This window comes from Peptoniphilus rhinitidis 1-13, from assembly GCF_000246925.1.
Classification (GTDB): Bacteria; Bacillota; Clostridia; order Tissierellales; family Peptoniphilaceae; genus Peptoniphilus_A; species Peptoniphilus_A lacydonensis.
The window spans coordinates 1-57,671 of record NZ_BAEW01000007.1 but is presented as its reverse complement, the minus strand read 5'-3'; the positions used below and the strand labels follow the sequence as shown (position 1 = coordinate 57,671).

The window sequence follows — 57,671 nt, the reverse complement described above, 5'->3', positions numbered from 1 at the left end:
CAAGTTTCATAGTCGTTGGAAATACTCTTAGAAGTGCTTCTGATACTGACTTCCCTGATTGGTAACTAGTTCCCAAATCAAAATGGAAAACTAAATTTTTTAAATAACTTCCATATTGTACAATAAAAGGTCTATTAAGACCCAAGCTTTCTCTTATGGCATCTACAGCTTCCTTTGTAGCGTCAGGCCCTGCAACTGCAAGAGCTGCATCTCCTGGTGATAAATATAGAAGAAGAAATACTATAAAGCTCACACCTAAAAGTGTGGGTATTAATATTAAAAGTCTTTTTAAAATATATTTTGTCATATCTAATCCTTTCATTTGTCAGAAAAGATAAAATTCACCAAAGAGGACCTTGGTGAATTAAAAAAAAATTATTTTTCTAGAAGAAATACATCTTTAAGTTCTTGCGGATATTTTGGAAGAAGATCAAGACCTTCTACTTTGTTATTACTTGCCACAATTGTTTCTCCATAACAAATATATAGCCATGGATATTCTTCGTTTATAAGCTCTTGGGCTCTCTTATAAATTTCTTCCCTCTTAGAATCATCAACCGTTAAAAGGCCTTCTTTTATTAAATTATCAAGTTCTTCATTTCCAAAGTACATATAATTTGGACCTTGCCCCTTATTTGCAGAAGAAAAAGGTTGCAACAATTCATAATGTGCATCAACAACTGAAGGATTCCAACTCATAATAAACATATTATGTTCTTTTCTTTTTAGAGAATCTATAAAAGCACCCCATTCTAGTCTTTCTACATCAAGACCAATGCCGTATTCTTTTAGCTGATCTTGCATCATTGTAGCGACATTTACTCTTTGAGTATTATCAGAAGTATATATAGAAAGATTTGTGCCTTCTGTAACTCCTGCAGCTGCAAAAAGTTCCTTAGCCTTTTCTTTATTTACTCCATTTGGTTTTATTGAATCTGCGATAGAATATTTAAAATTTGGATTGACAGGACTTGTTGCAAGTTTTCCACTTTCCATATACACAGTTTCAAAAATTGTATTCATGTCAATGGCATTTACCATTGCCTCTCTAGCTTCTTTTTTATCGAAAGGAGCTTTTTCCATGTTAAATCCTATAAAGTGAATTGAATTGTCAAGTTTTCTATAAAGTTTCAAATCATCGTGATCTTTAATATTTGGAACTTCTGCTGGATCAATCCTATAAGCAAGATCAACTCCACCACTTTCAAGTTCTATAATTCTTTGAGATGCTTCTGGGATAACTTTCATTTCAATTCCAGAAATTTTTGGTGCATCGCCCCAATAATTTTCATTTACTGAGAATGTTGCATGGTCATTTTGTACCCATTCGTCAAGTACAAATGGTCCCGTTCCCATTGGCTTTGTTGCAAGATCTGCTCCACCTTCCACATACTTCTTAGATAAAATAGAAACAGCAGGATGTGAAAGTGAATTTAAAAATGCAGCATCTGGTTCTGTAAGTTTAAATGAAAATGTTAAATCATCTTTCTTTTCATAAGAATTTGGATCAATCTTTCCATAGAAAGATTCAAACTTTTCGCTTGATGCAGCCCTTTTAAGTGTGAATATTACATCATCAACAGTAAGCGGATCTCCATTAGAAAACTTAACTTTCTCTCTTAACTTAACTTTAAAAGTTTGTGGATCGGGATTTTCAATTGATTCTGCAAGAGAATTTACAAGTTCACCCTTTGAATTTCTTTTAACTAAAGTATCGTAAACTTGAATAATAATATTTTCTGCATAGTCGTCATTTATCGAATTTGTTTCTAATGTAGTTGCATCTTCTGCAACTGCTACTTTTAGTACAGGTGCTTCTCCCTCTTTTTCTTCTTTATTAGAGCAACCTGTCATAAAAAGTGCAATCATTAAAGCCATAACTACTATTATTCTTTTCTTCATTAATCATCGTCCCTTCTTATTCTTCTTATATCTGCTCCAAGATTTCTAAACTTTTCTTCTATATTCTCATATCCCCTGTCAATATGATGAATTTCAGAAATTTCAGTCTGTCCCTCAGAAACAAGCCCTGCAAGAATAAGTGCAGCCCCTGCTCTTAAATCTGTGGCAGAAACCTTAGATCCATATAGTTTACTCTTACCCAATAGAATAGCTTCTCTATCTATTACTTTTATTTTTGCTCCCATTTTCTTTAGCTCTTCTGCATGCATAAACCTGTTCTCAAAAACTGTTTCAATTATGGAAGATTGACCATCAGCTTGTGTTAGAAGTGCCATAAATTGAGCCTGAAGATCTGTTGGAAATCCTGGATGTGGAAGAGTCTTTATTTCAATTGGTTTAATATCTTTTGTACCAATAACTCTAACACAATCTCCATTTTCAACTATCTTTGCACCACTTTCCTCTAATTTTGCAATCACAGGTTTTAAATGAGAAGTTATTACATTTTCAATAGTAATATCTCCGCCAGTTATAGCAGACGCAACCATAAAAGTTCCCGCTTCGATTCTATCTGGTATAACTTGATGTGTGCATCCTTTAAGTTTTTCCACACCCTTTATTTTTATAGTAGACGTACCTGCCCCCATTACCTTTGCTCCCATTTTATTTAAAAAGTTTGCAAGATCTACTATCTCTGGTTCCATGGCACAATTTTCCATAACAGTTTCTCCCTTTGCAAGTACAGCTGCTGTCATAATATTTTCAGTTGCACCTACAGATGGAAAATCTAAATAAATTCTATTTCCAATAAGATTATCACACTCTGCTTTTATCTCACCATGAGTCATCTCAATATCTGCCCCTAAAGCTCTAAATCCCTTTAAGTGAAGATCAATTGGCCTTGTGCCAATATTACAACCTCCAGGAAGAGAATTGTGTGCCTTATTTAATTTTGCGAGAAGAGGTCCCATCACAAGAAAAGAAGCTCTCATTTTACTCATAAGTTCATAATCTGTTTCATAAGAATTAAGACCACTTGGATCTATTACAAGCTTATTCCCATCTTTATCTATTTCAAGTCCAAGTTCTCTCAAAACCTCTGTCATTATTTCCACATCTTTTAATTCTGGAACATCTTCTAAAACAATTTCTTCTGTTCCAAGAATTGTTGCCGCCAAAATTGGAAGTGCTGCATTTTTCGCACCTGAAATTCTAACATTTCCCCTTAGTGGACCATTTGGTTTTACTAAAATTTTATCCAAAAGGATTCCTCCCATTTATTATATTTAATTATTTATATCAATTTAATTATATCATAGACTTTTAGAATATATAAGAATTTAAAATTATAGCATCTTAATAAATTTAAAAAATCATTATAGCTTTCTTAAAACTTTATAACTATAAAAATGGTGTAAAAATTTCTTCTTACACCATAACATTTTTTAATAATTATATAAAACTAAATTAATATTTTTAATTTAAGCTATAAAAAATTATTTTCCCAATTTATTTTCTCTTCCATAATAAAATAAATATTGATTTGCAAATCCAGCATTTTTTCCAAAAACTTCTCTGCCACGCATTGCAATTTTTGACTTTGGTGTGACTTCTTTTAAGTAAAGTTTTTCCATTACTCTTTTTATCCACACATCTACGGGAAATGACTCTTTCCTATCAAAGGCAAAAAGTAAAATACAATCTGCCACTTTTGGCCCAACACCTGGCAAAATTTGAAGTGCAGCTCTTGCATCTTCTAATTCCATTTTTTCTATTTCAGAAATATTTACTTCTCCACTATCTATTAATTTCGCAGTTTCAACAATTCTCTTATCTCTAAATCCAACTCTTGCAAATTCTCTAAGATCTTCTGCTTTAGCTTCTTTCAATCTATCTGCACTTGGAAAGGAAAAATACTTTCTATTTTCATCCTCTGAAATAAAATCTCCATACATCTGTGAAATTTTTTCAATAGACTTTTTTATTCTTGGAATTTGATTGTTTGCAGAAATGATAAAGGAAATAATAGTTTCGAATTTTTCTTGATTTAAAATTCTAATTCCCTTGCCATATTCTGTGGCATTTTTCATTATTTCATCTCTTGATAATTCATCTATTATCTCTTTATAATTTCGATCTAGGTCAAAATAATTATAAAAAATTTGATAAAAAGATGCTTTATCTACTCCTCTTAAAACAATTTCTCCGTTTATTTTTTTTACATTTGCAACTTTCCCATTAGTTACAAAAGTAAAACTTCTATCACTTTCTTCAAACCACCTAAAAGCCTGTCCACAAGTAAAAATATCCTTTGGGTCGAATTCATATAAATCACTTATTATGCAAAAATCTTTAGCAAAACTTATCTTCATTTAAACTCCCACAAATAAAAAGCCTATTAATAAACAATAGGTCAGCCAATTTCTTTCATAAAATAAGAAAGAGTGAGTAACGAATCATTCAATCTAATATTTTCAACTACAACTCCCTCTGGTCCCTTTAAATCATAAGGTGCAAAATTCCAAATACCTTTGACGCCAGCATTAATAGCTCTTCTTGCAACATCTTCACAAAATTCTTTTGGCACAGTAATAATTGCAACATCAACGTCTTTTTTCTTTATGTATTCTTCCAAACTTTTCATATTTCTAACTTTAATTCCACTTATATCGTCAATATCATCTTTGATGTCAAAAAGTGAAATCACATTAAAACCGGATTCTCTAAATCCATTATATCTAGCAATAGCCTGCCCAAGTCTTCCTGCTCCAATTACTATACTATTATAGCTCTTGTCAATTCCAAGAATTTTGTCAATTTGTTCTTTTAAAGCTCTCGTATTATACCCATAGCCTTGCTGACCAAATCCGCCAAAATTATTTAAATCTTGTCTAATTTGCGAAGCACTAAAGCCAGTCATTCCACTTAATTCTTTTGAAGAAACTCTTTCAATACCAGTGTCAATTAATTCCTTTAAATATCTGTGATAAACTGGCATTCTTCTTATGACAGTTTCAGAAATTCTCCTTGTATCTTTCAGCAAATTAACACCTCCAATTGTTTATATTATAACAATCTTTTCTGTTTTTGTAAATTAAGTAACTCTTATATTGCAATAAGCTTTTTAACCAAAATAACATTTTAAAATAAAAACTCAATCTCAATTAAAATTCCCTGTACTGAAAATCTTGTATCAATAAATTATTGTATTTTGGTCTTAAAAATTTTCATAATTTCTAGTCTTAATTTAGTAAGTTCTCTCCTTATTTGATTTATTTTTCAATATAAACTATTATATAATGTATATTTTTATACTAAATTTATAAATTATTTTATATCGAGGTGTTTTTTTTGAAAGTAAATAAGTATGAAGAAATGAAAAAGAAAATTCCAAATATCAAAAAAATTATGCGGATTAGACAAAGTAGAAAGCAAGGCGACATGGGTTATATTGATTTCTTTATGCTTGGATTTGGTTCTATGGTAGGAGTTGGATGGGCAGTTTCGTCTAATCACTGGATTGCACAAGCTGGTGGGCCAATACCTGCCTTCCTCGGTTTTTTAATTGCAACGCTACTTTTAATTCCAATTGGTCTTTGTCACGGAGAACTTCTTGCAACCCTTCCTCAAGGTGGAGGTGTAATGATCTACACTAATAAGGCCTTTGGCAAAAATTTATCTTTTATTTCATCTTGGTTTTTGACTCTTTCTTATATAACTATCCTTCCTTGGGAGGCAATTTATATAAATACTATTTTAACTGATTTAATTCCATGGCTTTCAAATTCCAGAATACTTTATTATGTTGCAGGTTATCCAATCTATCTTTCTTCACTTGTCCTTGGAGTTATCCTCGCACTTTTATTATTTTTTATAAATTTTAAAGGCTCTAATTTTGCATCAAAGCTTCAATCACTTTTGTCAATTATAATAATTATAATAGGTATAATTGTCATTATCTTTTCTTTTAAAGCAGGAGATAAAAGCAATTTATATCCAATTTACAAAAATGTTGGAGAAGGAAGTCACTCTTCACTCTTTGGTGGAATAATAGCAATTGTTGTAATCGTACCATTTTTTATGTCTGGGTTTGACACAATCGCTCAGTCAGTTGAAGAAACTTCTCCAGAAAAGAAATTTAGAAATGTTGCAATTTCCATGGTTCTTTCAATTATTGCTGCTGGAGTTTTTTATGCACTTGTCATAATTTCAACAGGCAGTGTTTCTAATTGGCAAGATTATTCTCTTTCAAGTCCCCCTGCAATGGGATCACTTTTAAAAAATGCTTATAGTGGATCTTTTGGATACGCTCTAGACAAATTAATTGTAATAGGAACAGTTGCCGGACTCTTTTCAACTTGGAATGGTATGTTTATGGCATCAGCAAGACTTATTCAGTCAATGGCAAAAAATAATTTAATCCCAAAAGTTTTTGCAAAAGAACATTCTGAATATGGCACACCTATAACTGCACTCGTATTTTGCTTTTTCTTTGCAGCCATTGGCCCCTTTGTTGGAATGAACTTAATAGATCCACTTACAAGCCTTGGATCTGTTTCCTTTGTAATAGGATGGTTTTTAACTTGTCTATCACTTGCGGTTATAATAAATAAAGAAAAAGATTATTACACATCTTTTAAAGCTCCGGGAGGAAAGTTTACAATCTATCCCGCTATATTTATCTCTGGTGCAATCGTACTTTCAACTTTTATTCCAAAAACTCCTTCTTTTATGGGCTACACAGCTCTTATAATATTTTTTGTATGGCTAATACTAGGTATTGTATTTTTAAAAATTCACAACAAAAGAGAACATTAGATAATCAAAAAAGTAGGTCACCATCAAAATGATAGGCCTACTTTTTTCAATTAATACTTTAAATAAAATTCTCCGCAATCATACATCTTATAGATCCTCCGCCAAATCTTGAAATATTTTTCACATCAATGGGGAGAATCTCGTCATACTTTTCTATTATTCTTATCTTGTCAGGAGAAAGTGAATTGTATCCTTCCTTGGAAATTACAAAAAGATTCTTCCCTTCCCCCTTTAGCTCAATTGAATTCGCCGAAAAATTTATAAATTCATTGTATGTTAGAGAAATAATCTCCTTCCCACTTTCTCTTAAAGTTTTTAAAACTTCACCCTTATTTTCTACAATAAGTTCATCTGCAATTAATGTAAACTTCTCTGATACACTCATCATTACATTTGTATGATAAATATAAGATCCTTGGTCCTTTGACTTAAAATAAATTGGTTTTAATTTAAACTCGTCTGCAAATTTTAAAAATTCATCTTTGTCGCACCTTTTTGAAAGACTGGCGTAAGCAGTACTATTCCACCTGTCTATTACAACAACTCCTGTGCCCTCCAAAACTTTTCCCTTATCATTTTTAAAATTTATAACTTGAACATCTTTAAAATCAATAACTTTCTTTAACTGAGGAAGTAGTTTTTCATACTCCTTATTTCTATTTTCTGTGTACATCTGTGCAACAAAAATCTTTCCAGGAAAAGTAACAAAAACATTATTTGGAAAAATCGAATCTGGTGTCCTGTCATCAAAGTCTTCAATTACATCAACATGAATTTTATTTTTTCGGAGAAGATAAACTGCACTATCAAACTCCTCTAAAGCTCTTTTTTGTATTTCATCATCACTTAATTTATTTGAATCTTCTTGATAAATGTTGTCACTCGCCGTTTCTTCATTAAATTTAAAAGCATAGGGCCTTGTCATTATTATTTTATTAGTTATCATTTTGCTTTGCTCCTCATCTTATAATATCGAAAAGAAAAAACTCCCGCAATGCGAGAGCAAATTTCTAATAAAATTATTATCTATAATTAATAAATTAGTAGAAATTTATTACATTTTCAAGTAAAAGTAAATTTGTAATACTTCCAATTCCACCAGGAACAGGTGAGTAAGCTCTTATCCTTCCATTTACAGATTTTTCATCTAAATCTCCACGATATTTCCCTTCACTATTTTTTGAAACACCAATGTCTATTACAACTGCATCTTTATTAAAATAACTTTCATCTAAGGACTCTGCTCTTCCCATTGCTGTGAAAATAATTTCTGCGCCCTTAGTATATTTTTTTAAATCCTTTGTCCCAACATGACAAATGGTAACTGTCGCAAGCTCATTTAATAAAATCATAGAAAGAGGTTTCCCAACTACATTTGAATGATTAATTATAACTATATCTTTTTCTTTTACATCGTATCCATAAAATTTTAGAAGTTCGTCTGCTGCCTTTGCCGATTGAGGAATAAAACCACTGACATCTCCATTATATACCTTTGCCATATTAACTGGATTCATGCAATCAATATCCTTTTTTGGATCAATTGCAAGAGAAATTTTATCCTCATCTATACTTTTTGGAAGAGGTCTAAAAATAATTATACCTCCAACTTTTTCATCATCATTTAACTCTCTTATTTTCTCTAAAATTTTATCTTCTTCTACATCTTTATCAAAAATATTTAAATTTACACTCACTCCAAGTTTTTTGGCAGACTTTTTAATTCCATTCTCATAAGAAACACTGCCCGGATCTTTTCCCACTCTAATGGTAGATATTATTGGATTTAAATTTCCTTTTTTTATTTTTTCGCTTAACTTTTTGCTTTTGCTCTCAACATAATCCTTAGCATATAAAACCCTAGTCATTTAACTCTCCTTATTTGGAATATAAACTTCCACCGCTTCTTTTAATATTTTTATATTTACTGGAAGATCAGGTCCCTTATCTCCATCTATATCTATACAAATTTTTTCATTTTTATTTGAACTTATATCTACTTCGCTTACTGAAAAATACTTTATATCCTTAATTTCTTCCACATCGCCCTCAATGGATTTTTTTAAAACAGACATCCTATACCTTAAATCACTATTAGTTAAAATTACCAAGTTTGCCTTTCCAGTATTCATACTATTATTTATACTTGTAAATTCAAATTTGCCAACCTTAGATATAAGAGCAACGATTAAATGATCAACTTCCCCAAAGTAATTTCCATCATCAGATTTTACAATAAGATCATATTCCTCTGAAGTAGCTAATTTCCTCGCAGATTTTTTTACATAAGCTAGTCCTCCAAGTCTTGACTTCTCATCTGATGAAACTTCGTGTATCGCTTCAGGTACTGCCCCAATGGATGCAAATAAACTAAAAACCTTATCGTTAGCTTTTCCAATATCTATTTTTTTAGTTTTCTTAAAATCAAAGCACCTTATGGCATCATCTATTCTTCTTGGAATGCCCAATCTCTTTGCCAAAATATTTCCTGTACCTCCAGGTAGTATTAAAAGCTTTGCACTTGAATTATTTTTATACATCCCTAAAAGAACTTCGTTTATAGTCCCATCTCCGCCATAAACCCCTATGGCATCTGCATCTTTTACTTCACCAACAAATTTAGTTGCATCATTTTCTTTCTCAGTTCTCTTTATAATAACTTCATCAAAATATTTTTTAAGATTATATTCAATTTTTCCTATAAATTTTTCTCCACTCTCATTTCCAGAACTCGGATTATAAATAAATAAAATTTTCATACTTACCTCTTTCTAAATTTGAAAATTAAAAGCTTCTTATCAGTAGACAATCATACCACCATTGGGAGAAATAATTTGCCCTGTCATGTAAGAATTCTTATCTGAAATCATAAAAGAAACAAGCTCTGCAATTTCTTCTGCACTTGCAAGCCTTCCCATAGGGATTTCACTAGTAAGAGTTAATAAATTTTCTTTTCCAATTTCCCCAGTCATAGAAGTTTTTACTGCACCAGGTGCAATAGCATTTACTGTTATACCTGAATATCCCAGCTCCTGCGCAAGAGATTTTGTCAAAGCATTAATTGCTCCCTTTGTTGCAGAATAGTGACTCTCCATTGAGCCGCCAACAATTCCCCAAATAGATGACATATTTAAAATTTTCCCAGAATGCTTTTCTAACATATAAGGAAGTGCTGCATGAATTGTATTGTAAACTCCCTTTACATTTACATCAAAAATTTCATCCCAAATTTCTTCGTCAATATCTTGAAAAAGAAAATAACTTGATATTCCCGCATTATTAATTAAAATGTCCACGCCTTTAAACTTATCTGAAATCTTTTTAAACATATCAGTGACTTCCTTTGATTTTGAAACATCTGCTTTTATTGAAATTGCATCGACTCCCATATCTCTTATTTCTCTTTCAAGTTCTCTTGCTTCTTTTTCAGATTTATTGTAATTTATTATTATTCTATATCCATCATATGCAAGTCTTTTTGCAATAGCTCTTCCAATTCCTCTTGATGCCCCTGTTATAAGTACAGTCTTCATTTCTCACCCACCATTTAAAATTTATTATATCAAATTTATTTAATTTTGTTGATTTAAAGTTTTTTAAATTTTTTGGACGCAAAAAAACTATGCCAATCGACATAGCTTTTTAGGTAAATATGCTTTTTTATTAAATTTCCAATCTAGCATCCTCTTCAAAATTTTCTTCCGGTATTGGCTTTTTAATAATATGTTTATAATAAATTTTTTCAACTGCCATAGAAATAGCATTGTCACCAGTTACATTAGCTGCTGTACCAAAAGAGTCTTGAGTTAAGTAAAGTGAAATTAAAATTGTAGCAAGTGTTCCTGAAGAATCAATTCCAACTACTGGCAAAAATGGAAGTGCACTCATTACTGCTCCACCTGGTGCTCCCGGTGCTGCTACCATTGCAACTCCTAATATTGCTATGAATTTTACCAATAATCCAAAAGAGTTGTCCATGTTAAACATTGTAAGCAATGTATAAACACAAGCTGTAAGTGTAATCATTGATCCAGATAAGTGGACTGTTGCACAAAGTGGAATACAAAATTCTCTAATTTGTCTTGTTACACCTATTTTTCTGTTACAAGCAACATTTACTGGAATTGTAGCTGCTGATGATTGAGTTCCTACTGCTGTTAAATATGCAGGAATCGCTTCTTTTAAACATTTGAATGGGTTTCTTCCAGTATATCCTCCAGAAATAGAGAATAAAATAACCATATAAATAAGGTGTAGAGCAATAATACATAAAAATATTTTCCAGAAAATTCCCAAAATGGCAAATACTGAACCTGAATAAGATAAGTTGCAGAAATTACCAAAAATAAAAAATGGAAGTAAAGGTATTACAAATTTTACTAAAACTAAATTTATGATTTCATTAAATTCATTAATTGCCTTATAAAAAATTTCTCCACTTCCCTTTGTTCTCAAACCAGAAACTGTAAGTCCAAGCATAAAAGCAAGTACTAGTGCAGCTGTTACATCTATGAAAGCTCCTAATGGAATTTCAAAGAAAGGTGCAACTTCATTTGCTGTTGCTTCTTGAACTCTTTCTGCAAGTTCAGGTCTAATAAAACTTGGAAATATATTTGTTGACATTACATAGGAAAGAGACCCTGCAACAAGTGTTGATGCATAAGCAAGTCCCACTGTAACACCAAGTAATTTACCTGCACCTTCTGATAAATCTGCGATACCTTTAGATACAAAGGCAATAATCATTAAAGGAATAATGAAGTTTAAAAACGCTCCAAATAATCCTGATATTGTAATTGCAATTTTAGTTACCCATTCTGGTAAATATTGGCCAACTAGGATACCTAGTGCAATTGCTATTATAAGTCTAGGTATTAGACCTATTTTTTTCTTTTCTTTCATTTAATTTAATCCTCCTTAAGATTCAAAAACTTAGCCCTAATTTCTTGACCCGTTTTTGTACCTGCAAGTCCTCCAAGACCAGTTTCTCTAATTGATTCATTTAATAGATGCCCCACTTCTCCCATAGCTTGACATACTTCATCGAAGGGAACAATTGATTTTATTCCTGCCATAGCCATGTCCACTGAAATAAGAGAGTTCATCACACCAGATGAATTTCTAAATGTGCAAGGATATTCCACTAGCCCTGCTATTGGATCGCAGGCAAGCCCCATTACATTTATAAAAGTAATGCTGGCTGCATTTAGTGCTTCTTCGACAGTCCCGCCAAGCATTTCAACTATTGCACCTGCGGCCATTGCACTTGCAGAGCCACATTCTGCTTGACATCCTCCTTCAGCACCAGCAAATGTTGCATATTTACCAATGATTTGCCCAATTCCTATTGCTGTCAAAAGTCCATTTATTAAAACGTCATCATCTAAATCAAATTTATCACTCATTGCCATTAAAGCAGCAGGCAAAATACCTGAACTTCCTGCAGTAGGTGCAGCTGCAATAGTTCCCATATTTGCATTTGTTTCAGATGTGGAAAAGGCCATAGCCATTGCTCTAACTAAAGCTTTATTAGTTACAGGCTCTTTTTCTTTTTGATAGTCGAACATTTTTTTTGCAAATCCGTCTATCATTTTATATTCAGTATCATAAGATTTTTCTAAAGTATTCTGTGAAGACTTTTTCATTACATTTAAAATTTCTCTAAGACGCGACTTCATTTCCTCTTCACTAATTTTCAAACTCTTAGTCTGATCTTCTAAAACTAAATCATAAAAGTGGATGTTTTCATCATTACATTTTTTAATTATCTCTTGTGCTGTATTTAACATTTAAACCTCCACATATTTTGATTCAATATATCTACTATTATCTAAAAGTTTATTCTTAACCGATTCACTAGCTTTTTCATCAAGCTCAACAGTTAAAGTTACAATATTCTTAAGTTCATCTTTTGCTGTATTTATAGACTCTATATTGTAATCTTCTTCTGCAAGTACAGTAGAAACTTCTGCTATAACTCCTGTTTGTTCAGGATATTGAAATAAAAAAGTTGGAAATCTTCCATCAAAATTAACTTTAATTCCATTTATCTCTACGATTATTATATTTCCACCGCCAATTGACGATCCAATTACATATTCACTAGTGTCATCTTTATAATTAAACACCACTTTTACAGTATTTGGGTGATAATCTTCACCTAAATTAGTAGGAATAAATTTATAATTAATTCCTCTTGTATCGGCAATTTTGTAAGCATCTCTTATGGAATCGTCAAAAGTTTCAAAACCCATTATGCCACCTAAAAGTGCCTTGTCTGTTCCATGCCCCTTATATGTATATGCAAAAGATCCGTGAAGATAAAAATCCACGCTCTCATAATTTTTAGGACAAATTTTTGCTGCAACTCTTCCAATTTTACAAGCGCCAGCTGTATGTGATGAAGATGGACCAACCATTATAGGTCCAAGTATTTCAAAAGAAGTGTATTCCTTCATTAAATGTACCTCCTACTTTTAAAGATATTTTAGCATAAAGTGTTAATTTTGTGAATTAAATTATACTCCCAAAATCTTCTTTCTTTTTACTATTAAATAATTTCAATACCTAAAAATAAAAACTTTAAAAACACTAGATAATTTAGTAGTTAAAATTGATTTCAAAATAAATAGATATTTAAAGTATGTAAAATATGCTATAATATTTTTCTGAGAATATTCTTTATACAAGGAGGATTTATGAAAGAAAAAAAAGTTAAAGATCAAAATGATGTGGGCGGATTTTTAAAAGGCGTCGAAAGAGTGGGAAATAAATTACCTCACCCTGCCATGATTTTTGCACTACTTTGTTTAATTGTAATAATTATTTCACATTTTACTGCAAAGTCTGGACTTAGCGTTACATATTTTGATGCTAAAGCAAAGGAAAAAGTAACTAAAGAAGCTGTATCTTTACTTAACTGGGAAGGACTCGCTTATATTTTTAACTCTGCAACAGAAAACTTCACAAGCTTCGAACCTTTGGGTACAGTCTTAGTAGCTATGCTTGGTGTTGGTGTTGCAGAACACAGCGGACTTTTCAACGCAAGTTTAAAAAGACTACTTTCTAATGTAAACCCTACAATTCTAACTGCAACAGTAGTTTTTGCAGGTGTAATTTCAAATATCGCATCTGATGCAGGTTATATAGTAGTAGTTCCACTTGGAGCTTTGATTTTTGCAAATGCAGGTCGTCACCCTCTTGCTGGTATCGCCGCTGCCTTTGCTGGAGTAAGTGGAGGCTTTTCTGCAAACTTATTACTTGGAACAACTGACCCGCTACTCACTAACATAACAAACGAAGCTTTAAAAGCTGGTGGCATTGATTTAGAACTAGCTGCAACTTGTAACTGGTACTTCTTATTTGTTTCAACATTTTTAATTACAATAATAGGTACTCTTGTAACAAATAAAATTGTAGAAAAAAATTTAGGTAATTACACAGGATCTTATAAAGCAGATGAAACTCCCCTTACTGACCTTGAAAAAAAGGGGCTTAATAAAGCTCTTATAGCTCTTATAATTTATGCAGTAATAATGGCACTTCTCATGTTCCCATCTAATGCACCTTTTAGAGTTTTAGAAGAAGGCAAAAATGCAAAAACACTTAAATTTTTCTTAGGTCACGGTTTAATTCCTGGAATGTTACTTTTATTTATGATTCCTGGTATCGTTTATGGTAAAACAGTTGGAACTATAAAAAACTCACACGACTTTGTTGACACTATGACAAAGGCAATGCAAGGAATGGGCGGATACTTAGTTTTAGCATTTTTTGCATCTCAATTTGTAAATTACTTTAACACTACAAATCTAGGGCTGATACTTGCAAAAAATGGTGCTGATTTCTTAAAATCAATTAACTTAAATGGACTTCCGCTTTTAATTATATTTATCTTAGTTTCAGCATTTTTAAATTTATTTATGGGATCTGCTTCTGCAAAGTGGGCAATAATGGCTCCAATATTTGTGCCAATGATGTATGAAATTGGTCTATCTCCTGCACTTACACAAGTTGCATATAGAATTGGTGACTCTTCAACAAATATTATCACACCGCTTATGTCTTACTTTGCAATGATAGTTGTATTTATGCAAAAATATGACAAAGATTCTGGCCTCGGAACCCTCACATCTATGATGCTTCCATACTCAATGTTCTTCCTACTTGGATGGACACTTCTAATGATTGTGTGGTATCTACTTGGAATTCCAGTTGGTCCTGACGCACCACTTCATGTACAAGACATGGTTACAATGTTATTTATATAATAATTTTAATATTCTCAAAAATAAACCCGATGGATTTTTTCATCGGGAATTTTTGTATTATAAACTTTAAATTAATATGCTGAATTAACCTACTCCAAAATCTGTTATTTCAAATAAAATATCCACATTAGGATCATCTTCCAAATATTTATATTTTTTAACAAACCACTCGACTAATTCCTCATCTCTTTTTATATTTGTACTATTATTCATAAAAATATTAACTGTGGCATGGGGAAATTTTTTTATAATTTCCATATCTCTATCTATCATTTCTTTAGTCTGACCTTTTATTCCAACCATGACACATGGAGAGTCAAAATATTTTTTCACTTCTCTATAATCTTTAAAGTCTGCACCCTTTTTTAACACTTCTTCTCTAAAATCATTGTCAAAGGTTTCTATTCCCGTTTTAAAAATTATGGGCACATTAAAAAATTCTCTAATCTCATCTAATCTATTTCTGTAAATCCAATGAGCTTCAAAAAATAACTTTTTTATATTCTTGTCTTCAACAACTCTTTTTATTTCTTCTAATGTTTTTTGTGTCAAATCAAAAACTGATGCAGAATCTATGACTTCTAATACGCCATATTCTCCTGTTACATTTTTTAAAACTTCTAAATTTATTTTGTCAATTTTTTCTTCATCTATTTCATTGTCGTAAATGTAGTCGCAAAAAGTGCACTTCCCCCATTTACATGGCCTCGCTTTTAAAAGCACTATCTCTCTTTTATTTTTATTATTTATCTTTGAATACCTATTTATAAAATCATCTCCCAATAAAACCTATTAAATATTCTACCATATAAAACATAAATATCTTTATCACAAATTTATATTTCTTTTGGATAAATCTTAAAAGTTGATTTTTAATCTAATTTTCTCTATACTAATTGTTATAGAATAAACTTTTATGAAAAGTTTTACATAATAAATTTTAATTGTTTCGTTAGTTTTATATTGTATTATTTAGAATTGATTAGAATAAAATTGAGAGGAAATATATGGCGGTAAAAATAATTATTGATTCTACTTGTGATGTAGATAAAAATGTGGAAGACAAGTTTATAAAAGTTCCTCTTCATGTTACTTTTGGAGAAGAAGATTTTATAGATACAGTAGATATTACAAAGGACGAATTTTATGAAAAACTGGAAAGTTCAGATGAACTTCCAAAAACAAGTCATCCATCTCCACAAGCATTTATTGATGAGTATCAAAAGGTTGTAAATAATGGTGACAAAGCTGTCGTGATTTGTCTTACTTCAGGTTTTTCAGGTACATATGAAGTTGCACTTATGGCAAGCGAAGAATTTAAGGACAAAATTTTTGTAGTTGACTCTCTCCAATCATGTACTGGGGGAGGTGTCATAGCAGAATACGCCCTTAGACTTAGCGAAGAAGGTAAATCTGCAAAAGAAATTTTTGAAATCTTAGAAAAAGAAAAATTTAGAGTTAGCACTATGGCAGTTGTTGATACTTTAAAATATTTGGAAAAAGGCGGTAGACTTTCAAAGGCCTCTGCTCTAGTGGGAAATTTATTGTCAGTAAAAATTATTTTGGCTATGAAAGATGGAATAGTTGTTGCTATTGGAAAGGCAAAGGGAACTAAAAATGCAAATAATCTTTTCTTACACGAGATTGAAAAGACTGGCGAAATAGATTTTTCCATGCCAATCATATTTGGATACACAGGAAAAGATAGTGAAAAAATTCAAAAATACTTTAGGGAAGTTAAAAAATTCTGCGAAAAAGAAGTCCCAAATCCACCACTTGTTCAAATTGATAGTGTTATTGGCACTCACACAGGACCAGGTTCTCTATATGTTGCATTTTTTAACAAATAATATTTTAGGCATTTGTCTTTTGGCAAATGTCTTTTTTTATTATTTTTTATAATTTCTTCTATGAAATATAGATTTCTTTATCTAATTATAATTCTGTGGTAAAATAAAAAAGATAGGAGTTGATTTATTGGAAAAAGAAACTGATTTTAAGGGACTTTTTAGACTTTTTACTAGGTCTTTATTTATTTCCATTATTGGAATGATTTTTCCCTTTTTTTATGTTTTATTTCCTTCTATGTTTGTAGTTGAATCTGTAAAAGAAGGAATTTTCAAAGTAATGGCAACTTTAGCTCTTCTTGTGCTTTTAATTGGTGCCTTAGCTGGACCTATTGTTGCAATTGTTGTCTTTACAATTTTTGGTCCCTTTATTTTAATTTTTCACTATATGATTATCACAGATAGATCTGTATCCATGACTATTTTGGCTACATCTTTAATCTTTCTTATATCCATAATGGTTTTATTTTTTGCCTTTGGAATAAATGCAGATGTTCTAAATTCTAGTGAAACTATTAATAAATTAATAAATTTTTATACAAATTTTGCAAGTGAAGCTGGTCTAAATGATGTTGACCTTGCCTTATTTTCTGAAAATGCAAAAATCTATTACAAAAAGTTTTTGCAAATTTTGCCCTCTGTTCTAGTTATTTCTTCTGTGGTTATTTCTTATATAACTTATACTACTGCTGGAAGAACTTTAATTACAAAGGGAAAATTTATAAGACAACCTTCTTCTTTGGAATTTCTAAAACTTCCAAAAGAAGTTATTATTCTGTCAATTGTAACTGTTGCTATTTTTAGTTTAACTGGCGATTATTTTGGCCCTTCTGGGCAAGTTTTTATTATAAATTTGATGAATGTAATCTTTTTTATGCTCTTTGCATCTGGGATAGCTGTAATTAAATTTTATATGACAAGATCAAATCTAAAAAGTTTTTTACAGTTTTTAATTATTGCTCTATGCCTTACTATTTCTTCACTTCAAATTTTTGTGATGATAATAGGGGCCCTTGATCAAATTGTAAACTTTAGAAAAATTAATTGAGTGAGAATATTATGAAAAATAATTTTAAAATTAGTGATTTTCTTCCATATATTGTTTTTGCTCTTTGCATAGTTATATTTTTAATAGTTTTAAGACCCATAATTGGTATCATTGCACTTATTGCAATGGCCTATGTTTTATATATGACTTATAAAAAAATAACAACAAAAAATGAGAAGAATTTAAAACATATTGAAAAATTAAATGACAGGTTCGACTCCCTTACTAAGGAAGTAATATTTGATATGCCCTTTCCTCTTGTTGTAACAGATGAAAAGGCAAAGATTCTTTGGTATAACACTCCCTTTATTAATTTATTTAATGAAGAGAGTGTTATCGAGAAGGATCTCGAAAACTTAATAGAAGAAATTGACATCTCAAATATTATAAATAGAAGCGGTGCCAACACTCTTCCTGTAGAAATCAATAAAAGATCTTTTAGCGTCTATACAAATGTTGTCGATGATAAATCTGAAAAAGATGATGGCAAATCTGTTTTACTTTATTTTGTAGACAACACTGCCTATAAAGATTTAAAGGATAAATACACAGATGAATACCCTATTATTGCAAAAATAGAAGTGGATAATTTCTCTGAAGCTGTTAGTTCTGCTCCATCAGAAATAAGGCCTATTCTAATTGCAGAAATTGACTCTACTATTTCTTCCTACTTTGAAGAGTACGATGCACTAGTTAGAAAATCTGACGAAGATTTATATCTTGTAGTTATGACTTTTAAATCTTTAATGATGCTAAAGGAAAAGAAATTTGATATTTTAGATGATTTAAGAGATTTAAACAAAGGCAATTCCATTCCAATAACTCTATCTATTGGAGTATCTTCCTATGGACTTAATTTTAAAGATGCCTATATAGAATCGGATTCTTCCCTAGACCTTGCACTAGGTCGTGGAGGAGATCAAGCTGTTGTAAAAGTTGACGACAATTATGAATTTTTCGGTGGAAAATCTAAAGCTGTGGAAAAGAGAAATAAAGTAAAAGCAAGAGTCATTGGCGAAGCTTTGAAACAATTAATAGATAGATCTGAAAATGTATATATAATGGGTCACAAAAATCCAGACATGGATGCCATTGGTGCTGCCATTGGATGTCTTCGTGCAACTTTAAATAGAAATAAAGAGGGCTATATTGTCCTTGAAAAATCTAATCCATCAATTGACAATTTAATTGACAGGATGAAGGAAGAAGAGCTAGAACTTTATGAAAAAGTTATTTCAAGAGAAACTGCACTAAATAGAATCAAACATTCTTCACTTCTAGTAGTAGTCGATAATCACAAACCTTCTTTTACAGAATGTCCTGAACTTATTGACAAGACAAATCAAATTGTTGTAATTGATCACCATAGACGTGGAAAGGAATTTGTAGAAGATCCTGTTCTAAGTTATGTTGAACCCTACGCTTCATCTACTTGTGAATTAATAACTGAAATGCTAACTTATATGTCAGATGATTTAAACTTAACTCACTTCGAAGCAGATGCACTTATGAGTGGGATTGTAGTCGACACGAAAAACTTCTCTTTTCAAACTGGTGTCAGAACTTTTGAAGCAGCTTCAGTTTTAAAAAGAGCTGGTGCAAATATGATTAAAGTAAAGGCACTTTTCCAAGACGATTTGGACACTATGCTTTATAGAGCAGAAGTAATTCACAATACAAAAATAATCCACGATAATATTGCAGTTTCAAGATTTAATAAATCTGCAAATAATTCTGTCTTAGTTGCAGCTCAAGCAGCTGATGCTCTTTTGGATATTAACGGAATTGACGCATCCTTTGTTTTAACAATAAACGATGGCAAAACTCACATATCTGGAAGATCTCGTGGCGAAATTGTATCAGTTCAACTTATACTTGAAAAAATTGGAGGTGGCGGTCACTTAAACATGGCTGGTGCACAACTTGATACTACTGATCTAGACGAAGCAGAAAAAACTCTAATAGATGCGATAGAAGAATATTTAGAAGATAATAAAAGCGAGGAATAAAAATGAAAGTAATTTTAATTAAGGACGACAAAAATCTAGGACCAAAAGGAAGCATTGTAAATGCAAAAACTGGTTATGCGAGAAACTTTTTGATTCCAAGAGGAGTTGCAATTGAAGCAACAAAAGAGAACATGGAAACTTGGAAGAAAAATAAAATTGAAGAAGAAAAAATTGAAAAAGAAAATCGTGCAAAAGCAATGGAAGACAAGAAAAAGATTGAAGATATAACTCTCACAATTAAGGCAAAAGCTGGCGAAGGCGGAAGACTTTTTGGAGCAATCACATCTTCTGACATTGCGAAAAATTTAAAAAGCGAATACAAAATAGACGTCGACAAGAAAAAAATTGACTTAGCAGAAAATATAAAAGAAGCTGGAATTAAAAAAATTGACATCAAATTATACACAGATGTTGTTGCAACTTTAAAGGTAAACATTAGACCTGAATCTTGATTTTATGGAAACAAATAGTGAATTAAATTTAAATGAAAGTGGAAATTTAAAACTTCCACCCCACAGCTTAGAAGCAGAAGAATCTGCCCTTGGATCAATGATGCTTTCAAAAGAAGCAATCACATCATCAATAGAAATCCTAAAAATAGAAGACTTCTATCAAGATGCTCACAGAAAAATTTACGATGCCATCCTAAATATTTACAATAGAAATGAGCCTGCTGATGTTATAACAATTGCAGAAGAATTAAAAAAGACTGATTCATTAGAAGAAGTTGGTGGTATAACTTATCTTGCCGACCTCTCTTCCAATGTAACTGCAGTTTCAAATATAAAATCTTACTGCAATATTATAAAAGAAAAGGGAATTTTAAGAGAACTTATAGATGCATCTGACAAAATTATCTCTGCTTCTTATTCTCCAGATGCAAAAGCTGATTTAATAATTGAACTTGCAGAAAAATCTGTTTTTGATATCACTCAAGATTCCACAAAAAATGGACTAGTAAATATAAAAAATATTGCCCTAGATTCCTTTTCAGATTTAGAGAAAAAAGCACAAAATCCAAATGCACTCACGGGACTTACAACAGGATTTGTAGATCTCGACAGAAAAATCTCAGGTCTTCAAAAATCAGATCTAGTTTTACTTGCAGCAAGACCCTCTATGGGTAAAACTGCTCTTATGGTAAACATAGCTACAAATGCTGCACTTCGTGGTGGTGCGTCTGTGGCAGTATTTTCTCTTGAAATGAGCAAGAACCAATTATTTCAAAGAATAATTTCTTCAAACGCTCACGTAGACCTTCAAAAAGTTATAAGTGGTAACTTAAATGAAGAAGAGTGGACAAAAATAATAAATACTATGCCAATTGTGTCCAACTTAAAAATAGAAATTGATGACACCGCTGGCATATCTCCGCTGGAACTGAAAGCAAAGTGCAGGAGAATGAAAGTTGAAAAGGGACTTGATTTAATCGTCATAGACTACTTGCAACTTATGCAAATGAGTTCAAGAAGTGAATCAAGGCAACAGGAAATCTCTGCAATATCAAGAAACTTAAAAGCAATTGCAAAGGAATTAGAAGTTCCCGTAATAGCACTTTCACAACTTTCACGTGCGCCTGAACTTAGAACAGATCACAGACCAATCTTATCAGACCTTCGTGAATCTGGTGCTATTGAACAGGACGCAGACATTGTAATGTTTTTATATAGAGATGAATATTACACAAAAGAAGAATCAGAAAAGCCAAACATCGGCGAAGTAATAATTGCAAAACACAGAAATGGTCCAACAGGAACCGTTGAATTGATGTTTAAAAAAGAATATACAAAGTTTTTAAACTTACAGAGAAATGAATAAAATTTTAAGGCTTTCGCATATTATAGCGAGAGCCTTTATTTATATTTTCTATCTCAAATGTTATAATAAAGTTTGTATAAAATATGGAGGTAAATATGATTTTAGATTTAATAAAAGTAATTGTTTTAGGAATAATCGAAGGACTGACAGAGTTCCTTCCTATTTCATCAACAGGACATCTTATAATTGCAGACAGTTTCATAAAGCTTGAACCAAAATCTTTTTCCAATGCCTTTAATGTAATTATTCAACTTGGTGCAATTCTTGCAGTGGTCTACTTATACTTTTACGATGTAAACCCAATTGCAAAAGAAAAACTCGTGCCAGTAATCGGCGAAGAAACTTATAATAGTTTAAGTTTTAATGAAAAGTTTAAATATAGAGATATGGAAACTATGAGACTTATTGCAAAAATAATTGTCGGATTTTTGCCAGCAGCTTTTTTTGGATATTTATTTGACGACTTTATAGACGCTCATCTCTTTAACACTACTACAGTTTCTGTTGCACTTATTTTTTACGGTATAATAATTATAATTATGGAAAAAAATAATAAAGGAAAGAATTTTAAATATGAAAATCTAGACGAAATCACACTTAAAACAGCTTTTCTTATTGGTTTCTTCCAATGTCTTGCAATGGTGCCAGGTACATCTCGTTCAGCCGCAACAATTATTGGTGCAATGATACTTGGATGTTCAAGGACAAGTTCTGCAAAATTTTCTTTCTACCTTGCAGTGCCAACAATGTTAGGTGCAACTGTACTAAAAATTGTTAAGATTGGATTTTCCTTAACTCTTTGGCAATGGTTCTTAATATTAATTGGTGGAGTTGTTTCTTATATCGTGGCATTAATTGTAATCAAAAAATTCCTGGGATATATAAGAGAACACGACTTCATCCCATTTGGCTATTACAGAATAGTTTTAGGTATAATCGTCCTACTATTTAGTGCTTTTAATATAATTTGAGGTGAATAAAATGAAAGATTTCAACGTTGGCATATTGCAACTGCCTACAACAGGTGACAAAGATAAAAATCTAAACACAATGGAAGAATTTGTTTTAATCGCAAAGAAAAAAGGTGCAGATGTAATTTGTCTTCCAGAAATGTGGAATTGCCCATATCAAAATTCTTACTTCAAAAAATTTTCAGAAGAAGACTTTGGCAAAACTTATAAAAAAATGAGTGAAGTTGCAAAGAATAATAAAATATATTTAATTGGCGGCTCAATCCCCATTAAATCTGGAGAAAAAATTTATAACAGATCCTATGTATTTGACAAAGACGGCAGAGAAATTTATAGATATTCAAAAATAAACCTCTTCGACATAGAAGACTACAAAGAATCAAACACAATCTCTGGAGGAAAATCACTTGGAGTATTTGAAACAGAATATGGAATTTTTGGACTTGCAATTTGCTTTGACCTTAGATTTCCAGAACTATTTCAAACCTTTAGAGATTATGGTGCAGAAGTAATCTTTGCACCATCAACATTTATGAAAAAAACTGGAGAAGCTCACTTTCATCTCTTAAATAGAGCACGTGCCGTTGACACACAATGCTATATAGTATCGCCAACAATAGCAAGAGACGATAATCTATCTAAAAACGCATATGCACACTCCCTATGCGTAGCACCAAGCGGTGAAATAATAAAAGACCTTGACGAAGAAGAAAATATAGAAGTTATAAAATTAGAAAATGAAAAAGTAAAGAGAGAGAGGGAAAAACTTCCCCTAGAAGTTTCAAGGCAAAATAGAAAGTTGTATTAAAAAATATTTTAAGATAGCAAATAATTTTTGAAAAAAATAATTTAAAGAAGCCAATGCGAGATGCACTGGCTTCTTTTAGATTCCTTTAGTGTAAAGATAGTAGGAGTAAATCATTGGAAGAACTACAACTATTGCAATAGGTATAATTATTATTAATTCGCTTTTGACAAAGGGCGTAGCAAAAAAACATAGTCCCATAAATATAAAGCAAAGACCGCCAAACCTGTGAGTCCTCCTCCAATTTTCGTCGCTATTTAAGGTCCAAGGAAGTTTTATGCCCATGGTGTAATTTCTCTTGACCTTTGGCATATAATTTCCAATGGCTATAAATAGGATTCCCATTAAAATAGAAATTATAACTGATGTATTTACCTCTCTACCAAGGCCAGCTAAAATTGTTATGACATAAATTACTATCATCATTATTGGCAAGGACATCTTGCTTAAAGTCATCAAAAAATTATTTTGCCTCTCATTTTTTGGATCATTGTCAAGCATAAAGCAGAGAAATAAATTCATAAGGACTAAAAATCCCTGAATCGTTACCATGGCGTGAAATTTTGAGCCGTAGTCATCAGCTTGACCTTGAAAGTTCCAGTGAGTTGGAAGTTCTGCTGGCATTTTGCTATAAAAGAGGGCATTAAAAATTATTAAAATCGCAAGTGATGCAATTATTGAAACTATGCTGTTTTTCCTAAATCTAAATTTATTTTTCATTGTCTTCTCCTCTAAATTTTACAATCCAAGTCATTATATCTTCGAATACTGAAGTGTTAAGCTCATAATAAATAAAATTTTTTTCTTTTGTTTCATAAATCAAGTCCTGCTCTCTTAAAATTTTTAGGTGGTGGGAAATTGTCGCCTTGGATAAGTCAAAGTTGTCTGCAATCTCTCCCGCATTCATTCTCCCATTTTTCTTCAGCATATTTAAAATTTCAAGCCTGACTGGGTCTGCTAGGGCTTTAAAAGTATCAGAAAACATATTAAACCTTCTCATTTCTATTTTGATAATTATCTAAATATTTAATTTTATTATATAAGATTATTTTTAAAAGTCAACCCTGTTTTGAAATTTTTCAAAATAGTTTTTACATAATTTTGTCATACTAATAAAAAATTCCACAGCCTGTCACTGTGGAATTTAAAATAAATTTCTTAATTTATTATTTAATTTTTATTTTTTCTTTAGCTAATTTTATTTTCTTTGCCGCTTCATACCCAAAGTTAATAAGATCTTCAACAAACTCTTTATCTTTTAAATATTTATTATCTATTCCTTTTTGACGGAGTACATCATAAATACTATTAAAATCAAAGGAACACTCATTTTCCATAAAAACATTTTTGTTATTATTTTCTTTTCTCCCAAACATCTCATCTATTGATACATCAAATAATTCTGCAAGGTCAATTATTGTTTCTTTATCTGGAAATCTTTCGTCAGATTCATATCTACCAATAGTTGGTCTTGATAAATTTAACTTTCCTGCTAAATCTTTTTGAGTCATATTATTTTTTACTCTTAAATTTTTAATATTATCTCCAAATGTCATAAAACCACCCAATATAAGAATATTTAAAATATATCACAATAAGTTTATTATTTTATTCTAAGTGTCAAATAGACGAATAATTTTGATTTACCTCTTGACAAGTTCCGTTTAGTCACCATATAATAGGTTCATAGAATTCTATTCTTTATCTAATTAAAGAAAAATACAATTATCCGGATAATTCCATTTATGAGGTGAATTTATGGAATTTACATTATGGGATTTATTACAAGATACTGCCATTTTAGGAATGTTAATGTTACTAGGTCAATTTTTAAGAGCAAAAGTAAAAATATTTCAAAGTTTACTTATGCCAGCTTCACTAATTGGTGGATTTATAGGCCTTGCTCTTGGCCCTAGTGGTTTTAACATACTTCCGTTTTCAAGTCAACTATCTGCTTACTCAGGAGTACTTATAGCAATTGTATTCGGTTGTACTCCTATTGGAGATGACTCTTTTTCCAAAGAAGATATAAAAGGCGTTGGGGGATTCTTTTATCAAAATACTGGTATATTAATTCTTCAATATGCAGCTGGTATGGCCTTATCTATAGGTATATTAAACAAATTTTGGGATCTTCACGATTCTTTTGGTCTTATACTTGCTACTGGATACTATGGAGGACATGGTACCGCATCTGCTCTAGGTGCGATGTATAAAGAAATGGGCTATCCAGAATTTTTGGATTTAGCTAATACATCAGCCACTGTAGGACTTGTTGGTGGCATCATTGTTGGAATGATTTTAATTAATTGGGGAACAAGAAAAAAGTATACAAACTTTGTTGAATCTCCTAAGGAACTTCCTGATGAAATACGAAGAGGTATTATTCCAAAAGAAAAACAAAAATTTTCTGGAAAACTTACTATTTCAAATATGTCCCTAGACTCTCTAGTTTTTCATCTGTCTATAGCTTTAATAACTGCCTATGCAGGTAGAACCCTTTCAAAATTTATAAGTAGCAAAATAGATTGGCTCTCTATTCCTGTCTTCGTTTTAGCACTGGTTTTTGGATATATCATACAAGGAATTCTTAAAGCTACAAAAACAGATCAATATATTGATAGACCTACAATGCAAAGAATCAGTGGATCTTCAACAGACTTACTAGTAGTATCTGCTGTTTCTTCATTAAATCTTGGCGTTATTAAATCAAATTTAGCACCACTTGCCATTACCTTTATATTCGGTTTTGCGTTAAATGTACTTTGGTTTTTATGTGTAAGTAAATACGCTTCATCCAAAAATTGGTTTGAAAGAGGAATATTAAACTTTGGTAGATCTAATGGTGTAGTTGCTACAGGTGTTTTGTTAAATAGAGTGGTAGATCCAGATCAAAGATCTAGAGGATTAGAAGACACTGGTCTTACAGATTTATTAAATCGACCAATAGCTATTGCTCTACAAGTTTTACCCCCACTATTTATAAGCTTTGGTGGAAGATATCCAATGTATACGACCCTCGTAATGTGGGCAGCATTTATTGTACTTACAATTATTGCTCTTATATTTAAATGGTGGACACCTGGAAAAATGCAAGGAAATCAACATAAGTGAGGTGCTTTATGAATTACGATATTATACATTTTGAAGCTTTAGGAAAAGAAGCTGACTATTTGGAAATAGAAACAAATAATTTAATAAAAGAAAATATTTTGCCAAAAGATTTTAAATCACTTATAACTCCTCTGACAATTCAGGAATATTTATCAGAAAATAATATTAAATTACCTGAGATAATTACTACAAAGACTCACTCAATTTTACCTTCTGATTATATAAATAGTGAAACTAAAAATAATGTAATCACAAGAAGTGCAGGTTATGATCACCTTGAAGAATATCAAGATAATCTAAACATCGCTTCACTTAGGGAATATTGTGTTAATGCAGTTGCTCAAACTGCTCTAAAATTTGGACTATGTACTTGCGGCTTATTAAATGAATACGTTAAAAACACTCAGTCCTTTGAAAGAAATAAAACTAATTCTTTTATGGAAATTAGTGAGAACCGAACTGTAACGGTCTATGGAGTTGGCAAAATTGGCTCTAGGGTATACAAATACTTCGAAGATGTAGGATTTAATGTTCAAGCTGTAGATATTAGGAGCGAAGAATTAAAATCTCAAGAAAAATACAAAAATTTTAATTTTATAAGTAAAGAAGATGCAATTTTAAACTCTGACATCATAGTAAATGTCATGAACTTAACAAAAATAAAAAATTCTAAATTTTACAATGTAAATTATTTTAGTGAAGAATATTTGAGAAAAAATAAAAAAAATTTCATTTTTATAAATGTTACTAGAGGAGAAATTGCCCCTGAAAGTGTTCTTTTAAAACTATATAGCGAAAAGAAAATTTTGGGATTAGGATTAGATGTATTTAGTCATGAATCTGAACTAACAGAGGATTTGAAAAACCAAAATAAATCCAATGATATTGATGTTTTGGCTGCTAAAAAAATTATTAACAGTGCAATTTCATCAAAAGAAAATTTTTATGTACAAGCTCATCAAGGGTTCAATTCTGATTTAGCTGCTAAATCCAAAGCTCACGAAGCTATAGAACACTTAAAATACTGGTATCTCCATGACAAAAAAGGCTTTAAAGAGCAACTACCATATTATGAGGAGTAAAAATAAATCACTTTTATTTATATTCTTAATTGTTTTACTAAACTTTTTATTATTTTCAATAGACTTATATCTAGAAAAGAACTATATTTATAGAATTCTGAATTTAAAGAATCCTAACTCTTTAACACTAGAAAACAAGAACACTTTTCACAGTTTAAACGACTCAGACGAAATAAAATTATATGAATATAAGATTAATGACAAAAAAGTTTACACTGCATTTAGTTTTTTTGAAAACAATAAATTGTATAAATTAAAAAAAGCTTCAAATCTCGAGCTAATAATGTCCCATCTAAATTTACAATCCTATTTAGAAAATAATATTTCACAAAATAACTTTAAAACTTTATTTTTATTTAATATGAAGTTGAATACTACCAATTATTGCAATACGACTTTTACTGGATGGGACTTTATTATTTTAGATAAATCTAAAAATAAATTAATTCTTGTGAAATACATCAAACCGCGTTTTACCCTTTCTTTATATAATTTTGAGTCGGATACAATATTATCCGACTTTTTTAATTTATATAACTAATTCCCTTTAATTTTCCTCTAGTGAAATACTTTCCATAATATGATATAATTTTATCGGAAGGTGAAAAAATGATTCAAAGTTTAGTCAAGGCAACCAATGTTTTAGATATATTAAAAAATGAAAATCGTGAGCTTACTATTGCAGAGATTTCTGAATCTTTAGATATTCCACCAAGTACTGCTCACAGAATTTTGTCAACTTTAATAGAGGTTCGTTACGTGTCTAAGGACGAAAAGACTCATCTTTACTCCCTAGGTCCTGCTCTTATTCCTCTTGGCATTAAAGCTTCTGCAAAAATAGATCCTCAAGCTGTTGGGCGAAATATTTTAGAAAAATTATCTGACTTAACTCTAGAGGATTCTTTTTTTATCATAAAATCTGGCGACAAAGGACTTATGATTTCTAAAGCTGAGGGCAAACACTCTCTTAAAATAGTCGAAAATTTTGGTATTGAAATTGATTTACATAAGGGTGCAATTAGAAAAACTATACTTGCCTTTCAATCTGATGAATATATTGAAAATTATTTGAAAAAAAATCTTGCAGATTATTTGGATTCTTCTGTGAACAAGGAAACTTTAAAAAAAGATTTAATGGAAATAAGAAAGTCCAAAATTTCTGTTTCTGACTCTGAATATATTGAAGGAGCTATTGGAATTGGTGCTCCTGTTTTTAATTATAAGGATGACTTAGTGGGAGCAATTGGAGTAGTAATTCCAAGAGAAAGAGTCACAGAAGAAAGTAAAAAAGAATATATAGAAGCAGTGAAAAACTGCGGCATTGAATTTTCAAAAAATTTAGGCTATTCTGAAATTTAAAAGTTGTGTCAATAAACGCAACTTTTTTATTTTCCTAAATTTTTTGATTTTGTAATCCAAAAGCTTAAAAATAAAATCAAACTTTGATATTTTTCTGATTTTATTTATTAAAAAATTCAAAATAAAATTAAAATTTGCTGCTTTTTTGATTTTATTTGAGGATTTATGGATTGTTTATACACTTTATACTGCAAAAATAAAAATAAAGATAACATTATTTTTAATTTGAATAATAAAACAAAAAAATTAGAGAACTAAAGGAACTTGAAAAAGATGGTCTTATAAAAGTCATAAAGGAAAGACCTTTAATTTATACTTTGGGAAAAAATTTTATAGAAAATTTATAAAAAAGACTTGCTGTGCAGGTCTTTTTCAATGTTTAACAATGTCTTTATCTTTTAATGAGATTCATTATTTGTTAAAATATATTTAGGAGGTCTTTATGCCAATACTTAGCTTAACAAATATTAAAAAATCTTACATTGACGAAAATACTATTAAAGATGCAAATTTAATAGTTGAAGAAAGGGATAAAATTGGCCTTATTGGGATTAACGGCAGCGGAAAGTCCACTCTTTTTAATATAATTACAGAAAATTTGTCCTGCGATGATGGAGAAATTTTTAGGAAAAAAGATTTAAAAATAGGATACTTAGAACAACAGTTGAATTTACATCAAAAGGGCAGCATTTATGAAAATTGCCTTTCTATTTTTTCTGATTTAATTAATTTGGAGAAAAGTCTGAGAAAGCAAGAACATATTCTTGCAGAGAACCCCGATAATTTAGACGAAGAATTAAATAAATATCAAAATCTTCAAGACGAATTTCACAAAAGAGATGGTTACTCCTATCATTCCAAAATTAGGGGTACTTTAATTGGTCTTGGCTTTAGTGAAGATGATTTTGAAAAAGATATTGCAACACTATCTGGTGGTCAAAAGTCTCGCGTGGCTCTTGCAATGCTTCTTCTTGAGGATGCTGATTTGTTGCTTCTTGACGAACCTACAAATCACTTGGATATTGATGCAATTTCTTGGCTTGAAAAATATTTAAAAGACATCGACAAGGCAATAATTGTAATAAGTCACGACAGATATTTTTTAAACAACATTGTATCCAAAATCGTCTTACTTGAAAATGGTGCTACAAAAACATACTCTGGCAATTACGATAATTATGTGAAGCAGAGGAAAAAGGACTTTGAAGTTTTAAAAAGACAATACGAGGATCAACAAAAGGAAATCAAAAGGCAAGAGGAAATCATTAAAAGATACTTAAGCCTTGGTCGTGACAGATTTATTAAACAGGGAAAAAGCAGAAAAAAAATGTTAGACAAAATGCAAAGAATTGAAATGCCCAGTTCTAATAAAAAAACTAATCTCTCCTTTAAGACCAATAAAACTTCTGGAAAAGATGTTTTGCAGATAAAAGACCTTTCAAAATCCTTTGGCGACAACTTAATTTTTCATGACTTAAATGCCTTTGTCTATAAAAATGACAAAATTGGTTTAATTGGACCAAATGGTGTGGGCAAATCAACTTTATTTAAAATAATTGCAGGTGAAATTTCTCCAAATTCTGGCAAAGTTAAAATTGGCTCAAATGTTGACATTGCCTTTTTCTATCAAGAACTGGACAATCTCAACTTAGACAAAACTGTAATGGATGAGATCTGGGATGAATTTCCAAAACTTGAACACTTTGAGATAAGAAAATACTTGGCGGAATTTCTATTTGTTGGGGATGATATTTTTAAAACTATTGACGAGCTTTCTGGTGGAGAGCGTGGAAGATTATCTCTTTTAAAAATTATGTTAAAAGGTGCAAATTTTCTAGTACTTGATGAACCAACAAATCACTTGGACATTGACTCTAAGGAAATTCTAGAAGATGCCCTTTTAAAGTACGAGGGCACTGTTCTATCTATTTCTCACGACAGATACTTCCTAAATAAAACTGTGGACAAAATTTTTGAAATGAAAAATGATTCTATAAATGTTTTCTTAGGCAATTACGATTATTATCTTGAAAAGACAACTGAAGTTGAATTAGAAGATGGAAACTATAAATCTAAGACAGAAATTGCCAAGGAGAAAAAACTTGAGAGAGAAGAGCGAAGGAAAAATAAAGCTTTAAGGAAAGAAAGAGAAAATTTAGAAAGTGAAATTGCAAATTTTGAAGAAAAATTATCCACAATAGATAATAAGCTTGCAGATAGTGCTACTTACAACGATTTTAATTTAGCAAATAATTTATCCAAAAAACGTGAAACCCTTGCAAATACTCTCGATGAGCTTTACGAATCTTGGATGGAATTAGAAGAAGAATAAAAAAGTTATAAAATTTTCTTCCACAATCTTTTTGTGATGACTACTTTATCCCCAGAGTTATTAACATTATCCACAGGTATATAAACATTTGTCTTTAAAAATAGTGCACATTTCATACACATTTTGATAAAATTATCATTATACACAAGAAATCTCTCTATTTTCAAATTTTTCACTAAATTTTTACAGAAGATATACAATCTTATCCACAATTTTAAAAAAATCATCCACATTTGTGAGCTTAATAAACTATATTATTTTATCTTTTTATATATTTAAAACAATTTCTTGCATTTTAGAAACAAAAAAACACCTAGATTTCTAGATGCTTTTTTTGTCCAAAATTTTTAATTACAAATTTGTAAAGTTAACTCTTTAGTCTTTCAACCATTCCATCAGCAGGATCAAGAATTTTTATATCTGTAAGTTTTTCAAATTCTTTTTTCATGTATGGAAAGTGTGTGCAAGCTAAAATTATGGCATCTGGCACTTCTTCAATTGAATTAAAAAATTGAAAAAGTTTTTCTAGCCCAAGTTTTTTCACAATTTCTTCAGGATTTTCTTTCTTCTCTATTTCTTCTACCAGAGGTAAAATCCCAATAGAAATAGTGTCCCTAAATCTTTTTTCTGAAATTATTTTATCTATTTCATGTGCAGACTTAGAATTTGCCGCCAAAATTATAATATTTTTATAACTATCATCTAAATTTTTATAAAAATCAATGGGTGTTATAATTTCTATATCCTGTGAATTTTCTATACTCTTTACATCAATCGAAATAGAAAGAGAATTGCAGTAGATAAAAACTTTTTCTGCTCCCTTCTTTTTCGCATCAACTACTTTTTCTTTGACAATTGTTGTGAGTTCTTCTCTAGAATAATATTGAAGTCGTGACTGCTCCTTTGGATTTTTGGAAATTGGGTAACTTAAAGTTTCAAATCCTTCTTCCTCAAGTATTTCTTCTCCCATTTTTGTATCTCCATAAGTTCCTGCGAAAACTGCAACTTTCATTTTTCACCTCTTTAATTTAAATCTAAAACTTTTTTCACTTTACTTTTATTATAGTAAATAATAAAAATTATTCCAATATAGTTCCCCTTAAAAAGAATTGGGTAAAAATCTTAAAGGAGGAGATATTATGAAATGGCAGGGCCGAAGAAAAAGTTCAAATGTAGGAAGAAGTAAGGGTGGCGTTGCTCTCGGCGGCGGAGGTCTTTTAGTAGCACTAATAGTTTTTTTAATAACAGGTAGTCCAAGAGATGCTGTAAGGTCTGGTCTTGGATCTGGTGGGCAAAGCACAAAACAAAATTATGAACTTTCAGAAAGGGAACAAAAGCTTTATGATTATTCTGCGGTAGTTCTCGCAGACACAGAAGATGCTTGGCATGATATTTTGGGAAAAGAAGGAATTGAATATAGAGAACCGAAATTAAATATTTTTAAAGATCAAGTAAAAAGTGGCTGTGGTATTGCCAACGCTGGAATGGGGCCATTTTATTGTTCTCGTGACGAAGCAGTATATATGGATCTTTCTTTTTACGATTCCCTAATAAACGATTTTGGTGCTGATGAAGGCGACTTTATTTTATCCTATGTAATAAGTCACGAAGTTGGTCATCATGTCCAAACTATAACAGGAGTCATGCAAAAGTACCAAGAACAAATGGCAAATTTGTCCGAAGAAGAACAAAACGCACTTACAGTTCGACTGGAACTTCAAGCTGATTACTTGGCAGGTGTAGTTGCAAGATATCAAAAGGACAAAGGCTATCTTGACCCAGGTGACATCGATGAAGCAATTTCTGCCGCATGGTCAATTGGAGATGATACAATTCAAAAAAAATCACAAGGTCATGTAAAGCCAGAATCTTTTACCCATGGAACTAGTGCACAGAGAACTCGCTGGTTTAAAAAAGGTTACGAAACAGGTGACTTGTCTAATTGGGATACCTTCAGTGCAAAAGAATTATAAAATTAATAGAACTGTGGAAGACTAATTCACAGTTCTATTTTTATACTCTTTATTTGTCAAACTTTTATAGTTTAAAGGGCAAATAAAATTATTATTCTTAAAAAAACTAAAATTACAAAGACGAATTTATGACAATAAGTGACATTAATTTTTAATAAAAATTCTACAAAACTTAAAACTTTTCAAAAAAACTACGAGTCAAATACCCGTAGTTAAAATTATTTATTAAAATCAAATTTCAGAATTTTCTACACTTTCATTTAATCTTATGCTCCCAAACTTATCCAAATAAATATTTGAAATTTTTGCCAAATAATTTGGTGCCATGAAAAAACAAGCTACTATTGCTATCATAATTATTGGAAATAAACCTATTGAAGTAATTGGCATTTTATTTGCCGTTGCAAGACCAATAATTGATGCGGCAATTATTACAATAAGAGGAATTTTAAAAGTACTAAGTATTGTCTTAAAAGTCTTTCCAATTAAACCAAATCCAGTTTTTGTTATAAAAGAAAAAGTTTCAAAAAATCCAAGATCTCTATATTTTTCATCTGCTAAAATAAAATTAGAATATGCAAAAATAAGAGAAATGATAGTATAAACTACTATAAAAGGAATAAATCCAACTAGATACCTAGTTACATTTTCATCATTTATACTTTTATTTACTCCCCCCACTGTAACAACTAGAAAAAGCATATAAATTGCAAAAGTTATTAAACCAATAAAAATATTCATCAAAAAAACTTTTAAATTAATAGTCTTTATATTAGAAAAATAATCCCCATAACTTCCCATTCTATTTTTAATTAGTCCTGCACAGATAATATAATTTATTATCCAAGAAATAAATGTTGGAAAAATTTCATAATCTCCTGCATGAACTCCCATTTTTTTCATTATTGCATTAAAAATAATTGATAAAACTCCACCAGTAAGAAGCCATAAAATAACTGAACTATACTTGTAATCTCTCATTTGATCACCCTCCTTTTCGTTTTTTATTTTACCATAATAAGTAAAAATTTCAAAACTTTGTTAGGATTTGTAACTTTTATGAAATTTTTGTGGAATCGATTTCATTTTTGTGCTATAATAAGTTTCCGGCTAAGGAGGTGAATTATGTTTTTAAAGAAAGAAAAAGTAATCGAAAAGATTGAACAGTCTATTAAAAAAAGTGAAAAATTTTGTGGTGAAGGTGAACTTGCAACTTATATACCAGAACTTGCAAATGTAGACCCAGATGGTTTTGCCCTAAGTATCGTTACAACAGCTGGAAATGTCTATAATTTTGGAGAAGTGGACACTAGATTTTCTATGCAATCCATTTCAAAAATTATTTCTCTAATAATGGCACTTAATGACAATACTATTCACGATGTCTTCGAAAAAGTCGGAACAGAACCTACTAAATACAAATTTAATTCACTTATACCAATTGATGACAAACCTTCAAATCCACTAATTAACGCTGGTGCAATAACAACCGCTTCACTAATAGTTGGTAAAGACGTTGATGAAAAATTTGAAAGAGTCTTAAATATGGTTAAAAAATTATCTGACAGCGAAAAAATTAAATTTTTGGAAGAAATTTATTCCTCTGAAATGGAAACAACTGATGTCAATAGATCCATTGCATACTACCTTAGAAGTAAAAAAATATTTTCTCTAGATGCAGAAGAAGTATTGGACTTATATATAAGAAATTGTTCTATTGGTATAAATGCAACTGAACTCGCCCACTTAGGTGCAGTCCTTGCAAATGGAGGTGCTGACCTTGTAACTGGTGATGAAATGATCTCCAGAGAAACTGTAAAAATTGTCTTAGCACAAATGGCTTCATGCGGAATGTATGAAGAAAGTGGAGAATTCTTATTAAATGTTGGAATCCCATCAAAGAGTGGTGTCAGCGGAGCAATCCTTGGCATCGTCCCTGGAAAATGTGGAATTTGCACTTATTCTCCAAGACTAGATGAGTCTGGCAACAGTGTTAGAGGAAAAAATCTTTTGAAAATTTTATCAAAGGATTTAAATTTAAATATTTTTTTATAAGGAGTAAACATGATAAATATAATCGAAACTATTCATGAAATAGGAAGCTTAAATGCACAAAAAATGTATAGCGACGCTTTCTCCATGACCACAGGTCTACTTAGTGATGTCATCTATACATATCTATTAATACCACTACTACTTGGTATTGGACTTTATTATACATTTAAAATTAAAGGTGGACAAATATCAAATATCAATCACGCAATAAAATTAATTGCAACACCTGCAAAAGACGAAAATTCAATTTCACCTTTCAAGGCATTTACAATTTCTGCAGCATCTCACATAGGTACAGGTAACATAGTTGGAGTTGCCGCAGCAGTATCCATTGGTGGCCCTGGTGCAGTATTCTGGATGTGGATTACAGCACTAATAGGAGGAGCATCATCCTTTGTAGAAAATACTTTGGGACAAGTTTTTAAAGAAAAAAATCCTGATGGAACTTTCAAAGGAGGTCCTGCTTTTTATATGGAAAAAGCACTTAAAAAGCCTAAACTTGCAGCAACATTTTCAGTTGTAATTGCAATAGTATATGGTATTAACTTTAACGCAATGCAAGCAAACACAATTGCAGCAGGATTTAATTCATCTTTTAATCTTGACAAAAAAATAGTTGCTCTTTTCCTAATTATCTTAGCAGGAATAATTATCTTTGGTGGACTAAAGAGAATTGCTGATGTAACAAGTTTACTTGTTCCAGTTATGGCAATCATTTATATGGGCGTAGTTTTATTTATAATAATCAAAAATATTAAACTTGTTCCACATATGTTTGGCGTAATATTTGGCGGAGCTTTCAATCTTAAAGCAGGCTTTGGCGGACTATTTGGAACAGCAATACTAAATGGTATAAGACGTGGACTTTTCTCTAACGAAGCTGGTATGGGTGCTGTTCCAAACGCATCAGCAGTAGCAGATGTATCTCACCCAGCAAAACAAGGACTTATCCAAGCACTTGGAGTATATCTTGACACAATTCTAGTATGTTCAGCAACAGCTTTCGTAGTAATTCTAGCAGGCGAAGGCATCTATGCATCTGACCTAAAGGGACTAGAAATAACACAAGCAGCACTAGTTAATGAGGTAGGAAATTGGGCAAATTATTTCTTAACATTCTGCGTACTTATGTTTGCATTCTCATCAATTATTGGTAATTATTACTACGGAGAAAATAATATTTTAAAACTTGACCTTGGCAAAAACTCACTAACAATTTACAGAATATTAGTTCTAATAGCAGTTATCTTAGGATGCCTTGGCGACTTCTCTATCGTATGGAATGTAGGAGATGTATTCATGGGTATCATGGCAGTAATAAACCTAATAGTATTAATTTCCCTTGGAAAAATTTCCGTTGGAGTTTACAATGATTATATTAAACAAAGAAATGACGGCAAAGACCCAGTATTCAACCCAAGAGATGTAAAAGAATTAGAACTATTTATTGATGAAATAACAGCTTGGGATAAATAAAAACAAATCAGATAATTAAAACCATAAGACTTAATACCAGAGCTATTATTTAACTCTGGTATTTTTTTTACATAAAATAAAAAAACTATGAGCCTAAACCCATAGTTTAACAAATCTATCCTTACTTATAATGACCCTTACATTGAAATATAACAATTGTATCTTCTTCTATTAAATAAACAACCCTGTGTTCCTTATTGATTCTTCTACTCCAAAGTCCTGACAAATTATTTCTTAATGCCTCAGGCTTTCCTATTCCTTCAAAGGGGCTTCTCTTTATATCTTTAATAATTTGATTTATTCTCTTAAAAACTACCCTGTCATTCTTTTGCCAATATAAATAATCTTGCCATGCTTCAAAATCCCACTTTATACTATTAATCCTAGTCATTCTATTTCTCTTTCAACAAATTCTAATTTTCCATTTTTATAATCATTATATTTATTTTCTAAATATTCAATATTTTCTTTGCTATAAAAAGGATCTATTGATAATTCAAATGGGATTCTACTTTCTCTTCCCATCTTTTTTAGATAAACATTAATAGCAGAAGATAAAGAAATTCCAATATCTTGACAGACAAGTTCTGCCTTTCTTTTAACATCATCATCTACTCTTATATTAATTTGTGCCACAATATCAACTCCCAACTTTATTTTAGCATAATTATATAATTTGTAAATAATTATACTACAAATATTTAAAATAAAATTTTCTCTAAATAATCTAGTCTACAATGCGAAAACTTTACGCAAAAAACTATGAGCCTAAACCCATAGTTTAACAAATTTATAAAATTATCTTCTATTACCTCTCAAAAATCCAATCATTTTTCTAAATACAATTACAAAACTTATCCATCCCACTAATGTTATTCCATAGACTGCATATTTTAAATTGGAAGTATTTTTATCCTTTGTTATTTTTTTACTTTCTACTTTTTTCTCTGGGACTTCTTCCACTCTCTGTGCATTAATTAAAAGTCTTTTTGGTCTAGGTGGTCTTTTGGGATGACAAGTTAAAAGTGTAATCATATCTCTATTTTCTATTGGTAGCACTCTCTGCCATTCGCTTGGATCAATGACTTCTTTATTCACAACTTCATATTTTAAAAGCCCAGTTCTGCCGTCAATTAAAATTTCATCGCCTGCCTCAAGCTTTTCAACATTGTAAAACATGAGGTCGCCCCACCAACCTCTATGACCAGCTATAACAGACCTTGTGGACATTCCTCCAAGAGGAAGACTTGTCCCTTCAACTTGGGCAACACCCCAGTCCAAATGGTCATAAGTTGCATCAAGATAAATTGGCTTTTTCATCTCCAACTTTGGAATAATAAGATAGGCAAAAACTTCGTCCTTATCCAAACCTTCTATATCATAATAACCTTCATAGTCTTCGTTCTTAAATGGGTCAATAATATTGCCATCGCCCTTTAAAACTTTTTCATTATAATTTTCAACTTCCCTTGTCAAAGTTTTTTTATCTTTCACAAATTCTTTATAATTTCTATTTGCCATTATCTCCCTATATGACATTGAAGAAAAAGCAACAAGTGGCAGAAGTATTCCGCAAATAATTAAAAAGTATCCAAAGACCACTCTACCCTTACTCTTCATATTTTCTCCTCCTGCGTCTTATATAATAATAAATAGTAAAAATAATTGCCAAAGATATAACTGTTGGCACAATTAAAGTTTTGTAATCAAATCCCTTTTTAACACTATCTTCTTTTGCTTTTTTCTCAATATAAGGAACTCTGTGACCTCGAACAAGAAGTCTGTGTGAATTTATCATATAAGGTGTGCAAGTAAGAAGGGTCATAAGGTCTTTGCCTTCCACAACAAGCACCGGTTCAAAATCCCATGGTTCAACTACAAGAATTTGGTCTACTTGATATGCCAAAGTTTCTCTCACATTTGTGTAATAAAATTCATCGCCAATTTCAAGCTTGTCAAGTTCCCTAAAAAGTTTAACTTGAGGAAGACCCCTGTGTGCAGTTATAACTGCGTGAGTGTCCACTCCACCTATGGGTAAACTTGTCCCTTCAAGATGACCGCAAGCGTGTTGCAAAACATCCTCAGAAGTACCAGCATAAACAGGAATTTTTTGGTTAATCTTTGGAATGTCAATGTAACCAATTTTTTCTCTTACTTCAATCATCCTTGCATAATTTTCTACACCCTTTTTCTCTCTTTCAGTGTATGGGTCTGCAAGTCTTGATGGATCAAGAGTTTCATTGTACGCCTTTGCAAGATCCATCCTTTCATTTACTTCTTCATCGGGCAACTTTTGCACAGCCTCTTCAAAATCTTTTATTTGGTTGTTGTTTTCCACTGTGTAATAATAGTTGGAGATAACGGGATAAATTGCAATCAAAAGACCTATGACAAAAAGTACAATTATTTTCCAATTTTTTTTAATCTTCTCTTTCATGGTCATCTCCCTCTATCTTATTATATCCATTAGTGGAATTCATCTTTGCCATTTCAATGTTTTTTGCCCTTTCAAGTTCTCTCTTCTTCTTTTTTATCTTAGAAATAATAAATCTCGCTAAAATAATTATAGCAAAAATTAAAAGGGCAACAAGTCTTTTATCAATGCCAAGGTTTTTACCCTTGTCCCTCATAATATCATCATCAACTTCTGGCACATAAGGCACTCTGTGACCTCGCACAATAAGTCTATGAGTATTAATCATAATAGGCGTGCAAGTTAAAAGCGTTGCATAGTCCTTGTCCTTTACCACCAAAAGCTGCTCAAAATTACTTGGCTCAATGACATCAATATGGTCAACTTGATATGCAAGAGTCCCTGCAATATTTTCAATATAAAACTTTTCACCCATCTTCACTTTTTCAAGATCAGTAAAAAGTTTTGCAGTTGGAAGACCAGAGTGTGCGGTGATAACAGTGTGAGTAGAAGCTCCACCAATTGGAAGACTTGTCCCCTCAAGATGTCCTGCACCTTTTTGTAAAATTTCCTCATTAGTCCCAGCATAAATTGGCAGTTCCACATCAATAGAAGGAATTTTTACAACTCCAATCTTCGTCCTAAGTTCAAGCATCCTCGCATAATTTGAAAGAGCATCTGACTTGTCCTTTTCACTGTAAGGATCTTTTTTTATAACATTAGAAAGCTCATCATTATAAATCTTTGCAAGCCTAATCCTATCAGCTATCTCTTCATCACTTAAAAGAGATCTTGCATCTTTAAAATCTTCAATCTGAGAATTTGCCTCAATCCTATAATAATAATCAGAAACCATTGGATAGGACAAAATCCCAAGCCCCAAAATAAAAATAAATATAAAAAGTTTATCAGATTTTTTCTTTTTCATTTTTTCTCCCTAAAATAAAAAGAGAGCCCAAAGGCCCTTTTTTAATTTTTGTCCTTAACTAAATATTTACCCAAAGCTATCATAATAGCACCGGCAATTACAAGAACAATTAAAGTTATGTCGCCAGTCTTAGGTAGTGGAGATTTTTTGCTGTTTTCAATAAAAAGAACTTCTTCGTCAGAATCATCATCAATCTCAAACTTTAATCCACCTTCAAGAAGATTGTAACCATCTGGTGCTTTAGTTTCCCAAATATAATAAGTTCCATAAGGAAGTTCTGTGGAATCAAAATTGCCATCTTCTCCAGAATTTAGAACTAAATCTTTTCCATCCCTTTGAATTCTCTTGTTCTTATTATTAACATCTTCAGTTATTACAAACTTTGCCCCCACAAGACCAGTTTCTCTAGTTTCATCAGTTTTGAAAAACTTGTAAGTTCCAGTCTTTCTTTTATTTTCAACAGTGACAACTTTTTTGTCATCCTTAAACATAGCAAAAATAGTCTTGTCATTTGTAATCTCATAACCCTTTGGTGCCTCAACTTCTTTCATAAAGTAAGCACCAGGCTCAATACTTTCAATTAAAATTTCACCACTGTCATCAGTTACAAATTCCTCAACAGAACCATTCTCATCAACTTTGCCATTTTTAGTCTTTACAAAATCGCCATTTGCATAGTGAAGAGTAAACTTTGCACCAGCAAGAGAACTTCCCTTTTCATCAACTTTTTTTAATAAAAGAGAATCGGGAGGATTGTCCTTTTTCTTTTTCTCTTCCTCTTCAGGCGGTTTATGAGGAGGTTTTTCTGGATTAGGTGGAGGAGTTTCTTTCTTTGCCCACTTCACATCTATAATATTCGTTTCTCCAGGAGAAAACACAAAGGGAAGAAGGACTCTATCTCTATTTTCTCCTCCAATCTCTCTCACATAATAAAGGCCAGGATCAAGATCCTTTAAAATAATATTATAATTATTTTCTTCCTTTGGATGAACTATCCACTTGTAGAAAGAATTTTCAAGCTGTCTATCAAGCTCATTATTGGTAAAATTTTCCAAAATAGAATTTATCCTAGATTTTTCCATGGAAGTGTCAATAAACTTCGGATTTATTTTCCAAATAGCAACAGTCCTTCCATCTAAATCACTTTTACTAAGATTCTCTTTAGTATTTATATCTATGGTTACAGATGATGCTCCCAACACTCTAAGAGGTAGGAAGATCATAATCGCCACCATGTATAAAATTATTAACTTATTAAATTTCTTCATTTCTACCTCTCTTTTAAAATATGTAACAGAAGGGGAAGTCCCCTTCAATATTAATAATTATTCAACAAACATTATAAAATAACCAAGTTCACATTGCCAATGCAATTGACAACAATAAACTAATACTTATTAACAAATTAAGCTTCTTCCTTGTTCTTTTTCATGGCAACAATAGCACCAGCCATTAATCCAATACCAACGATAGTAAATAGAATAGTACCTTTACCACCAGTTTGAGGGATAGTTAAATTCTTATTTTCTACTTGTTGGGCATCATTTTTATTTGATGATGGAACATAGTCAATTGCTTTTTCTCCACCTGTTGTGTAAGATTTATTATTAACTGTGAAAGGTACATCACTTGTAAGTTTTGCAAATCCTTCTGGTGCTTTAGTTTCTTCTAGGTAGTAAGTTCCTTCTGCAAGCCCTGTAATTTCAAATTTACCATTGCCATCAGAAACAAGAACTATTGCATCATCTTTTTCTCCCCATTCATAAACATTTCCTGCTGCCTTAAATGCATCATTATATGTTTTTTGAAGATCGTCAATTTTTGTTCTTTCTTCAGCTGTTTGTTTTTCTTTTTCTAACTTGTTATAAGCTGCAATAGCATTGTCAAGTGCAGTCTTAGCATCTTTTACAGTTTGCTCTTCTTTAGCTATTTGGTCACCTGTTTTAGCAACTAAATACTTAGCGCCTTCACCAGTACCATTTTTAACAACGAATTCAGCTCCTGCTAATCTATTCTTTTCAGCTGTGTCATCAGTCTTAACAAATTTCTTACCATAAGTTTCTACTTGTGGAGGAGTTGGAGTAATTGTATCAGGATTTACTTTATTCTTTACTCCATTTGCTGAAGTGTATTCTGGATCATATCCATTAGCAAACTCTTCGATCTTATATTGTTTATTATTATCTAAACCTTTAAATGTTACGTTATAACCATTATTTGTTACTGTAAAGCCTTCTGGTAAACTAGTTGATTCAATTTTACCTTTATTTAATGTTACAGAGGCTACTGGATTTTCTCCTTCAAATAAGATATAAGTTACAAGAACTCCTTCTGGAGCAGTTCCTTCTGCCCAAGTCTTTGTAACAGCTAATTCTCCATTAGTTGGTTTAACTGGCTCATTATCATTTTTGTGCTTTGGTTCACCTGGAGTAAATGTAATGTTATTTGATTCTGGTAAATCAACAACAGCATCATTTGTTAATGTTGCAGTGTATTTTAATGTGAATTCTACATCACCTTTAGCTAAAGCTTCATTGATAGCTTTAATTGTTGCTTCATCTTTAATTACTACATCAAATCCAAAATCAGATTCTGTTTTTGTACTTGGAGCAGTAATTGTTACAGTTGTTTCTTCTGCTGCACCATTTGCTTTATAAGTTATTGTAAGATCCTTATTATATTTAAGACCTGTAGTCATAATATCTGACCATGATAAAGTTTTATAAGTTTGCCCAGCTTTTAGTGAAGTTTTTACTTCATAAGGAACTTTTGAACCAACTCTTGCATCGATTGTTTTTTTCTTTTCTAGATATTTTTGATAATCTGGATGCATTTCATGATTTTTAGTTAGTTTCTTTGATTCTGTTCCTTCTACTGGCTCACCAAAGTATTTATCCATTTCTGGTTTCTTTTCAGTGTTCTTTGGATATACGTGAACATTTTTCATATACATAGTTCCAGCTTCATTATCTCCAACTTTAACTTGGTTAAGAAGTGGAAGAGTAATACCAAATGGAACTGCAAGTGAACTTGTTACTCTTGAAGGTCTTTCGGATTCAACTACCCAATAATTTCCATCTGGCAGATTTACAGTTACAGAACCATCAGATCCAGTTGCATTAGTTTCACCATTAGTAAGACCAGTAGCTGTTGCTAGAGTAGCTTTTCCACCGTCAACATAAGTTTTCATAGCTTCAACTGTTTTAGGAGAAGCTTCTTTAATAGTTTTGAAATCATCTTCTTTTTCAATCTTATAGATTGTAAATTTAACACCTTTAAGTCCTTTAACATTTGTACCTAATTTTCCTAATTGTTCATTAGTTAAAGAACCTCCATTGTGATCAACAGGAACACCACCATTATAACTATCAGCAACTAATTTGTGGATAGTTAATGTAGTGTTATCTGGTTTTGCTTTTTGAACATCATTAGAACTTATAGTACCAACCATGTCTTCTTTTTTTACTGTGTTTGCAGTAGGTTTTTCACCTTCATCTTCACCAGCCGCTAGAGCTGTTAGTGGTGAGAAAACTCCCACCATCATCACTAATGCTAAAATTAGCGATAAAAGTTTTTTGTTTTTCATAATATAACTCCTTATAATTTTTCTATAATTATTTGCCAACGCAAATTATTACCTTTGTGTTTTTAAAAAAATTATAAATCCGAGAGCAGAAATGAAAACCGCTCTCAAACTTATTTTATTGAAGGGTTTATTTAAAATATTTATAAATAAACTCTTTTCATACTTATACCAAAATATTCACGGAGGGTGTTTCTGATTATCCTTTGTACTATTCATCACAAGGCACGCTCCTTTTTCTCTTGTAAACATAAGCAGCAGCGCTCATAATCACTAAACCTGTTATTGTAAAGATTAAAGTACCTCTACCACCTGTGTGAGGATATTCACCCTTCTTATTTTCAACTTGAATTGGTTCTTTACCCTCAAAGTCTACATAAGCTCCTTTAGCTTCACCAATAGCATTTATATCAAATGCATAAGTTAATTCGTCTATTATTTGTAAGTCAAAACGTATATCTGATTTTAATTCTATCGGATCAGCTGCCTTATCAGCAAGTTTTCCACTTATATCCACAACTATTGCATCTTCTGTTGTGATAGTTTGATTCCTATTATTTATCAAATCTTTTAGTTTAAATCTTCTAATATTATCGACTCTATTGTAGTTGAAACTTGTTTTATCAGTAAAGTCTTTGTCTGTAAGATCAGATATTTTCTTATTCTTATCTACCACAGCAACTTTTACAGTACTCTTAGAATCATTATCTGTCGGGTCTATGCTCCAATTATTATTTGTATGGATTCTAAACTGAGTATCATAGTCAAATGTCCAAGAGTCGTGATTTGGATTTATAATTATCCTTTGCTTGAAAGTCTTCTTATCTTTATCCACTTCAAGTATTTCACTTGTGAGTTTTCCCTTATTACTCTTAGTGTAACTTTCTTTTAATGGATCTTTTTCTAAAATCTTAATATTGCCATTTTCTAGCTTAAATTCTTTAATCATACCTGGAAATTTAGAATATCCATCTGGTGCTTTAGTTTCTTTTAGGGCATAGTAGCCGTCTTTAGAAATATTTAATTTGAACTTACCATTTTTATCAGATGTTACCTTCATTGTTTCTTCTTTACCAATATCATTTGTAACTTTATAAGGCTGATACTTTTTGTCGTCTGCATTTTCCTTGTAATAAAGTTCAAACTCTGCACCTTCTAGCTTATTAGTGGAATCATCAGCATCTATCTTAATAAATTCAATATCCTTGTAGTTTATTACGTCTATTGGGTTTGTCACAGGCTCACTTACTTTTTTAGAATTTCCATTTCCTCTTGTTATAATATTTCGCAGGTCTTCAGCTGTTTCAGAAAATGCTTTAGCAATATTAACACCAGAAGTTTCTTCTCTATTAGTTCTTTCTACTTCTCTAGTTATTACACCATTTTCCCCAACTGTAAATTCTTCGATATGACCTTCTATCTTGTTATATCCTGTTGGTGCCTCTTTTTCTATTAGGGCATATTTACCAGAAGGTAGTTTTTCATAAGTTATGAAACCATCTTTTCCAGAAGTTTTTTCTGTACCAGCTACATCAGACCAATTTTTATTAGTTTCATCATACTTAACAAGAGCAAATTTAGCTCCCTCAAGCACGTTACCTTCTTGGTCAATCTTTTTAAATCTTATTTTATTTTTAGGATTTATGGCTCTAATATCTAATTCTTTACTAGCCTCAACAGAGTGATCAAATGAATAAATTTCATCGAATCTAGATACATACGGGTATTTATTTGTCTGTGAATTGTCATTACTATCATTTGTGTAATACTTATGATAAAGTTCAGAAGTTCCCTTAAAATATTCAAATTCATTTGTATCTACTTTCTCAGTCACTTTGATAATCATTGACTTGTTAATAGGAAAAGTTCCTATACTATTTGTAATTTTTTCATTAGCGGATACATTTCCAAATCCTTGACTTCCTGCATAATATAAGTTGGAATTTCTTTCATCAACTCCAAAGGATTCTGGCATGCTATCTTTCAAATAATCATCACCGTTATTTCTCAATATATATGACGTGAACTTTAAATTTGAAACATCAATATTTGGTGAATAACTAAATGTCAATTCTTTTGTATCATCTTCTCTATTTCTATTTATATAGAAATAATGTTCAAACTCGCCAGTTTTTGTATTAAAGCTTACAATCTTTGATGCTAGATTAATGTTATTAGATCCGTCACTAGATTCTATCGTGTCAATTATATAATTAACATCAACATTCTTGTATTTACTTGTATCATTTTCAATACCCATTCCCACATTTTGATTTCCAGATTTTTTGACCCTATCTAGATTAACATAGGCTTCCAAAGTATTTGAGAATTCTTCCAAGCCATATTGGTTTGCATACTCTGTAAATTTGTAGGTAATAGTTCCGGCTTCTTTGTCATATTTTGCCTTGGCTACAGTCCCTACACCATCTGCAAATAAATCAAAGTTTGCACTATCTCCTCGTTTAATTCCTTCCAAGTCAATATTGTCACTTAGTTTTAATACAAAATAATCTCCAGGATTTATTTTAACATTGCTTTTAACTTTAAATTTATTTGTAAATTGTAAGTTTTCACCTTGATGAGGTTTTATAATGTTATTTTCAGTAGATGTATCATCTGTTTGTGGTCTAAGAACTGCCATATCAGATGAAATAAGCTCTATACTATTAGATAAATCTTTACCACCTGAACTTGTGTCATTTACATATGGGTCAAGACCTTCACCACCTACAGTTAAATACCACTTCTTGGCATTATTTTCATAGCCTGGTGCAGGCTTTGTTTCTTCTAATACATATTTGCCAATTGGAAGATTTTCAAATACTAATTTACCATTTTCATTAGGAGATTTACCAACTACACCAGTTTTTACTTCAACTTGGCCTTGATTTTCCTTTCCTCCAGTTGCAGAAATTTTAGATAACTTGAACTCCGCTCCATTTAGTAAGTTCATATCATCATCTTTCTTAGTGATTGTAATCTTACCTTTGTCTGGTTTCTCGTTAATGATTTTACCCATATTCTTCGCTGTGGCAGATGTTACATAGTCTACTAACTTACCATCCTCTGGAGTGATCAGATTTCCATTTTCATCTCTAGTTTCTGGCGCGTACTGGATAATACCATTTGCGTTTTGATTATATTCTAGAGTTATAACTCCTCTACCTGGTGTAATTTCGCCAGTTTCTTCTGATATGCCGCCCTTATCATAGGCTATTGTCATGTGGAGGATTGGCTCATCAATTGGAATGTATCCTTTTGGTGCTTTTACTTCCATTAGTCTATAACGTCCCGGTTTTAGTCCTCTAAAACCAAAGTAACCATTGAATGCAGATGCTACTGTTGTACCTGGCATATCTTCATAAATACCACCTGGACCTCTTACTTGGAGTTTAAATACTGCTCCTTCAAGTCTGTTGTTTGTTACTTCTTTACTGTTGTCTTTCCAATCTGAATCATCACGACCATGTTTAGAGAAAGTGATATTATAAGATTCTTCATCATTTGTTATTGTCAAACCATCCTTTGGTATCTCTTCTTTACTTTTTGAATTATAGAGAGTACTTATATCTATGCTAGTATCTGCATGATAAAATGGTTCTTCATTTACAGAAGGTGTAATTCTACCAGCTATATATTTATCACTACCATAATAAGCTTCTTTACTCAAAAAGTTCGCATATTTTTGATCATCTGGCTTAGAAGCAAACCACTTATCTGCTTCTTCTTTTCCATATTTTTCTTCTATTAAATCTCTAACAGCTTGCATACCTTTTTGATAAGATGCATCATAGCCATCATACCAGCCTTCTTTACCATCTTTATAGGTAAACTGTTCGAATTTTCTTGCTCCTTCATAGAAGTCAACGTGAAGTTCAATCTTTCCTATATCTTCCTCAGTAATATTGTCATCATAATAGCCTTCTACATCTATTATATAGACTCCCTTATCAAGATTTAATTGATCTTCATCAAAGCCCCAGTCAAATGGTCTCCACCTTGCAGTGTTTATCATAGCCATATTCCTTTTTGACAAGTCATAAGTTCTTAGAATCTTATCAAATTCAGCATTATTAATGTCACCATTGCCATCTGGGTTTGTTATCTCATAAGTTGTCCTATAAGCTGTCTTTACACCTTCTTTTATAGTCTTGGGATGTTCTCCTGGAGTATCTATTTCTTCTCTTTTAATCTTTGGTATGATTTGTACATTTAATAGTTCATTTCCTTTGTATCCTCTAGTATCTACATAAATTCTTTGAACGAAAGTCTTTGATTCTGGATCTATTGAGGTTAGTCTTGACTTGTATTTAATTGCATCATTATCAGCGGACTTCCCTGCATTAGCTTTTTCATCATCATTTATAAGGCTTGATGCTGTATCTTCTGGCCCTTGATATACAGCATACATACGACCGCCTTCGTCTTTTACTTCAATCTTCCAGTCAGCTGCGGCTTTTTTATATCCCATTGGAGCTTTATCTTCTTTAAGAAGATAGTAACCCTTTTCTAGCTTAATCTCTTGTCCAGATTGATTTTTAAAACTTATAACTCCTTCTTTATCAGATGTGCCGGTAAACGGTGCAAAACTATTATCTTCCACCTTATAGGTATCATCCGTCATCTTCTTTACAGTAAAAGTTGCTCCCTCAAGAGGATTTCCAAATCCATCTCTTTTAAAGATTTTTGGAGTAATACCTGCCTTTTTATTTGTGATTTCTACAATTTTTGGACTCTCTCCATCTGGATTTATTAGAATATCTTTTCCTTCTTCTGGAATAAATTCATCTATTGGATCGCTAGGAGTTGGATTTTCTTTTTCCTTAAAAGTCGCAGAGACTCTAACATTTGATTCTGGCATTGTAAATTTATTATTATCTACATTTACATTACCGCCTTTATCATCTGTCACTGTTAAGCTATCAAGCACGAAATTTTCATCGGGACTTACTGTTAAGTTTACAGTTTCATTTGCTTTTGCACTTTGTTTATCAGCTGTCACAGAACCATTTTGTGATTGGTTAATTGTGATTTTATAATTTGCTTCTGGTATCCTTTTAAATACAGGCATAAGTGTTACGTCATAGGCTGGCATAGTAAACTTATTTGAAGTCAACCTATGACTATTTCCCTCAGGGTCATTATAAGTTATTTTATCTAATTCATATCCGTCATTTGGATTTATAGTTAAGTTTACATCTTCTCCCTCAGTCACAGATGTACTTGGATTCGCTATTACAGAACCACCTTCTACAGTTTGAACCCAAACACTATAAGTTGTAGCTTTTTTCTCTTTAAAGCTTGCAGAAACTGTAACATTATTATTTGGCATAGTAAATGTATAATTATTATTATTTACATTTCTAGTTACATCTTTTCCATTTACTATTAACTTATCAAGTTCAAAGCCTTGGTCTGGTTTTACTGTAATAGTTACAGAATCACCTTGCTTTAAGTCTTTATTTGGATTAGCAGTAACACTTCCATTTTCCTGTGAACTTGCACTTACAGAGTAAGATTCTCTATTAATAGCATCTGCACTTGTGTAGGATTGTGCTCCCCAATATTTTTGCCATTGATCTGGTCTACCGATTCTATGATAGTAATAATCCATACCTAATCCTAGGTCTGTCTTATCAATATAAGTTGAAATAACCTCAATTGCAAATAAATTATTTTTTGAAAATCCCCTGTTACCAGTTCCATTAAATCTTATCTTTAGTTGCCCTGGATTTTGACCATCTTCTACTACATGACCCTGTAATGCTAAATCCTTACCTGGTGATAATATATTATCCACAGTTGATCCATTTCCTACTGTAAATACTCTTACACTTACATCTCCTTTATTCAGTGAACCTGAAGGTTGCCTATGAATATTAAGGTTAAAATCATTGTTTGCATTATCTCTTCCATCTATTAGGAATATTTGCTTAAACTGCTTTGTATCCTTATTTATTTCTGTAATTTTAGTATGAACTCTTGTAGGATTATTAGGATTTGCTCTAGAATCAGGTTTTTCTGATCTTGATGTATCAATTTTTTCCCAACCACTTCCTGCTCTTTGAGGTGTTGGTATTTCTTCATCTTCTATATTTAATTCGTCATTTGAGTTTTCTGAACTTGCATTAGATGCTATTTCTGTATTTGCCATCTTAGATGTTATAGTTTTATCATCTGTGTATGCAGAAAATCCTGCTCTTTGAATATTTGTTATTATATCGGTATCTCCTGCAAGGACTGTACCCTCATAGACTGAGTTCATATTTTTATTGACACTTTCAATTTTTAATTCTGTGTCAGTTTTAAATGGTATAGGTGTTTCTCCTCTATCTAATTCTTCTTCCTTTATATTATATGAGAAAGCTAGCATCATAGGGTTAGATTTGAGTGCATAACTATTTTCTACACCATTACCAGTTCTAGCAGATCTATCTTCTCCAACATATAATGTAGCATTCCTATCACTTGTGGATTCTTCTAGTGGTGCTAATTTTACTCCATCTAGTGACTCATAAGATTCTGCTCCCCAATATGTTCTCCCTTGGTTTTTAAGATCTGAACCAAGTCCAAAACCACCAGAATTTGGTATTGTTGATTCTACTTCTATTGCAAAGGTCTTGCTTTGAGCTAAAGTAGTTTCTAAAACTAATCTATCTTTTCCATTTTTATTTGTAGTTTTTAGATTATATGAAACATCTGCCCCTGGGTTTACTATTTTATCTGGTTCAGAAGCTTTATTAACTTCTTTGACAGACAAAATTTTTGTGTTCTCTTCGTTTAAGCTTATATTTTCTGGATAAGAATGAATTTCCACTACTGGATTACCCATATATACAGGGTGTTTATTAAATACAAAAACCTGTTTGAATTTATTATTTTTCTTGTCAACTTCTGTTATATAAGTTTTGACAATCTTACCAGAATTGGCTGGATTGTTATCGTAAGACCCAAATGCTCTAGTTCTACTTGAATTTTGTTCATTAATGTCAGTAACTTTTTGCCATGTTGATTTTGGCACTTCTGGAACTTCCGCACTTGGATTATTATCTCTTATATAAACCTTGCCATCTTTAGTTATTACTACTCTCCAATCAGTCTTGGAAGGTTCGTAACCTTGAGCTGGACCTGTTTCTGTAAGTTTATAAATTCCTGGAACTAAATCTTTGAAATTAACCATACCATCAGTTCCAGACCTTTGGTATCTCTCTTCGCCTAAGTTATTATCATCAACTTTTGGTCCTTGCAATTTAAAAGTTGCCCCTGTTACTGCATCATGACTATCATTATCTATCTTTTTGAAAGAAAATCCATGTTCTTCTCGACTATTAGTTACATCTAAAAAGTCTTCTGATACATAAGCACCTTTAATACTTCCAGCTTCACTACCTGTTACTACGGGTTCTCCTTCTACTATATAAGTAACAGACTCGTAGTAATCGGGCTTCCATGCTATTGAACCATCCTTATAATAGAGGTCCATGCCTGTACCTACTCCTCCATTTACAGATTTATAAGGGACTTTGACATCGACTATTATAGGCTTAGTGTAAGTTTGATTTTTGAAATCAAGTTGTAATCTACCTTCACCTGAAACAACAACTTTGCTTTTCCCAACTTTTCTATCTAATTCTTCTAGCTTATAGTTTTCTAGCCTTATATCTTCTACATTGCCAGTAACTTTCTTATCTAGACTAAAGATTTTAATGTCTTCGTTGCCATAATACCAAGTCATATTATCATAGTGAGGTTTTTCTCTATGAAAAATTGCCCTATTTATAGTTACAGAATTTCCTTCTGGATTTATTACATATCTTTGAATGACGTAATTTTTTTCTTTATTTATAGCTACAATTCTCGTACCCATTTTGTATGGTTCTGGATAATTATCTACATATCCAGTGCTTCTATTGTCATTTAAATTCCATCCATAGAGTGGTCTTTTAGAAACATTGACCCATTTAGTTCCACTTTCTCCAAGTAAGGACTCATTAACTTTAGCATCTGTTTCATTCTTAGGTCCTTCGATGTATTTATAAACTTTAGCCTTGTTAGAACCATCTACTTCTACCACCCATTTACTATTAAGTTTCTTGTAACCCAACGGTGGATTTGTTTCTTCTAGGATATAAGTCCCTTTATCTAAATCTTTATTAAAGTTTACTACACCATTTTCATTCGAAGTGCCTTTTGCAAAAGCATCCTTGTCGCCCTTTTTAGTGAGTTTAAACTCTGCTCCTTTTAGTGGTTTGTTGTCATCATCTTTTTTATATACTACAAACTTTGTAGCTTTTGGCTTATTAGTCACTTCTAACGTGATATCTTTTCCTGTCAAACTTTCGCCTGTTGAGTCTAAACCAATTTCTGTAATTGTTACATAACCATCATTACCAACATTTACTCTCCAAACTTTGTCAGATTTAATGTAGCCATCTGGTGACTTTTCTTCTTTAAGAGTGTAGGTGCCTGGCTTTAGATTATTGAAATTTACAATTCCATCTTCTCCGGAGCTTCTATAAATAACGTGTTTATCTGAATCTGTTAAGGAGAAACTTGCTCCAGCTAGAGTTTTACTTCTATTTGCATCATCAAGCTTCTTGATGTTAAAGTTACCTGGAGTGTATTTTTTGTTTACTAGTCCAACTATTTGACTGTAGAACTTAGGAATTTCTCCGCCAGTTTGATCCCCGCTTGCCTTGTTATAGTTGGCCCTTGTTACGAATGCAGAATTAAATGAACCATTGGACATATTAAATGCTCTCCAACTATTGTTGAACTTATCCATATCATCGATTTTAAATGTTTGTTCAATTATATAGCCGTAATCATGAGATCTATCAACACTTGGCATTTGTACATTTAAAGGCCCTTTATCTCTCATTTCACCAAATGTATCTAGCTTGTCTGGATTGTAATTAAGTGTGATGCTACCTTGTCTATCATTTGTTATAGAACGATTAGGGTCTATGCTTTTGCTATATATAAGATGATATGTGTTTAAGTCCTGCTCTGGTCTTATACCATAAGACAATGGCATATTAGTGTTAACCTTCTTATACATATCATTAGCCCCTGCTATTGGTAACTCTATAATTTTTGGAGATGTTCTATACACTTTCACATCTCGCAATGTGAATGCAGGTGTGATACCCTTGCCCATCCAATTAACATAGTTGCCAGATTGGTACTTTGTAGACTTCCAGTTGAAATTGAGGACATCATTATTCCCTTTATTTGCGTATACTGGATTATAATATGCCAATGCTGTTACATACCATTGACCATCTTCAGCCTTGTAAACATCTCTAAAATAATATGATTGTGATGTTTTCCTTCCTGCAGGGTCATAGTCATATTGCTCATAGTCCGCTTTTATATTTCTTGTTATTGTTTGATTTCCTAAACCAGTTTGTCCTGGTGCTACTGTTATTGTAAAAGGGAATTCCCCATCATTTTGTGCATAGAATTTATTTGGTATTATACCAGTTAGTTCAATCTTTGCTGTAGCAACTCCTCCTTTAGATTTCTCGTTAAACACATAAGTTAGTTTGTTTGTAGCATAGTTAAAATATGGGTCTGCTACTTCTCTTCCACCAATATTTATTTTAGGAAACTCTCCAAAATATTGTGTGAAGTCCAAATTAGGGTCAAACTGAATTGAAAATCTCTTTCCTGGCGCAGAATCACTTAAATCTATACTTGCATTGTACTTCAAAGACTCTAATCTATAGGCCTCCCATACACCTGGCTTTATACCAATATCTCCTGCTTGGCTTTCGTTAATTATTAAGTCTTGAGTTACTCCTGTAACATTTGCATTAACTTGTGAGTCGCTTTCTTCTGTATCTTCTAACCAGTAGTCTTCACCATTTATAGGAGAACCCAATCCAGATTTAAATCTTGGCTCGTAGGTTACTTGATTTGAACCATCCACTGTTACATCAAATACAACATTTGATTTGACGTAGCCTTCTGGGGCTTCAGTTTCTTCTATTGTGTATTTGCCTTCTTGTAGGTTTCCAAAAGATGCCTTACCATTTTCATCTGAAGATACTGTTGCGATTACATCTTTGTTAGAATTTTTTATAACAAAAGTTGCTCCTTGTACAGGAGTTTTATCTTTTGTCATCTTTGTTACTTCTACTGGGCGAGTTTCGAAAGCATCATTTGTTATTGTGATTGTCGTTTGTTTATTATCTGTTGGAGAAGATGGAACTACATTTTGATTTTGAAGTCTTGCTTCATTACCTGTATTTTGATCTGTCAACCAATCATAAGTTAGACTTGTTCCAGTTCCTGTAACTTTTACTAAAAATCCCCAATCTCTTGTAAATCTTGATGCAGGTAGTTTTACTTCATATCCAAGATTATTTGTAAAAGAATCTCTTACATTTCCATTGCCTCTAATAGGTGCTTCATGGGCTGCATTTAATACACTTACTCCTAGCTCAGGAATCACTTCTTCAGCTGTCTGCTGTGCCATGTTAGACTTAAGCTTACTTCTTTGATATGTTGGATCTACGTCATAGACTTCAACATTGGATATAGAACCATCATTCATTCTAAGACTTAATCTTGTGTCTTTATTAGTAGAGCCTCCCTTTCTCGCTTCGTCAGCTTTTAAATATATATAAGTTACTACTCTACCTTCCTCGTCGATGGCTGCATACTGCATTGCATTCATGTATTCTGGGTAGCCTCCATGTGCAACAGTCTTTGTGGGATTGTCACCTACAGAAATACTTGCATTACCTCCTACGACACTTACTCTACCATCATTACTTACAGTAATTGTCGGATTTTCTTTGTTCACCTTATATCCATAAGGTGCTTTTGTTTCATATAGGGTGTAAGTTCCTGGTTCAACATTTGAAAATAAAGCTACGCCTTCTTCATCTGTTGTCACTTGTGAGCCGCCTAATAGCTTAAATGTTGCTCCAGCAAGTTTTTTATTAGGGTCTTTGCTATCTGTTTTAATAATAGTGAAGTTCCCTCGATTAGGTATATTTTCCTTAGTTGCTCTATTGTGGATATAGTAACCTTCAATATTTCTATCATAGTAATTGACGTTTTCGTAATAATTTACTGTGTCACTTTCAATTGTATTTGTCTTTGGAAGGTCTTGTTTAATCTCTGGAATAAATCTAGTTGCATTTCCTCTTTCATCAATATCCCAAACTTTTGCAGATGGAACTAAGATTGATCTTGTAGAATCGTCATTAGTTGATGCTGGAACGTTAACTTCCCCAAGTTTATCATTTGTCTTTGGATCAATTGCCTTTATGGTTTGCTCTGGCATCTTTAGACCTTCTTCAAGATTCCAATTTTGGTCAATCAATAAATCTTCGTATTTTGATATTTCAACTCCACTTAATGACAATGGATTTTTATCTTCTTCTTGATTAATATTAGCATCGTATTCATATACTGCAATTGTACCAATATCTTGGATAGTCTGAGGATTGGTTTCCTTTTGAGGAATAGAATCCACCACTTCAATGGCCCCATCTTGAACCATTCTACCTGTATCTTTATCTATTTTATAAACTGCAACTTGACCAGTATTAAATTTTTGATTTCCCAATAATTCTCTATCTTCTAGTGGAAGTTTTGCATCTTTATCTCCAGTGGATACTCCATCTGTAACTGTCCATTTTGCACTATTATTACTAGAAAATTCACCCATTATTGTAGTTCTATTATTCATCCCCACACGTGTTGGAGTAGCTTCTTTTACTTTTTCAATGGGATAACCCTCATCGATAATTATTCTCTTTGCGCCAACTTTACCTTTTTCTGTAAGAATAATAGATAGATCCATCATATATGAATCTTGTTTATTTATCACTGGTGTATATAACTCATAAGTAATTTCATGCATAGGTGATGCCAGACTATGGTGTTTGGAATCATTTATACCTAAACTATCCTTTATATTATTATCTAATAAATTAACTGATCCACTTCTACTTGTAATCTCTCCAAGACCTGAGCCCTTTACAGTTGTAAAGTTGGCCTTATACCCTAGGCCTTTCAGATCTTTATCTGAAATCACTCTTATAGTCCAATTATATCCTTTAAGTTCTCCGTCTTGGATTACTGGGTTTGCATAAGCATCTGTATTTACTTTGTAGCCTTCTTTACCTCTCTCAATAATTTCACCAACATCTTTTCTACCTGGTTCGATAATAGAGCCTGCAGGATTACCATTTCTGTCAACTTTTTGTGGCAATAAATCCTTTGGTGCTTTAACTCCAAGGCCTGATACTTTATTTACAACGGTAAAAGTTCCATCTTTATCAAGTTTAATGTTTTCTTTGTTGTAGTCCACATCAATATTAATTGGGACTTGAATATCATCTGGAATAGTTCCTTCTATATTATAGGTGATAGTATTAGCTTCCTTATCATAAGTTGGCCTTGCTATCACTCTTCCATTATATTTTATTGACTTTAGGCTAGATGGATCCTTTACTGTAAGCTTATCATCTAGGTGAATCTTAAAATATTGATAGTTTTGGATTGGTCCATTTATATTCGATGTTTTAAAAACCGTTCTAATAGTAAACTTTTTATTTTCTAGACCTTCTTCTCCCTTAAGTACATTTGGTCTTAAATTCTTTTCCCCATCTTTATCTATTAACTTCTTGATTGCATCTTCATTGTCTTCCATTAGTTTCTTTTGGTCTTCTCTTGATAAGTCGTATTTTTCTCCTAATTTTGTTAAAAGACTTTGGATTTTTTCTATATCATTTTCTTCATCTGCAAGAGCCTCTTTTAATTCCTTGTCTGCTCTTTGAAGATTTGTTAATCCTAAACCTTCTTTTATTTTATCTAGTAGACCTTCTTTTTCTTCATCTTTATCTTCGGAATTTTTGTTTTCTTCTGATATAGCATCTTTATTTAATTTATCTTTAGAATTTTCCTTATCTAGAACTTGACTTGATTTTTCTTCTTTTTTGTCGTTATTATCTTGGACATCAATATTAATTACTAAATCTCTAAGTCCATTTGTTGATAGAATTAATTTTTGAGGAACTGATCCTGCTCCAAAAAGACCACTTGATTCTTCTTTTGCACGAATATTTTTATCGTTTATAACTTCTCTATAATTTAATTCTTTCTTGTTTCCCTTTTGGTCTGTAACTTCTATCAATAGACCGTCGTAATTTATTTTTTCGCCACTTTTATATTTTGTCTTTCCCTTGCTCTTAATTCTCCAAGACACATATCCATTTTTACTTATGTCTTCCTTTGGAGCTTCTTCTTTGAGATTTTGTTTTCTATTTTCTTCCTTGAAGTTCTGTTTTTCCTCTTTGTGAATTTGTTTTTCTTCTTTTGGATTTTCTTTTCTTTGAGTTCCTTTTGATGTATCTTCTCTCTTAGGTTCAGCTTTAGATTTTTCTATTTGCTCATTTTCTTTTGGGTCTTTCGACTCTATTACAAACTCATTTTTACTACTCCCTCTATCACCTGGACTGTCGTCAAATATTTTGTCTTCTCGTTGCACCTGTCCAGTATCTTCATTTAAAAGACTTTGGGCACTTACAATCGTAGGCTCCAAAACTTCTAAAATCATTAACATTGCAAGTAAAAAACTTATAACCCTTTTTGATGCGTTCTCCATAACTTCTCTCCTATCTATCACAAGTCTTTGTCTATATTAGGAAATAATAATTCACTAATATTGGTATATGTATAATATTACAACTGAGCAAAAATATCAATACTATTTTCGTGGATTATCAAAAAAAATGGCTATAATTCCAGTAAATTCTTTGCTTTTTCCTTTAATTGATAACCAAAAACAAATTTTTATTTTTAAATTAATTACTTAAAGATAATTAAATGAGGAATTTTGAGTAGTA

Annotated in this window: 42 protein-coding genes (1 of these 42 running past the window's edge); 16 read left to right on the top strand and 26 right to left on the bottom strand. The window is 31.7% G+C overall.

Translation table 11 applies throughout. The annotated features are described in order from the left end of the window. The 5 genes from RH95_RS05725 to RH95_RS05705 form a co-directional block, all read right to left on the bottom strand. Positions 1-307, bottom strand: partial view of an ABC transporter permease gene (locus tag RH95_RS05725; protein ID WP_026038597.1) — the 5' portion only. Its footprint begins 623 nt before the window's first position; 307 of the gene's 930 nt are visible here — the first part of the coding sequence; it begins with the start codon at positions 305-307; the stop codon falls past the left edge of the window. A gap of 68 nt (positions 308-375) precedes the next feature. Further along, positions 376-1,902, bottom strand: coding sequence for an ABC transporter substrate-binding protein (locus RH95_RS05720; RefSeq protein WP_010245816.1), 1,527 nt, complete (start codon positions 1,900-1,902; stop codon positions 376-378). Next, complete coding sequence (gene murA / locus RH95_RS05715; protein WP_010245813.1) at positions 1,902-3,164, bottom strand: UDP-N-acetylglucosamine 1-carboxyvinyltransferase; 1,263 nt, start codon at positions 3,162-3,164, stop codon at positions 1,902-1,904. Before murA ends, RH95_RS05720 begins: the two co-directional genes overlap by 1 nt. A 234-nt stretch (positions 3,165-3,398) precedes the next feature. Then, the gene (locus RH95_RS05710) at positions 3,399-4,274 is read right to left on the bottom strand and encodes a DNA-3-methyladenine glycosylase family protein (protein ID WP_010245810.1); all 876 of its coding nucleotides are present in this window, start codon (positions 4,272-4,274) and stop codon (positions 3,399-3,401) included. A 41-nt stretch (positions 4,275-4,315) separates the two neighbouring features. After that, on the bottom strand, positions 4,316-4,945 hold the full coding sequence (locus RH95_RS05705) for a redox-sensing transcriptional repressor Rex (protein ID WP_010245807.1): 630 nt from the start codon (positions 4,943-4,945) through the stop codon (positions 4,316-4,318). Positions 4,946-5,253: 308 nt separating this feature from the next. Here RH95_RS05705 and RH95_RS05700 point away from each other — a divergent pair, with 308 nt between their 5' ends. Continuing rightward, positions 5,254-6,720, top strand: a complete 1,467-nt coding sequence (locus RH95_RS05700; RefSeq protein ID WP_010245804.1) for an APC family permease — start codon at positions 5,254-5,256, stop codon at positions 6,718-6,720. Positions 6,721-6,778: 58 nt separating this feature from the next. Here RH95_RS05700 and RH95_RS05695 read toward each other — a convergent pair whose 3' ends face one another. The 7 genes from RH95_RS05695 to sdaAB form a co-directional block, all read right to left on the bottom strand. Beyond that, positions 6,779-7,666, bottom strand: coding sequence for an arginine deiminase-related protein (locus RH95_RS05695; protein ID WP_010245801.1), 888 nt, complete (start codon positions 7,664-7,666; stop codon positions 6,779-6,781). A 94-nt stretch (positions 7,667-7,760) separates the two neighbouring features. Beyond that, positions 7,761-8,588 carry a bifunctional 5,10-methylenetetrahydrofolate dehydrogenase/5,10-methenyltetrahydrofolate cyclohydrolase gene (locus RH95_RS05690; RefSeq protein WP_010245798.1) on the bottom strand — a complete coding sequence of 276 codons (828 nt, stop codon included), beginning with the start codon at positions 8,586-8,588 and terminating at the stop codon, positions 7,761-7,763. Next, complete coding sequence (locus RH95_RS05685; protein WP_010245795.1) at positions 8,589-9,479, bottom strand: diacylglycerol/lipid kinase family protein; 891 nt, start codon at positions 9,477-9,479, stop codon at positions 8,589-8,591. 39 nt (positions 9,480-9,518) lie between these two features. Further along, complete coding sequence (gene ymfI / locus RH95_RS05680; protein ID WP_010245792.1) at positions 9,519-10,253, bottom strand: elongation factor P 5-aminopentanone reductase; 735 nt, start codon at positions 10,251-10,253, stop codon at positions 9,519-9,521. 130 nt (positions 10,254-10,383) lie between these two features. Continuing rightward, positions 10,384-11,622, bottom strand: coding sequence for a dicarboxylate/amino acid:cation symporter (locus RH95_RS05675; protein ID WP_010245787.1), 1,239 nt, complete (start codon positions 11,620-11,622; stop codon positions 10,384-10,386). Between the two features lie 5 nt (positions 11,623-11,627). Next, positions 11,628-12,509: an L-serine ammonia-lyase, iron-sulfur-dependent, subunit alpha gene (gene sdaAA, locus RH95_RS05670; RefSeq protein WP_010245784.1), complete on the bottom strand. Its 882-nt coding sequence runs from the start codon at positions 12,507-12,509 to the stop codon at positions 11,628-11,630. After that, positions 12,510-13,178 (bottom strand): L-serine ammonia-lyase, iron-sulfur-dependent subunit beta, encoded by a 669-nt coding sequence (gene sdaAB, locus RH95_RS05665; RefSeq protein ID WP_010245780.1) that lies wholly within the window; start codon positions 13,176-13,178, stop codon positions 12,510-12,512. A gap of 240 nt (positions 13,179-13,418) precedes the next feature. Between sdaAB and RH95_RS05660 the strand changes: the two genes are divergently transcribed. Next, the gene (locus RH95_RS05660) at positions 13,419-14,990 is read left to right on the top strand and encodes an AbgT family transporter (RefSeq protein ID WP_010245777.1); all 1,572 of its coding nucleotides are present in this window, start codon (positions 13,419-13,421) and stop codon (positions 14,988-14,990) included. Positions 14,991-15,074: 84 nt separating this feature from the next. Here the strand turns inward: RH95_RS05660 and RH95_RS05655 are convergent, their stop codons facing one another. Next, positions 15,075-15,758 (bottom strand): radical SAM protein, encoded by a 684-nt coding sequence (locus tag RH95_RS05655; protein ID WP_026038596.1) that lies wholly within the window; start codon positions 15,756-15,758, stop codon positions 15,075-15,077. Between the two features lie 239 nt (positions 15,759-15,997). On the opposite strand from RH95_RS05655, the gene RH95_RS05650 reads away from it, so the two are divergent. The 7 genes from RH95_RS05650 to RH95_RS05620 all read left to right on the top strand — a co-directional run bounded on the left by RH95_RS05650 (position 15,998) and on the right by RH95_RS05620 (position 23,491). Beyond that, the gene (locus RH95_RS05650; protein WP_010245771.1) at positions 15,998-16,840 is read left to right on the top strand and encodes a DegV family protein; all 843 of its coding nucleotides are present in this window, start codon (positions 15,998-16,000) and stop codon (positions 16,838-16,840) included. Between the two features lie 127 nt (positions 16,841-16,967). After that, complete coding sequence (locus RH95_RS05645) at positions 16,968-17,885, top strand: DUF2232 domain-containing protein (RefSeq protein WP_010245768.1); 918 nt, start codon at positions 16,968-16,970, stop codon at positions 17,883-17,885. Positions 17,886-17,896: 11 nt separating this feature from the next. Continuing rightward, positions 17,897-19,894, top strand: a complete 1,998-nt coding sequence (locus RH95_RS05640; RefSeq protein ID WP_010245765.1) for a DHH family phosphoesterase — start codon at positions 17,897-17,899, stop codon at positions 19,892-19,894. Positions 19,895-19,896: 2 nt separating this feature from the next. Beyond that, positions 19,897-20,346, top strand: coding sequence for a 50S ribosomal protein L9 (gene rplI, locus RH95_RS05635; RefSeq protein ID WP_010245764.1), 450 nt, complete (start codon positions 19,897-19,899; stop codon positions 20,344-20,346). A 4-nt stretch (positions 20,347-20,350) separates the two neighbouring features. After that, positions 20,351-21,712, top strand: a complete 1,362-nt coding sequence (gene dnaB / locus RH95_RS05630; protein WP_010245761.1) for a replicative DNA helicase — start codon at positions 20,351-20,353, stop codon at positions 21,710-21,712. Positions 21,713-21,807: 95 nt separating this feature from the next. Next, entirely contained in the window at positions 21,808-22,683 is an 876-nt protein-coding gene (locus RH95_RS05625) for an undecaprenyl-diphosphate phosphatase (protein ID WP_010245758.1), read from the top strand. Between the two features lie 10 nt (positions 22,684-22,693). Then, positions 22,694-23,491 (top strand): carbon-nitrogen hydrolase family protein, encoded by a 798-nt coding sequence (locus RH95_RS05620; protein WP_010245755.1) that lies wholly within the window; start codon positions 22,694-22,696, stop codon positions 23,489-23,491. Between the two features lie 75 nt (positions 23,492-23,566). On the opposite strand, the gene RH95_RS05615 is transcribed toward RH95_RS05620, so the two are convergent. The 3 genes from RH95_RS05615 to RH95_RS05605 all read right to left on the bottom strand — a co-directional run bounded on the left by RH95_RS05615 (position 23,567) and on the right by RH95_RS05605 (position 25,044). After that, positions 23,567-24,208, bottom strand: coding sequence for an SdpI family protein (locus RH95_RS05615; protein ID WP_010245752.1), 642 nt, complete (start codon positions 24,206-24,208; stop codon positions 23,567-23,569). After that, positions 24,198-24,473, bottom strand: a complete 276-nt coding sequence (locus tag RH95_RS05610) for an autorepressor SdpR family transcription factor (protein ID WP_010245749.1) — start codon at positions 24,471-24,473, stop codon at positions 24,198-24,200. The genes RH95_RS05615 and RH95_RS05610 overlap by 11 nt, the downstream gene beginning before the upstream one ends. Positions 24,474-24,654: 181 nt before the next feature. Then, positions 24,655-25,044, bottom strand: coding sequence for a helix-turn-helix domain-containing protein (locus RH95_RS05605; protein WP_010245747.1), 390 nt, complete (start codon positions 25,042-25,044; stop codon positions 24,655-24,657). A gap of 202 nt (positions 25,045-25,246) precedes the next feature. On the opposite strand from RH95_RS05605, the gene RH95_RS05600 reads away from it, so the two are divergent. The 4 genes from RH95_RS05600 (at position 25,247) to RH95_RS05585 (ending at position 31,375) form a co-directional block, all read left to right on the top strand. Next, complete coding sequence (locus RH95_RS05600; RefSeq protein WP_010245744.1) at positions 25,247-26,602, top strand: sodium/glutamate symporter; 1,356 nt, start codon at positions 25,247-25,249, stop codon at positions 26,600-26,602. Positions 26,603-26,610: 8 nt separating this feature from the next. Next, positions 26,611-27,684 (top strand): NAD(P)-dependent oxidoreductase, encoded by a 1,074-nt coding sequence (locus RH95_RS05595; protein WP_010245741.1) that lies wholly within the window; start codon positions 26,611-26,613, stop codon positions 27,682-27,684. 609 nt (positions 27,685-28,293) lie between these two features. Beyond that, positions 28,294-29,043 (top strand): IclR family transcriptional regulator, encoded by a 750-nt coding sequence (locus RH95_RS05590; protein ID WP_010245738.1) that lies wholly within the window; start codon positions 28,294-28,296, stop codon positions 29,041-29,043. Between the two features lie 442 nt (positions 29,044-29,485). Next, the gene (locus tag RH95_RS05585; RefSeq protein WP_010245736.1) at positions 29,486-31,375 is read left to right on the top strand and encodes an ABC-F family ATP-binding cassette domain-containing protein; all 1,890 of its coding nucleotides are present in this window, start codon (positions 29,486-29,488) and stop codon (positions 31,373-31,375) included. 367 nt (positions 31,376-31,742) lie between these two features. Here RH95_RS05585 and RH95_RS05580 read toward each other — a convergent pair whose 3' ends face one another. Beyond that, a complete protein-coding gene (locus RH95_RS05580; RefSeq protein WP_010245733.1) occupies positions 31,743-32,387 on the bottom strand; it encodes an aspartate/glutamate racemase family protein in 645 nt (214 codons plus the stop codon). A gap of 127 nt (positions 32,388-32,514) precedes the next feature. On the opposite strand from RH95_RS05580, the gene ypfJ reads away from it, so the two are divergent. Next, a complete protein-coding gene (ypfJ, locus tag RH95_RS05575) occupies positions 32,515-33,348 on the top strand; it encodes a KPN_02809 family neutral zinc metallopeptidase (protein WP_010245729.1) in 834 nt (277 codons plus the stop codon). A 231-nt stretch (positions 33,349-33,579) separates the two neighbouring features. Here ypfJ and RH95_RS05570 read toward each other — a convergent pair whose 3' ends face one another. After that, entirely contained in the window at positions 33,580-34,329 is a 750-nt protein-coding gene (locus tag RH95_RS05570; RefSeq protein ID WP_010245725.1) for a hypothetical protein, read from the bottom strand. Positions 34,330-34,473: 144 nt separating this feature from the next. Here RH95_RS05570 and glsA point away from each other — a divergent pair, with 144 nt between their 5' ends. Next, positions 34,474-35,403, top strand: a complete 930-nt coding sequence (gene glsA / locus RH95_RS05565; protein ID WP_010245722.1) for a glutaminase A — start codon at positions 34,474-34,476, stop codon at positions 35,401-35,403. A 9-nt stretch (positions 35,404-35,412) separates the two neighbouring features. After that, positions 35,413-36,879 (top strand): alanine/glycine:cation symporter family protein, encoded by a 1,467-nt coding sequence (locus RH95_RS05560; RefSeq protein ID WP_010245719.1) that lies wholly within the window; start codon positions 35,413-35,415, stop codon positions 36,877-36,879. 121 nt (positions 36,880-37,000) lie between these two features. Here the strand turns inward: RH95_RS05560 and RH95_RS05555 are convergent, their stop codons facing one another. The 8 genes from RH95_RS05555 to RH95_RS05520 all read right to left on the bottom strand — a co-directional run bounded on the left by RH95_RS05555 (position 37,001) and on the right by RH95_RS05520 (position 57,430). Next, the gene (locus RH95_RS05555) at positions 37,001-37,270 is read right to left on the bottom strand and encodes a Txe/YoeB family addiction module toxin (protein WP_010245716.1); all 270 of its coding nucleotides are present in this window, start codon (positions 37,268-37,270) and stop codon (positions 37,001-37,003) included. Then, positions 37,267-37,515, bottom strand: a complete 249-nt coding sequence (locus RH95_RS05550; RefSeq protein ID WP_010245713.1) for a type II toxin-antitoxin system RelB/DinJ family antitoxin — start codon at positions 37,513-37,515, stop codon at positions 37,267-37,269. The genes RH95_RS05555 and RH95_RS05550 overlap by 4 nt, the downstream gene beginning before the upstream one ends. Before the next feature lie 162 nt (positions 37,516-37,677). Further along, on the bottom strand, positions 37,678-38,499 hold the full coding sequence (locus RH95_RS05545) for a class C sortase (RefSeq protein WP_010245710.1): 822 nt from the start codon (positions 38,497-38,499) through the stop codon (positions 37,678-37,680). Further along, positions 38,489-39,316 (bottom strand): class C sortase, encoded by an 828-nt coding sequence (locus tag RH95_RS05540; protein ID WP_010245707.1) that lies wholly within the window; start codon positions 39,314-39,316, stop codon positions 38,489-38,491. The genes RH95_RS05545 and RH95_RS05540 overlap by 11 nt, the downstream gene beginning before the upstream one ends. Next, positions 39,300-40,220, bottom strand: a complete 921-nt coding sequence (locus RH95_RS05535; protein ID WP_010245704.1) for a class C sortase — start codon at positions 40,218-40,220, stop codon at positions 39,300-39,302. The genes RH95_RS05540 and RH95_RS05535 overlap by 17 nt, the downstream gene beginning before the upstream one ends. A 41-nt stretch (positions 40,221-40,261) precedes the next feature. Continuing rightward, complete coding sequence (locus RH95_RS05530) at positions 40,262-41,488, bottom strand: LPXTG cell wall anchor domain-containing protein (RefSeq protein ID WP_036743129.1); 1,227 nt, start codon at positions 41,486-41,488, stop codon at positions 40,262-40,264. A gap of 137 nt (positions 41,489-41,625) precedes the next feature. Then, positions 41,626-43,806 (bottom strand): pilin N-terminal domain-containing protein, encoded by a 2,181-nt coding sequence (locus tag RH95_RS05525; RefSeq protein WP_010245699.1) that lies wholly within the window; start codon positions 43,804-43,806, stop codon positions 41,626-41,628. Between the two features lie 208 nt (positions 43,807-44,014). Beyond that, complete coding sequence (locus RH95_RS05520) at positions 44,015-57,430, bottom strand: SpaA isopeptide-forming pilin-related protein (RefSeq protein ID WP_010245696.1); 13,416 nt, start codon at positions 57,428-57,430, stop codon at positions 44,015-44,017. Positions 57,431-57,671 lie beyond the last annotated feature (241 nt).

What these genes read in the sequence shown, in the direction of transcription:
- sdaAA (WP_010245784.1), bottom strand. Translation starts at nt 12,509, where the DNA reads ATGTTAAATACAGCACAAGAGATAATTAAAAAATGTAATGATGAAAAC.
- dnaB (WP_010245761.1), top strand. Translation starts at nt 20,351, where the DNA reads ATGGAAACAAATAGTGAATTAAATTTAAATGAAAGTGGAAATTTAAAA.
- RH95_RS05620 (WP_010245755.1), top strand. Translation starts at nt 22,694, where the DNA reads ATGAAAGATTTCAACGTTGGCATATTGCAACTGCCTACAACAGGTGAC.
- RH95_RS05610 (WP_010245749.1), bottom strand. Translation starts at nt 24,473, where the DNA reads ATGTTTTCTGATACTTTTAAAGCCCTAGCAGACCCAGTCAGGCTTGAA.
- ymfI (WP_010245792.1), bottom strand. Translation starts at nt 10,253, where the DNA reads ATGAAGACTGTACTTATAACAGGGGCATCAAGAGGAATTGGAAGAGCT.
- RH95_RS05625 (WP_010245758.1), top strand. Translation starts at nt 21,808, where the DNA reads ATGATTTTAGATTTAATAAAAGTAATTGTTTTAGGAATAATCGAAGGA.
- RH95_RS05540 (WP_010245707.1), bottom strand. Translation starts at nt 39,316, where the DNA reads ATGAAAGAGAAGATTAAAAAAAATTGGAAAATAATTGTACTTTTTGTC.
- RH95_RS05570 (WP_010245725.1), bottom strand. Translation starts at nt 34,329, where the DNA reads ATGAGAGATTACAAGTATAGTTCAGTTATTTTATGGCTTCTTACTGGT.
- RH95_RS05690 (WP_010245798.1), bottom strand. Translation starts at nt 8,588, where the DNA reads ATGACTAGGGTTTTATATGCTAAGGATTATGTTGAGAGCAAAAGCAAA.
- RH95_RS05605 (WP_010245747.1), bottom strand. Translation starts at nt 25,044, where the DNA reads ATGACATTTGGAGATAATATTAAAAATTTAAGAGTAAAAAATAATATG.
- RH95_RS05585 (WP_010245736.1), top strand. Translation starts at nt 29,486, where the DNA reads ATGCCAATACTTAGCTTAACAAATATTAAAAAATCTTACATTGACGAA.
- RH95_RS05560 (WP_010245719.1), top strand. Translation starts at nt 35,413, where the DNA reads ATGATAAATATAATCGAAACTATTCATGAAATAGGAAGCTTAAATGCA.
- RH95_RS05590 (WP_010245738.1), top strand. Translation starts at nt 28,294, where the DNA reads ATGATTCAAAGTTTAGTCAAGGCAACCAATGTTTTAGATATATTAAAA.
- RH95_RS05720 (WP_010245816.1), bottom strand. Translation starts at nt 1,902, where the DNA reads ATGAAGAAAAGAATAATAGTAGTTATGGCTTTAATGATTGCACTTTTT.
- RH95_RS05520 (WP_010245696.1), bottom strand. Translation starts at nt 57,430, where the DNA reads ATGGAGAACGCATCAAAAAGGGTTATAAGTTTTTTACTTGCAATGTTA.
- RH95_RS05640 (WP_010245765.1), top strand. Translation starts at nt 17,897, where the DNA reads ATGAAAAATAATTTTAAAATTAGTGATTTTCTTCCATATATTGTTTTT.
- RH95_RS05675 (WP_010245787.1), bottom strand. Translation starts at nt 11,622, where the DNA reads ATGAAAGAAAAGAAAAAAATAGGTCTAATACCTAGACTTATAATAGCA.
- RH95_RS05595 (WP_010245741.1), top strand. Translation starts at nt 26,611, where the DNA reads ATGAATTACGATATTATACATTTTGAAGCTTTAGGAAAAGAAGCTGAC.
- RH95_RS05650 (WP_010245771.1), top strand. Translation starts at nt 15,998, where the DNA reads ATGGCGGTAAAAATAATTATTGATTCTACTTGTGATGTAGATAAAAAT.
- RH95_RS05555 (WP_010245716.1), bottom strand. Translation starts at nt 37,270, where the DNA reads ATGACTAGGATTAATAGTATAAAGTGGGATTTTGAAGCATGGCAAGAT.
- rplI (WP_010245764.1), top strand. Translation starts at nt 19,897, where the DNA reads ATGAAAGTAATTTTAATTAAGGACGACAAAAATCTAGGACCAAAAGGA.
- ypfJ (WP_010245729.1), top strand. Translation starts at nt 32,515, where the DNA reads ATGAAATGGCAGGGCCGAAGAAAAAGTTCAAATGTAGGAAGAAGTAAG.
- RH95_RS05615 (WP_010245752.1), bottom strand. Translation starts at nt 24,208, where the DNA reads ATGAAAAATAAATTTAGATTTAGGAAAAACAGCATAGTTTCAATAATT.
- RH95_RS05660 (WP_010245777.1), top strand. Translation starts at nt 13,419, where the DNA reads ATGAAAGAAAAAAAAGTTAAAGATCAAAATGATGTGGGCGGATTTTTA.
- RH95_RS05695 (WP_010245801.1), bottom strand. Translation starts at nt 7,666, where the DNA reads ATGATAACTAATAAAATAATAATGACAAGGCCCTATGCTTTTAAATTT.
- RH95_RS05580 (WP_010245733.1), bottom strand. Translation starts at nt 32,387, where the DNA reads ATGAAAGTTGCAGTTTTCGCAGGAACTTATGGAGATACAAAAATGGGA.
- RH95_RS05530 (WP_036743129.1), bottom strand. Translation starts at nt 41,488, where the DNA reads ATGAAGAAATTTAATAAGTTAATAATTTTATACATGGTGGCGATTATG.
- RH95_RS05710 (WP_010245810.1), bottom strand. Translation starts at nt 4,274, where the DNA reads ATGAAGATAAGTTTTGCTAAAGATTTTTGCATAATAAGTGATTTATAT.
- RH95_RS05600 (WP_010245744.1), top strand. Translation starts at nt 25,247, where the DNA reads ATGGAATTTACATTATGGGATTTATTACAAGATACTGCCATTTTAGGA.
- RH95_RS05545 (WP_010245710.1), bottom strand. Translation starts at nt 38,499, where the DNA reads ATGAAGAGTAAGGGTAGAGTGGTCTTTGGATACTTTTTAATTATTTGC.
- RH95_RS05535 (WP_010245704.1), bottom strand. Translation starts at nt 40,220, where the DNA reads ATGAAAAAGAAAAAATCTGATAAACTTTTTATATTTATTTTTATTTTG.
- sdaAB (WP_010245780.1), bottom strand. Translation starts at nt 13,178, where the DNA reads ATGAAGGAATACACTTCTTTTGAAATACTTGGACCTATAATGGTTGGT.
- RH95_RS05685 (WP_010245795.1), bottom strand. Translation starts at nt 9,479, where the DNA reads ATGAAAATTTTATTTATTTATAATCCGAGTTCTGGAAATGAGAGTGGA.
- RH95_RS05525 (WP_010245699.1), bottom strand. Translation starts at nt 43,806, where the DNA reads ATGAAAAACAAAAAACTTTTATCGCTAATTTTAGCATTAGTGATGATG.
- glsA (WP_010245722.1), top strand. Translation starts at nt 34,474, where the DNA reads ATGTTTTTAAAGAAAGAAAAAGTAATCGAAAAGATTGAACAGTCTATT.